Origin of the sequence: Gordonia rubripertincta, assembly GCF_038024875.1 — a bacterium.
In the GTDB taxonomy this organism is placed as follows: Bacteria; Actinomycetota; Actinomycetes; order Mycobacteriales; family Mycobacteriaceae; genus Gordonia; species Gordonia rubripertincta.
The window spans coordinates 2,643,966-2,701,349 of record NZ_CP136136.1 but is presented as its reverse complement, the minus strand read 5'-3'; the positions used below and the strand labels follow the sequence as shown (position 1 = coordinate 2,701,349).

Sequence of the window (57,384 nt, the reverse complement as noted above, 5' to 3'; positions counted from 1 at the left end):
GCCCTGGCCGACCTCTACATCCCGATTCTCTACCCCGCGGACTCGCAGGACATCCTCGACTTCGGCGTGCACGCGGCGATCATGAGCCGCGTCAGCGGACTGTGGACGTCGCTGAAGATCTCGGCCCATGTCGCCGACGGCGCGTCGACCGCACACGTCCATCCCGACCGCGTCATCCCCACCTACGGCGACCTCGGACGCAGTCCGCACGTCCCGAGCGGTCGACTCCTGGGCGCCAATCTGATGGAGCTCGAACAGAATCAGCTCACCACGCGCATCCCCCGCGCGCTGGAGTACGCGCGGCTCAACGGGATCAACAAGATCGTGGTGTCGACCCCCGACGACCGGATCGGCATCGTCGCCGCGGGGAAGACCTACCTCGATCTACGAGAGGCATTGCGCTTGCTGCACATCGGCGACGACGACCTGCGTCGTCTCGGCATCCGCATCCTCAAGCTCGGGATGGTCTACCCGATCGAGCGGGACATCCTCGACCGCTTCATGTTCGGCACCGCGCGCGGTGATCTCGACGAGGTCATCGTCATCGAGGAGAAGCGCGATTTCATCGAGACGATGATGCGCGACATCCTCTTCCGCCATCCGCGTGCACCGCGGATCGTCGGCAAGGTCCACGAGGACGGATCGACCCTGTTCTCCCGCTTCGGCGAACTCGACGTCGACGCCGTCACCCGCGGTCTCGCGGATCGTCTGGCACGCCATCACGTCGATGCGGCGCAGGCGTGGGTCGACAAGAAGTCGCGGCGTCGTACCCGCATCGAACTCCCCCTCGCCGTGCGCACGCCGTACTTCTGCTCCGGATGCCCGCACAACAGCTCGACCAAGGTCTCCGAAGACACCCTCGTCGGCGCCGGAATCGGTTGCCACGCGATGGTTCTCCTGATGGACCCGCGCCAGGTCGGCGACGTCGCCGGGGTGACGCAGATGGGCGGCGAGGGTGCGCAGTGGATCGGCATGGCTCCGTTCGTCTCCGCCCGGCACTTCGTGCAGAACATCGGTGACGGCACATTCATGCACTCGGGCTCGCTGGCCCTCCGAGCAGCCGTCGCGTCCGGCGAGAACATCACCTACAAGCTGCTCTACAACGGCACCGTCGCCATGACCGGCGGCCAGGACCCGGTCGGTGAGATGGACCTGCCGCGGCTGACCTCCCTCCTCGCCGACGAGGGCGTCAGCAAGATCGTCGTGACCTCCGACGACCCGAAACGTACGCGCGCACTGGGCCTTCCCAAGAATGTGGAGGTCCGCCACCGCGACGAGCTGCTCGAGGTCCAGACCGAACTCGCCGGCGTACCCGGGGTGACCGTCCTCGTCCACGATCAGCACTGCGCCGCGGAGAAGCGCCGGAAGCGCAAGCGCGGCACCATGCCCACCCCCACCACGCGGGTGATGATCAACGAACGCATCTGTGAGGGCTGCGGCGACTGCGGCGAGAAGTCGAACTGTCTGTCCGTGCACCCCGTGCAGACCGAGTTCGGGCGCAAGACCCAGATCGACCAGAGTTCGTGCAACCTCGACTACTCGTGCCTGAAAGGCGACTGCCCGTCGTTCGTCACCGTGACCCCGGGAACGACGCGGACGAGGGCCCGCGCCACCGACCTCCCGGACGCACTGCTTCCGGAACCAACGCTGCCCGCCGTGCGGGACACGTTCTCGCTTCGGGTCACCGGCATCGGCGGCACCGGTGTCGTGACCGTGTCGCAGGTGCTGGCCACCGCGGCGGTCCTCGACGGCCATGCCGCCCGCACCGTCGACATGACGGGCCTGGCACAGAAGGGCGGTGCCGTCGTCAGCGACATCAAGGTCGCGCCGCACGAGGTCGAGCAGGCCGCCAAGGTCGCCTCCGACGACTGCGATCTCTATCTCGTCTGCGACCCGCTGGTCGGCACCGATCCGGTCAACCTGAAGGTCGCGGCACCGGAGAAGACCGTCGCCGTGGTGTCCACGACGCAGGTTCCCACCGGGCTCATGGTCATCGACACCTCGGTGGGCTTCCCGGCGGAGACCGCGATCCACTCCGCGATCGACGCGAAGGTGACCCGCGGCCTCTACCTGGATTCCGGGGCGCTGTCGACCGCACTCTTCGGTGACGAGCAGTTCGCCAACATGCTCATGGTGGGTGCGGCGTATCAGGCAGGCGCACTGGCCATCTCGGCCTCGTCGATCGAGCGCGCGATCGAACTGAACGGCGTCGCGGTGGACGCCAACGTGCAGGCCTTCCGGCGCGGACGTCAGGCGGTGGTCGACGCCGATGCCGTGTCCGCGACCATCGCCTCGCTGCACGGCGTCGCGACCATGGAACCGGAGTCGTCCGACCATGCGATGAGCGTGGTCCGTGCGAGCGGTTTCGGCGACGAGCTCACGCGGACCGTGGCACTCCGCTACGACGAGTTGATCGCCTACGCCGACGAGCGTTACGCGCGTGAGTATCTCGACGTCGTCGAACGGGTGCACCGCGGCGCGGACAACGATGCGTTGACCGATGCGGTCGCGCGCAACCTGTACAAGCTGATGGCCTACAAGGACGAGTACGAGGTCGCTCGCCTGACGCAGGATGCCGTTTTCGCGGCGAAGGTCGCCGATCAGTTCGGTGAAGACGCAGAGGTCTCGATCCGGCTGCATCCGCCGACGCTGCGCCAGATGGGCATACGGGAGAAGATGTCCCTCGGTCCCTGGGCGAACCGTCCGATGAGTGCGCTCGCGAAGATGAAGAAGCTTCGCGGAACACCTCTCGACCCGTTCGGCCGCAACGAGATCCGTCGTACCGAACGTGCGCTGATCGTCGAGTACCGGGAGATCGTCGACCAACTGCTGGCCGCCGTGCAGGGCGGACGCGTCGGCGACGCCGAGATGCCGGCCGTGGTGGAACTCGCCGGCCTCCCCGACATGGTGCGCGGCTACGAGAGCGTGAAGATGCGCAACGTCGAGAAGTACCGGGCGGAGGTCAGCCGGCTGCGGGGCGCCCTCGGAATCTGACACCCCGACCCGACAGCCACCCGTCGCTGAACACCTCCCCTGGAATCGGCTCACCGGGAGCGGGTTTCAGCGACACCGACGGAAGCGCGCGACGACCGTCTGACCGTCGTCGCCGGCCACGGCGTCGAGGTCGAAGGCGCGCACCTGCTCGTCGCGAGCCGCCACTGCGTCGAACTGCCCGACGTTCATCTCGATGAGCAGGACCCCGTCACCGGACAGCCATGTCTGGGCGCCGGTGATCAGTGCGTCGACGTGGTCGAGCCCGTCCGCTCCCCCGGTGAGGGCACGTCGGGGTTCGTGGTCGCGGGCTTCCGGAGCCAGCAGGCCGAAGGCGTGATCGGGAACGTACGGCGGGACGGCTGCGATCACATCCACGCGACCGCGGAGTGACTCGGGAACGGCGTCGAAACCGATGCCGTGATGGATCTGCGCGTCGACGGGCAGGTTCCGCCGGGCGTGGACGAGCGCATCGGCGGCGATGTCGGCAGCGTGCACCTGCACACCATCGACGGTTGCGGCGACTGCGGAGGCGATCGGCGCCACTCCGCAGAACGCCTCGAGGACAACGGCTCCGGGCCGCCCCGTCGCGGCGTCGACGGCTTCCTGCGCCAGCAGCAGGGATCGCTGCCGCGGCACGAACACACCGAACCCGACGCTGAGCCGGAGGTTCCCGAACTGGACCCACCCCAGCAGATGTTCGAGTGGTTCACCCGCGATCCGGCGTGCGCACCGGTCGGCGAGTCCGTCTGGACCGGCGGCGTGCCGGCGTAGCAGCTCGGCCTCGTCCTCGGCGAACACGCAGCCCGCACGACGAAGAGCATCCGCCAGCGGGTCTCCGAGAAGTCCGGCCGGCTGCACGTGTGCGTCAGGAGATTGCGGCGTCATCCTTCTTGAGACCGTACAAGAACGATGCGGTCATCAGGAGCGTCACCTGCACGAATCCGAAGATCAGCCCGAGAATGGCGCCGGCCCCGAGTTCGACGGACGGCGGCATGATCAACGCCGAGGCGAACAGTGCCAGCCACCCGGCGAGCGCGATCACGGCGAGGAAGGGCAGGGCCTTTCGATATCGGGGAACCAGCATGAACGTCGTCGCGACCCCGACGACGCCGAGCAGGACGAAGAACTTGCCGGGGTTCAGCACGATGTCGTCGGAGAAGAACCCGGGGATACTGTCCCGCCCTTCCATGAAATCGCGTTCCCACGAATCGAGCCCCTGCTGCGCCCCGGGCAACGCGGTGATCCAGCTGACGAAGCCCATGCAGCAGGTGACGATCCCGGCGACCGCCGCACCGAGGGCAAAGATCACCGACCGATCGGGCCGCGGCCCCATTCGCTGAGGACCCATGCCGGACGCGGGACCCCAACCACCTGTCGAGTGCTGGTACGCCGGTGGATTTTCACCCCACTGCTGGCCGGGAACCCCTCCGGTGGGCCGTCCGCCCTGGAACTGCCCGGTCTCACCGTGGTTGCCGGGGAATCCGCCGGTCTGCGGCTGCCCGGGTGGGGCCGGTGACCGCTGAACGCCCTGCTGCTGGTTGGGATCGCCTGAATTCACGGTGCACTCCTCGTCCTCCACCCCCGAACGATCGCGCCTCGTCGTCGCGACCTGCGGGCCAGGGTAAGCCGACCAGAACCCCGATGCACCTGCGGCGACGAGATTCATTCGACCGGTCGTCGCACGGAACCAGACCCCGCTCGTGCCGATGGCCACGGATCGGATATTCGGTGTTCACACTGTGGACTTGTCAAGGGACGGATGCGGTCCCGGCTAGTGGCCGGGGCGCGGAAGGTGCTGCGCGAAAGTCTGCTGTGTCAGGCGGCGTCGTCGAGTCGCATGGTGCGGCGGTTGTAGGCGGGTAGCGGGCGGCGTCGGGGGTCGATGTCGGCCGGTGGGATCAGCCACGGGTGTCGGTCGAAGCCCATCATGATGTCCCAGCCGTTGTGGTGAACCTGGGTGTGGCAGCGTTGGCAGAGCAGGCAGCCGTTGTCGAGGTCGGTGTCGCCGTCGTCGGACCAGTGCTCGATGTGGTGCACCTGCGTGTGCGATGGTGGCGCGCCGCATTTGATGCAACTCTGGTCGCGGATGATGATCGCTTTGCGTAGGTGCGGTGGGAAGAGTCGTCGTTCGCGACCCATCTGTAGCGGCACGGTCTCGCCGTCGATGACGATCTCGGTCAGGGTTCCGTCGCAGGACAGTTGTCGGGCGATGGCGTGGGTGGTCGGGCCGGTCCAGGGCAGAAATGCGGGGTCACCACCGTCGGCGGGGATGGTCAGCAATATCTGGGCGCGTGGTGTGCCGATGGTGTCCATCGCAACGCCGACTGCGGCTTGATCCAACAGCACCTCCAGTGCGTCGGCACGGATCTGGGCTGTTGAGCGTCGGTCTGGGGAGCCGTCGGGTTCGGGGCACGGCACCGAGCGTTCGTCGATCATGGCGATGAACTTCTCGCCGACGGCCTGGGTGACGTTGGCGTTGATCTCCACGCGGCTGTCATCGGTCACCCGGTGCGACAACGTATCCAGTGACCGGTCGTCGCACGCGGGGATACCGTTCTCGTCGTCGGCGATGGTGTTGCCGATCGTCTGCGCGTGCTTTTGTATCTCGGCGGGTGTGGCACCTGACAGGGCTTGGGCGAGGAGTCCGCTCTCGTAGGTGCCACGGTCGTTGCCGGAAAGCGCGGCGGGTGAACGCTTCTCGATGATTGTCATGCCACGGACAATGGCGTCGGCGACTTCTCCCGAGAGGTTTCCGTCGGCCGCGCAACTCTCGAGCTTACTCAAGGTGCCGATGCTATCGGCGATACGAATCGCCCGAGTGGCGACCACCGGCGGGAATCCCATCTCGATCAGCAGCTTCTTGGTGGTCGACCCTGCCTTCTCCGCGACACGCAGATCATCGAGATCGCTTGCACAAGTATAGATTCGGTGATCAGCCAGATTGCGGACCTTTCTCCAGAGCTCCAGTTCGGAAATTGTCGTGCGACCAGTGGGATCGTCTGTGGGTGGAGTGATTCCCGCGAGCTGGTCGAGGAGGGATTCGAGCGGTGCCATGACTCCATGGTAATCGAACATACGTTCGAGTCCCGTAGGTATTCCACAGCAGTTTTAGGTGATTTGTCAGTGGCGGCAGGATATTTCGCGACCCTGAGAACTGGAGGTTTGCAGCACACCTCCCCCGTCACCCCGCTAACCAAGGAGCGAGCGCCACGAAGGGCTGGCGACATCTGCTCACCAGGCCTTCGTGGCTCGTCGCTTGCGCTCCTCGCACCTCAGGCAGCAGGGTGAAGGAAACCCGCTACGCGGGAACGCACCTCAGGCAGCAAGGGTGAGGGAAGCCGCTACGCCGCAACCATCACCGACGCAGCTCCGACTTGGCGATCGTGCGGAGATGCACCTCGTCGGGACCGTCGAAGATCCGCATCGCGCGGTGCCAGCCGTACATGGCGGCCAGCGGCACGTCGTCGCTGACGCCGGCGCCGCCGTGGACCTGGATCGCCCGGTCGATGACCTCGAGCGCCACGCGCGGTACCGACACCTTGGCGGCCGAGACATACGGCGCAGCGGCCTTGTTGCCGAGCTCGTCGATCGTCTTCGACGCCAGCTGGCACAGCAGGCGGGCCTGGTCGATCGCGATACGGGACTCGGCGATCTGCTGCTGGACGACGCCCTGCTCGGCTAGCGGCTTGCCGAAGGCGACGCGCCCCTTCGACCGCTGGACCAGGTGGTGCAGGGCGCGTTCGGCGGCGCCGAGCGCGCGCATGCAGTGGTGGATGCGGCCGGGGCCGAGCCGCGCCTGCGCCATGGCGAACCCGCCGCCTTCCTCACCGAGCAGGTTCTCGACGGGCACCCGGACGTTCTCGTAGACGATCTCGACGTGGCCGTGCTGGTCGTGACGACCGAACACCGGCACGTCGCGGACCACGGTGACTCCCGGGGTGTCGATCGGGACGAGCACCATCGACTGCTGCCGATGGGTCGCCGCCCCGGGATCGGTCTTGCCCATGACGATGAGCACCTTGCAGCGCGGATCGGCTGCGCCGCTCGTCCACCACTTCCGGCCGTTGATGACGTAGGAGTCGCCGTCGCGTTCGATGCTGGTCTCGATGTTCGTCGCATCCGAACTGGCGACATCCTTCTCGGTCATCGAGAACGCCGACCGGATTCGGCCGTCGAGCAACGGGTCCAGCCAGGTCTGTTTCTGCTCGTCGGTGCCGAACAGGTGCAGCAGCTCCATGTTCCCGGTGTCGGGCGCCGCACCGTTGAGGGCCTCGGGCGCCAGATGCAGGCTCCAACCGGTGATCTCGGCCAGACCGGCGTAGTCGAGCTGGCTGATCCCGGATTCCGACGGCAGGAACAGATTCCACAGGCCGCGTGCGCGGGCCCGCTTCTTCAGCTCCTCGACGACGGGCGGCACGTCGTGATCGTCGGGACCGGCGAAGCCGCGCTCCTCTTCGTAGCGCTGCTCCGCCGGGAAGACGTCGGAGTGCATGAACGCGATGAGCTCCTCGCGCAACTCCGACGCCTTCGCCGACGGTCGAAGATCGAGCGTCTCGTCCGGGATGCGGACGGTCAGATCCGGCTGGGTCACTGTGCCACCGTCCGCAGTTCACGACGCAACAGCTTGCCCGTGGCGGTCTTCGGGATGTCACCCATCACGACGACCTCACGCGGGTACTTGTAGGCAGCCATCCGCGTCTTGCAGTGGTCGATCAACTCTTCCGGCGTCGCCTCGGTTCCCGGCCGCAGGCTCACGAACGCCTTCACGGTCTCGCCGCGGTAGGCGTCGGGCACGCCGACGACCGCTGCTTCCCGCACCGAAGGATGCTCGTACAGAACGTCTTCGACCTCGCGTGGCCACACCTTGAAACCGCTGGTGTTGATCTGGTCCTTCTTCCGGTCGACGATGTAGAACCATCCGTCGGCGTCCATGTAACCGACGTCGCCGGTGTGCAGCACGCCGTTCGGGATGCCCTTCGCGGTCGCCTCCGGCTTGTTCCAGTAGCCGGCGACCACCTGTGGGCCGGCCGTGACCAGCTCGCCGACCTCGCCCGCGGGCAGGTCGTTGCCCTGCTCGTCGACGATCCGGACGACTGTGTCGTACACCGGGATTCCCACCGAGGTGGCCCCGGTCTCCTCGTCGGCCGGGGCCGTCACGCCGAACGGCACCGCATGCGACGGGGAAGTGGTCTCGGTCAGGCCGTACACGTTGTGGATGTAGTGACCGAACCGTTTCTGGAACTCGGCGATCGTGCTCGGGGGGATCGGCGCGCCGCCGGAGTAGATCTTCGACAGACTCGCCAGCGACGCCGGGTCGATGTCCGGCACGTTCATCAGGGCGATGAACACCGTGATCGATCCGACCGTGAACGTCGCCTTCTCGCGCGCGATCGTCGCGATGGTGTCGGCCGGGTCCATCCGGTACATCAGCACGAGCGGCGCCCCGGTGAGTTCGGCCAGCGCGATGTGCGCGATGAGACCGGTGATGTGGAACAGCGGTGCCACGCCGAGGATCAGGTCGTCGCTGTCGACACCGACCCAGTCGCGGTAGGTCTGCGCGTTGAACACGACGTTGCGATGGGTGGTCATCGCACCCTTGGGCGGCCCGGTGGTTCCCGACGTGTAGGTCAGGAAGGCGACGCTGTCCCCGGTGAGATCAGCCTTCGGCGGACGCCGGCCGCGGTACTTCGCGAGCATCGTCGCCAGGTCGACGGTGTCCGGGCAGTCGATCTTCTCGACGCCCGCCAGTGTTCCGCTGTTCGCGGTCTGGTACTCCAGCTCCGAGGTGGTGATCACGGTCCGCACCGCGGTCTTGTTGTCGCGCAACGCCTCCTGCGCGACGTCCCGGTACAGCGACTGCATCGCGACCAGTACCGTGGCGCCGGAATCGACCAGGATCTCGGCGAGTTCGCGGCTGCGGTACATCGGGTTGGCCGACACGGCGATGCCGCCGGCCTTCCAGATACCCAGCTGGGCGATGACGAACTGCGGGATGTTCTGGGCGTAGACCACCGCGCGATCGCCCGGGGTGAAGCCCAGGTCCAGGATGCCGACCGCGAACGCGTCGGTCAGCTCGTCGAGCTCACGGGCGGTGACCGATCCGTCGAAGTAACGGATCAGGTCGGCATCCGGGGTGCGCGCAGCGGTGGCCGCGAACATGTCCAGCGCGGTGTCGAATTCGATGCTCCGCGGCGCGAGATCCTGCTCGCGGTAGTGGCTGCGCCACACCTTGTCGTCGTAGACACTCATGCCTGACGCTCCTCTTTCGGCGAATGACTCGTGGGCGAGTCAGCGGATGACGACGGGGTTCACCGGCGCACCGGTGCCGCTGACGACCTTGAGCGGGGCCGCGACGTACAGGAAGCTCCAGCGGTTGTCGGCGGCACACGCCTCGGCCAGCTCCTCGAGCCAGACGATCTCGGTGAACACGACACCCCAGGTTGCGCATGAGCGCGTTGTGGAGCGGAAGCGCCACACCGGATTCCGGGTCGGTGGTGACCTCATTGGCGATGGTGTCGGTGACCAGGTTCGGGATCTCCTTGTCCTGGAACCACTGCACGAGTTCACGCGAGTAGGTCAGGCCGGGCTCGCAGAAGCCGTCGTAGAACTCTTCCGGGTTGTTCAGCTCGTACCAGTAGGTCAGCCAGCCGGTGCGGATGATCAGGATGTCGTGCGGTTCGATGGTGACACCCTGTGCGGCGGCCGCGGCTTCGAGATCGTTGTGGTCGAAGGTCTCACCCTTCTCCAGGTACTTCTTGCCGCGGTAACGGGCCATGTCGATCAGCACGCCGCGGCCGACGACACCCTTCTCGGCGATCGGCAGGACCGACGCCTTGTCCAGTGCGTCGACGGTGCTGCGGGCGTCGTAGCCGTTGTAGAGCTTGCCGTCGTACCAGACGTGGCCGAGGGCGTCGTACTGCGTGGAGCCCTGCAGGAAGATGTTCGCGGTGTCGTCGGCATAGTGCAGGCCACCGGGGAACTGCGGTGCGCCGTCACCGTCCCACGACGACTCGTCGAGGATGTTCTTCCGGTTGATGCCCTCGCGACCCGGCCACAGCGGATCGCCGGGACTCTCCGTACGCCCCATCTCGATCTGGAGGGTGAAGGTCTCCCCCGACTTGATGTGGCCGACACCGCGCAGAACCTCACTCGCGTCCAGGTAGTTCAGGGCACCCACCTCGTCGTCGGGCCCCCACTTGCCCCAGTTCGACGGGGTGTCGGCGCCCAACAGGTCACCCATGGACGGCGCAGCGGTCTCGATCTCGGTCATCTCGTCTCCTTTGATTCGATCCAGAGCGGAACCGACGGTTCCGGGTCGCACGTGGAACGGTGCGAACTGAACATTGCGACTGAACTTTGCGATCGCTCGCTCGGTAGGTTCATTGTGACGAGCATCGCACTCGCTCGCAGCAACGTCAAGAGGTGAAATCGGTGATGTCTCAGGGTTTGTCAGCAACGGAAGGGAATGCCCAGCACACGGGACAAGTTCAGCATTACTGAACCTCTGCCGGTCCGGGGGTAGGCCGCCAGATACGCAGAGCGGCCCGGGGCGCCCTAGTGGTCGGCCCGATGGCCCACCATGGCGAGCGCCAGTTCCGCGTACTCGCGAGCGATCCGACGGCCCTGGGCGGCGCCGGAATCGTCGGTCCAGGTCGGCACGGCCAGGCACATGGTGACGATCGCCTTGGTCGCCACGGACAGGTCACCCGACCGGAAGGCGCCGAGTTCGGCGGCGCGCCGGGCCGTGTCGAGCAGGCGACCCTCGATCTGCGCCATCGACGCCTGCAGGTGCGTGCGGTTGGGTTCCTCGAGGCGCCGGAGCTCCGCCGCCAGGACGAGCGCCAGCGCGCGCCGCTCGACGTGGAACAGCGTGAGCGCCTCCACCATGTTGGCGAAGGCCGTCACCGCGTCGACGCCGTCGCCGGCCGCGTCGAGGCGTTGTGCCAGGTCAGCGTGGGCGATGTTGACCAGCGCGACGAGCAGATGCTGCTTGCTCGGGTAGTGGTGATAGATGCCGGCGACACTGATGTCGGCGCCGGCCGCGATGAGGCGCATCGTCGCACCGTGGTAGCCGAGCTCTTCGAAGACATCGATCGCCGACTCCAGCACCGGGTCCAGGGTCAGCGGGGCGAACACACGCCAGTCCGTCGGGTCCGCGGTCGTCTCGACCTTCTCCGGTTGCGGGGGCTCGAGGAAACGGGCAACGGGTACGTCCAGGCACTGCGCGATCTGACGCAAGCGGTCGACGGTGAGCCCGACCTTGCCGTTCTCGATGGCGCTCATGGTCCCGACGCTCACCCCGATACCGGCCGCCAGCCCACGCAGCGTCACGCCAGCCTGCTTGCGCAACTCGCGCACGGCGACGCCGCTGTCGGTCACCGGTTGTTCGACCATGCTGAACAGCTTATGGGGAGCCACGCATTTTTCGTAGACTCGTCCTCGTGCTCCGCAACCTGTCGCCTCGCTCGCGTCACCCCGAACGCTCGTACGCATGAACGCCTACGAGAGCCGTCCCTGGCTGGCCCACTACCCGTCCGGACTCTCTGAGCACCTCGACCTCGAGTTCGGGTCGCCGCTCGAGGCGTTCGACGCCGCGCTCGCCGCAGCTCCCGACGCCCCGGCCGTCCACTACTTCGGCGCGACGCTGAGCTGGGCCGACCTCGACGCCGCCTCGGACGCTCTCGCCCACGCAGTCCAGGAACGGGGCTTCGCAGTCGGTGACCGGCTGGGCATCGCCGTCCAGAACGAGCCGGCCGTCGTCCTCGGACTCCTCGCGGCCTGGAAGACCGGCGGTGTCGCCGCCCTCATCAGCCCCATGTACAAGCGGGGTGAATTCCGTAGGGCTCTGGACGATTTCACGCCGACCGCACTACTCATCCTCGACGAGGTCCACGCGGAGGTCGCCGACGAACTCGGGTCGATCGGACTCGTCATCACGGCCTCACCGCTCGACTTCGCCGGCAGCGACGATCTGCAGCGTGTGTTCGACGTGTCCCGGGTTCCGAGCCCGGGCACCGTCGAACTCCTCGACCTGATCGGCACCGGCTCGCGTGCGGTCACCCGGCACGCACCCGCACCGGACGACGTCGCGGTGCTGGCACCGACATCGGGTACCACCGGTCCGCCCAAGGGCGCGAAACTGACGCACCGAAATCTCGCTTTCAGCGCGCAGGCCTATCGCACCTGGACCGGCCTGGAACCCGGCGAGCCGATCCTGTGCATGTCGCCGATCTTCCACGTCACCGGCCTGGTGGGCTCGGTGATGCTGGCGCTGTCTCTGCGCTCGCCGCTCGTTCTCACCCACCGATTCGACGCCGGCTTGGTCCTCGACGCGGTGCGCGCCTGGCGTCCGGCGTTCGCCGTCGCCTCGATCACCGCCTACATCGCGCTCGCCGACCACCCCGACGCGTCACCCGAGGCGTTCGAGTCACTCCGACTCCGCTATTCGGGCGGTGCACCGGTCCTCCCCGACGTCGCCGAACGGATCTCCGAACGCCTCGGCGGGATGATCCACAACGTGTACGGGCAGACCGAGTCCACCTCGCCGACCCACATGGTGCCGCCCGGCGTCCTCGCACCGGTCGATCCCGAAACCGGCGCCCTCTCAGTGGGTCTGCCGATCTTCGACACGATGGCCCGGGTCGTCGACGAGCGCGGCGAACCGCTGCCGCCGGGGACGTTCGGCGAAATCGTCACGGCCGGAACGCAGATCGCCGCCGGCTACTGGGGTCAGGTCGACGACGGCGGCTCGGCGCTGCGCAACGGTGAGATGCGCACCGGCGACGTGGGTTTCATGGATGCCGACGGTTGGTTCTACGTCATCGACCGTAGCAACGACCTGATCAACGCGTCCGGGTACAAGATCTGGCCGTTCGAGATCGAGCAGGTGCTGCAATCGCATCCGGCGGTACTCGAGACGGCAGTCGTCGGAATCCCCGACGACTATCGCGGCGAGTCGACCCGCGCCTACGTCGCCCTGCAACCGGGTGCGGAGGTCACGCCGACCGAACTCATCGAGTACTGCCGGGAACGGATGGCGGCCTACAAGTATCCGCGCGAAGTCGAGATCGTCGGCGCACTGCCGCGCAGCGCGACCGGCAAGCTGCTGCGCCGCGAACTGCGCTGATCACACCCGGCAACCGAGCGCGGCCAGGGCCATCGCGGTGAGCAGACGACGCAGTTCGGACTCGTCGTAGGCGGGCAACCGGGGCGAGGAGTTCAGCAGGCCGAAGGTCGCGTGCACGCGGACGCGGGCCTCGGCCCGGTCGAGTGTGCGGCCCTCCTGCTCGTAGATGGCGATCACGACGTCGACCCAGCGTTCGACGTAGCGCCGCTGCAACAGTCGGACGCGGTGATTGGCCTCCGGCGTCATCGACGACAGATCGCGATCCTGGACGACGATCAGGTCGGGTTTCGTGACGAGCACGTCGATGTGGAACCCGATGAGCGCCAGCAGGGTCTCGGACGGCGGCCCGCCGCGGTCGACGACCTCGGCACCGCCGTCGTGGAGCCGCTGGCTGATGTCGACGAGCATCTCGTCGAGCAGTTCCGTCTTCGACGAGAAGTGCCGGTACATGGCCGGTCCGCTGATCCCGACCGCGCGCCCGATGTCCTCGAGACGCACAGCGGCGAAGCCGCGTTCGGCCATCTGCCGGGCGGCCGCGGTCAGCAACTCGGCGCGCCGGGCGGCCTTCGCCTGCGTGCGACGGGTCGGCGGGCGGGGGACGTCCCCCGTCTCGACCGGTGGGGTGTCACTGGTGGCGGACATGGTGATCCGCACTCTACTCACCAGCCGTCGATGTGGAGCACCGAGTCGAGGGGCTTGCGCGGAGCCGGCTTGAAGTCGGTGCCGGTGTAGTAGGCCACCGGCAGCAGCACACCCTGGTGGATGCCCGCGGGGATGCCGAGCAGCTCGGCGATCTCCTTCTCGTAGGCCAGGTGCAGCGTGGTCCACGCGGATCCGAGGCCGCGGGCACGCAGCGCGAGCTGCAGACTCCAGGCGCCCGGCAGCAGCGAGCCCCAGACGCCGGCCTGGTTGCCCTCGGGCAGGTCGCCGCCGGTGTAAATCGCGCCGATGACCAACACCGGGACCTGTCCCATCGTGTCGGCGAGGTACTGCGCGCTCGACGCGACCCGCTTGCCGGTCTCGTCGCGCGGCTGCTGGGCGGCGTAGTACTTCGAGAAGGACTGCGCGTAGTAGTCGGCGACCTTCTGTTTGAGTTCTGGGTCGGTGAGCACGATCCAGTGCCAGGTCTGGCTGTTGCTGCCGGTCGGCGCCTGCAGTGCGACCTCGAGCGCTTCCTTGACCACGTCGAGTGGGACGGGGCGATCGTAGTCCAGACGCTTGCGCACCGAGCGCGTCGTCGAGAGCAGCTGGTCGGGATCGAGCGGCAGGAGTTCGGTCATGTCCCCCATCTTCCACAGGTTGGGCCGCGGGCACCACCAACCGTGGTCAGGTCACGCGCGGATCCGGGCGGCTCCGTCGGTTCAGGCGATGGCCGATCCGAGCGCGGCCCCGGCCAGGAGAACAGGTATCGAGATGATCGCTCCGGCGCCACCCGCCACAAGTCCCGTTCCGACCCGCCGTACCGATCGCACGCCCCGAACAGGTGCCGTGCTCAGCGCGAGCAGAACCAGCCCGGTCAGCGGCGGCCCGATGATCAGCCATAGCGCGTCCCTGGAGGCCAATCCGGTAAACGGCAACGACATCAGGAGCATACCGATCACCACTGCACCGAACGATTCCGGCCCGAACCAGTCCTCACGTCGATACCTCGTCGACGGCGTCCTCACCACAGTGTCACCAGCGCGACATACGCGACCACCACGCTCGCCGCCAAGACACCCCAGAGCTGCTCCCGCACACCTCGGCGTTCGGCGCCACCACAGGCCGACAGCGATCGCTAGAAGGATGACGCCTGCAATGCCTATCACCACACCCAGCGACGACGACCACTCCGGATTCAGTCGGTCGGTGATCCCGGCCAGAATCATAAAGACGAAAATGGCGAATACCACCGAAACCGGTACGGCCACGGTGGCTGCCTGCCAAAACCGGGAATCCGCGAAGAGCGCACGATGCTTCATCGGCCGCGACACTATCGCACCATGACAACGGTCGGGGGACTGTCCGGATCGCCGAGGTTCGTCGGTCTGTTCCGTTCCCAGTCCGGGTCGTCGAAGTCGGCCTTGAAGGGGTCCATCATCGCGCGGCCCCCGCCGACCTCGTGGTAACCCGGCAGGTTGAACAACGGCCCCACTGCACTGCCGGAGTCGGCCGCGTCGACCAGCACGGGGCGGCTCTGTCCGGCCGAATTGTCCTGGTAGATCTCGACCGACGGATAATCGGTGATCCCACCGCCGGCGATGATCCGAGCAGTGCCGGGGTTTCCGCTGGTCGGTTGAAGGACAAGCGAGCCGTTGACGGTGTGGCCGGTGACCGAGGCACCGGGCGGCGCGAACGGATTGACCGCGTCGTACTGAATCATGATCGAGCCATCGGGTCGCTGCTGCGCCTGAACCTCGGGCTCACCGACTCGGACCTGACCAGTGGAGTCGACCGAGGGATTCTGTCTCGTGACAATCAGGCCGTTCTCGTAGTCCACGTACATGACCACACGGGCATGCTCCGGGTCGAAGTTGGGAGCCTCTGCCCGATTGTCCCCCAGGTCGTAGTGCGGTGCATTGAACACCTCGACCGCTGGTATATACAGTGCCGCGCGTACAACACCTTGCCCGGGCAACGGTTCGATGCGCGCAACTTTGATTCCGGGTTCCACTCCTTGGTATTTCGGGTCGTAACTGTTCGGATTCAACGCCTCGGCAGTCTTCCAGTCGACCGGGCCAGATGGCTCGCGACCGAAAATCTCCTCGAAGGCAGCCGCAGAGGCACGCAGGCGCTCAGGATCTGCGCGCGGACTCTGACGTTTGGAGTCCGTGATCACCGCGAGCGCAGAGATCAGCGCTTGCTCTGGCGCCATGGTCGCGAGAGTCTGGTTCGCCTCGGCGACCTCGGCACCCCAGGTGGCGTCGGCGCCAATGAGAACGGACACCAATCCGCCGAGCCGAGCGAGCTGCCGTCCTGCCTCGGAACTCCAGTCCTCGACGCCGTCGACGACCCATGAATCCGACAGTGTGACAGGGGGAATCACGTAGTTCTGAATGATCGAACGAATCTCGGAAACAGGATGCGACATCGCACTATGCGCGCCGGCCGCGGCGGCGGAGAGCGCGTCGTAACCGGACGCCACCGCGCCGATCTGTTCTCTTTCTCGCTCGGCCCGGTCTTCAGCAGCACGTCGCCCATCGCCTGTCCAGGCAAGTTCATAGATCGTGTCTCGCATCGTCTTTGACGTTCCGACGATTGCATCGGCGATCGCCGCGGCCCGTTCGGACAACTCTCGCAGGGAGTCGATGTTCCAACTCAGAACGTCACTTGGAGTGGCCACACTCACCCACCGCTTGTCGCGGAGTTGATGTCGGGGACACCCGCGATGCGAGCTGCGGCCTCTGCGTCAGAGTCGCCGTAGGTGTCCGCCGACAGCGACAAGAGACTTGCGAACTGGTCATACCTCACCTTGAGCACCTGCTTGGCGCGGGTACTCGCCGTATTCGATTCACCCAGTGCAGAACCCACATTGCTGCCTACCAGTTGTGCGGCGACTTCGGCGGCACCCAGGAAAGGAGCCGAATCGACCTCTCCAGAAAGCTGAGACAGCGTTCCCGACGCCACCCTCAGACTGTCCGGATTCACTTCAACCGACAAGACAATTCCCCTCCCCGCGCCCCGATTCGGAAGAATATACCGCCGGACGTTTCGGCACTGTCGCAGCAGTCCACATCCGACCGAGGGTCCCTATTCCAGCACCCCGTGCTCGCGGAGATGCCTCAGCAACCCGCGGGTCACCGGGAGTTCGGTCAGGTCTCGGGCGGTGAACCATCCGGCGTCCGCGGCGTCGTCGCCGGCACACAGTGTCCCGGAGACGATCCGCGCGGCGAAGTCATGGACCTCGAACACCACGTCGTCAGGGCCGGGGATGTCGACCGTCCACAGCAACTCCCCGACCTCGACGCGTAATCCGGTTTCCTCCAGCATCTCTCGGATGACGGCAGCTTCGGTCGATTCGCCGGGCTCGACCTTGCCGCCCGGTATCGTCCACTTCCCGGCCTGCGGCGGGTTCCGCCGCCGGATGAGCAGGACCCGACCCTCGTCGTCGGTCAGCACGGCTCCGACCGCGACGATGCGCCTGGTCATCGCACGTCCGCCGCGGGTACCCGGGTCCGCGCTCGCCGGTCCGGCGCCGGCGAACTCGCGAGATACCGGCCGATCGCCTCGCGGATCCCGGCCAGCGCGTCCGCATCGGAGTCGGCGTCGACGATGACGTCGACCATCCCCTGCGCGGCCAGTCGACCGGCGAGAATCCCCTGGCGCGAGGCCATCTCGCCGGCGTGGTCGAGGTCGCGGTGGACGATCAGACTCGCCCCTTCCGGAGGTAGCGGTGACAACCAGGCGTCGGCCCGTGCGACGCGCAGGTCCGCGGGGAACAGCGCCAGCGCCGCACCGCCGGCGCCCTGACCGAGCATCACCGAGACGGTCGGCACCGGAACCTCGATCAATTCAACTGTGCAGCGCGCGATCTGGGCGGCCAACCCACCCTCCTCGGCGACCACCGACAGTTCCGCGCCCGGCGTGTCGATGACGGTGACGACCGGCAGTCCGAGATCACCCGCCGCCATGATCGCCCGGCGCGCCTCGCGCAGATGTCGAGGCCCGGGTAGCTCGCCGTCCTCCTGGGACACCCGGTCGTATCCGACGACCATCGCCACTCGACCGACGAAGTCGCTGAGTGCGAAGCGAAGTGGTCCGGCGTCGGACAGCGCCGCCGAATCCCCCTGCGCGAGGAACTCGATCAGCCCCGCCCGCCCCGGTTCACGGGTCGCGAGGACGCTGACCCAGGCGTCGTGCGCCGGCGTGCCGGAATCGTCCGGCGCGGTCTGCGGAGCCTGCGCCGGCGGGGCGTCGCTGTGCACGGCGAGCAGTCGCAGTACCGCCGCGAGCCGCCCGGCCAGATCCCCCGGCTCCACCACATCGTCGACGACCGTTGTGCGGACCAGGTTCTCGGCAGTCTGCACACCGTCGGGGAACGGTTCGCCGTAGAGACCCTCGTAGACCCGGGGGCCGAGGAACCCGACCAGGGCACCGGGTTGCGCCCAGGTGACGTGGCCGAGGGATCCCCACGACGCGAAGACCCCGCCGGTCGTCGGATGCCGCAGGTAGACGAGGTACGAGAGTCCGGCCTTCTTATGGGCGGTGACGGCCCCGGTGATCGCGACCATCTGGAGGAATGCCGCAGTCCCTTCCTGCATGCGGGTGCCACCCGATGCGGGCAACGCGATCAGCGGAAGGCGTTCGCGGGTGGCCCGCCCGACCGCGTCGACGATGCGCGACCCGGCGTCCCGCCCGATGGACCCGCCGAGAAAGCCGAACTCGCTGAGCACGATCGCCGCACGGTGACCACCGAGCAGCCCCGTTCCGGTGATCACCGATTCGTCCGAACCGGCGCGTTCGCGGGCTCGCGTGAGGTCGTCGGCATAGGCGTGGTCGTCACCGTAGGAGGTAACCGCCGGACGTTCGATCGAGGTGTCCCACGACTCCCACGACCCGTCGTCGACGATCATGTCCCGCAAGTCCACAGCCGACAGCCGCGCCCGTTCACCCATGTCTCACACCGTATCCGCCCATGCATCACGACCTCGCCGAGTAGCGATGAATTCGGCTCGCGAGCGGGGTCATACTTCTTCGAGCATCCACCTCGTTCCCAGGAGTCACCATGGCCGATACCTTCCGCATCGCCCGCTCGACCGTCGTCGACGCCGCGCCCGCCGCGATCCTGCCGTACCTGACCGACTTTCGGCAGTGGGTCCACTGGTCACCATGGGAGGGCGTCGATCCCGACCTGGATCGCATCTACTCCGGCGCGGAGTCCGGCGTCGGCGCGAAGTATGCGTGGTCCGGCAACCGGAAGGCCGGGCGCGGCACCATGGAGATCACCCGAGTCGACGCACCGCGCGAGGTCGAGGTGCGGCTCGATTTCGACAAGCCGATGAAAGCCACCAACACGGTCACCTTCGAACTCGTCCCCCAGGGCGAGCTCACCCGCGTCAACTGGGTGATGGTGGGCAAGCAGACCCTGTTCAGCCGGGTCGGCGGACTGTTCGGACTCTTCGACAAGATGCTCGGCAAGGACTTCGAGAAGGGCCTGGCCCAGCTGAAGGCGGTCAGCGAGAGTAGATGACCCGGGTGCGGAAGACGATGTCGGCGACCGAGCGGCGCCGACGATCGACGGCAACCCACACCAGACCGATGGCGAAAACGGTGCAGAACAGGGCCCGTAGCACGGCGACGGCGGGCCGGACACGCACGCCCTTGCTGTTCACCACTCGCAGTCCCATCACGACCGAGCCCAGAGTGCGGCCGGTCACCTCCCAGCACGTGGACAGGTAGAACACCGAGGTGATCACGAACCCTGTTGTGGTGAACAGGATGTTGAGTTGCGGGAAGTGGAACTCGCTGACCGTGACTGCGAACTTCATCAGTGCGAGACCGAGATAGCACGCGCCCAGGATGATCCAGACGACGAGCAGGTCGAGGAAGGCCCCGATGCCGCGACTGACGATCCCGGCGTTCTTGTCCCGGTCCTGGACGGCATGCGCCCGGTTCACCGCGGGGTGGTCGGGTTTCGGTCCTGCGGTCATCCGCCTGCACCGTCCCGCCCGGGCTCGTCGGCGACCTCGGCGGCGCGTCGACGTAGGAATCGATTGACCGCGTTGGCGACCGCGTCGTCGGCACGCTCGCTGGTACTCCGGACATCGGTCATCACGTCGGCGGTGACCGAGGTGCTGGCCTCCCGGATGATGTCGGGAAGGTCGACGCCGTCGATGATCTCCTCGGCCAGTGCGACGAGGTCGACACGGTCGAGGATCGCGTCGATGTCGATCCGCGCTGCGATCGCGTCGATGTCGATCCGCGTCGCGATCGAGTCCAGGTCGATCTTGGTCGCCACCGCATCGAGATCCACCAGGTCGATGGCCTTCATCAGATCCACCTGCGCCACAGCACGATCGAGGTCGACCGTCTCGATCACCGCGTCGAGGTCGATGACCGCGAGGACCTCGGCGATGAGCCGGTGCAGATCGACGTTGCGCAACACGAGATCGGTCAGATCGACCTCCTCGGTGAGGACGCGCACGACCTCGCGGACGACCGCGCCGAGAATGATCCGAGTCGTCGTGGCGATCCACACGCCGGTGTCGTCGACGAGCCGCTGCGCCCTGGTGCGTGCCGCGCCGATGATCCCGCCCGCGACGGGCAGTCGCTCAGCGACGTCGACGACGACGCCGGCGAAATGCAGCGACTCCCTCATCAATTGGGCTGTCGCGCCGCGCCGCGGCTCTGGGTTCACCGACGAATTATCGCACGCGGGCATCGGCGCGGACCGTCGCAATCGTGTCACGTCGAGTGCCATGTAACAGCCCCGGTTCTGCGTCGATATGGACCTCGAGGCTCGTCGAGACATGTGCGCGTCATGATGATGATGATCAGTCCTATGAGAGGTTTGCTCGACGATGCCAGTTCCCCCGCGCGCGCACCCGGAGTCCCGATGGCTGCTCGCGGCCCCCGTCGCTGTGTTCACACTCGCCGCCGCCGGCTGCGGCATCGGCCAGCAGACCGCGGCCGCGCCACCGGCACCGGAGACCACCTCGGCCGTCACGGCGACCACCGAGGCGCCGCTGCCCACCGCATCGCCCGTGATCACGGTGGCCTCGGCACCGGGTGCGGACAACGCCCTGAAGACTTTGAACACCCTGGCTGTGAAGGGACGCGCACCCAAGACCGGATACGACCGCGACCTGTTCGGCCAGGCCTGGTCCGACGACGTCACCGTCGACGGCGGACACAACGGCTGCGACACCCGCAACGACATCCTGCGTCGCGACCTGACCGACATCACCCTCAAGCCGGGCTCCAACGGTTGCGCCGTCCTGTCGGGCACGCTCGACGATCCGTACACCGGCACGACGATCCGGTTCGTCCGCGGCCAGGGGACGTCCGCGGCGGTCCAGATCGATCACGTCGTCGCGCTCTCGGACGCGTGGCAGAAGGGTGCGCAGCAACTCTCACCGCAGCAGCGCATCGACTTCGCCAACGATCCGCGCAACCTGCAGGCCGTCGACGGGCCGACCAACCAGAAGAAGGGAGCCGGCGACGCCGCGACCTGGCTGCCGCCGAACAAGGACTACCGGTGCACCTACGTGTCCCGTCAGGTGGATGTGAAGGCCGCCTACCGGCTCTGGGGTGACCCAGGCGGAGAAGGACGCGATCACCCGCGTCCTGACCTCGTGCGGCGCCACCGCGGCGGCACCGACGACCACCGAGCGCACCGAGACACGTACCTCCACGGCGACCCCGGTCCCCGAGACGACCTACACGCCGCCGCGGCTCTACGCCCCGCCGGCCGAGACGACGCCGCCGGTGGACGCGCCGTCCTCGGCGTACTACGCCAACTGTTCGGCGGCACGCGCGGCCGGCGCCGCCCCTCTGTACGCGGGTCAGCCCGGCTACCGCGCCAAGCTCGACCGCGACGGTGACGGGGTCGCCTGCGAGTAGGCGCACCCGGAACACCGAGCGCACGAAAAAACCCGAGCGGACGATCCCGCTCGGGTTTTCTCGGTGTCGAGGGACGACTCAGAGAGCCTCGTAGAGCTCCCGTGCCAGCGCCGCGGTCTCGGACGGCGTCTTGCCGACCTTCACGCCTGCGGCCTCGAGGGCCTCCTTCTTGGCCTGCGCGGTGCCGGAGCTACCGGACACGATCGCACCGGCGTGACCCATGGTCTTGCCCTCCGGCGCGGTGAAGCCCGCGACGTAGCCGACGACCGGCTTGGAGACGTTGGCCTTGATGTAGTCGGCGGCCCGCTCCTCGGCGTCGCCACCGATCTCACCGATCATCACGATCAGCTTGGTCTCGGGGTCCTTCTCGAACGCCTCGATGGCGTCGATGTGGGTGGTGCCGATGACCGGGTCGCCGCCGATGCCGATGGCGGTCGAGAAGCCGAGGTCGCGCAGCTCGTACATCATCTGGTAGGTCAGGGTGCCCGACTTGGAGACCAGACCGATCGGGCCCTTGCCGGTGATGTTGTTCGGCGTGATGCCGACCAGAGCCTCACCCGGGGTGATGATGCCGGGGCAGTTGGGACCGATGATGCGGGTCTTGGCGCCCTTCTCCACGTTGTAGGCCCACGCATAGGCGCTGTCCTGCACCGGGATGCCCTCGGTGATGACGACCAGCAGCGGGATCTCCGCGTCGATCGCCTCGATGATGGCGTCCTTGGAGAACTTCGGCGGCACGAAGGCGATCGAGGTGTCGGCCCCGGTCTCCTTCATGGCCTCTTCGACGGAGGCGAACACCGGCAGTTCGACATTGTTGCCGTCGGCGTCGACATGCGACACCGTGGTGCCGGCCTTGCGCGCGTTCACGCCGCCGACGACGTTGGTGCCGGCCTTGAGCATCAGGGCGGTGTGCTTGGTGCCCTCACCACCGGTGATGCCCTGGACGATGACCTTGTTGTCCTTGTTCAGAAAGATCGACATTTTCCGTGGCTCCCTTACTTGCTCGCCAGCTCGGCGGCCTTGTCGGCGCCCGAGTCCATGGTTTCGGCGAGCGTGACCAGCGGGTGGTTCGCATCGGCCAGGATCTTGCGACCTTCGTCGACCTTGTTGCCGTCGAGGCGGACGACGAGAGGCTTGTTGGCCTCCGACCCCAGCTTCTCCAGGGCGCCGACGATGCCGTTGGCGACCGCGTCACACGCGGTGATGCCACCGAAGACGTTCACGAAGACGCTCTTGACCTGATCGTCGTTGAGGATGACGTCCAGGCCGGCGGCCATGACCTCGGCCGAGGCACCGCCACCGATGTCGAGGAAGTTGGCCGGCTTCACACCGTTGTGCTTCTCACCGGCGTAGGCGACGACGTCGAGGGTCGACATGACCAGACCCGCACCGTTACCGATGATGCCGACCTGTCCGTCGAGCTTGACGTAGTTGAGGTCGTTCTCCTTGGCCTTGAGCTCGAGCGGGTCGGTCGCCTCGATGTCGGCGAACTCCGCATGGCCGGGCTGACGGAAATCGGCGTTCTCGTCGAGGGTGACCTTGCCGTCGAGGGCCAGGATCTGATCGTCCGGGGTGCGGACGAGCGGGTTGACCTCCACCAGGGTGGCGTCTTCGGCGACGAAGACCTCCCACAGCTTCTGGATGGTCACGGCCGCGGCGTCGAGGACCTCGGCAGGCAGATGGCCCTGCTCGGCGATCGAGCGCGCGGTCTCCAGGTCGACACCCTTCACGGCGTCGACGGCGACCTTGGCGAGACGCTCGGGCTTGGTCGCGGCGACCTCTTCGATCTCCATGCCGCCCTCGACCGAGCACATGGCCAGGTAGGTGCGGTTGGAACGATCGAGGAGGAAGGAGATGTAGTACTCCTCCGCGATGTCGCTGGCCTCGGCGACCAGCAGCTTCTTCACGACATGGCCCTTGATGTCGAGGCCAAGGATGTTGGAGGCGTGGGACTGCGCGTCGTCCGGGGTAGCGGCGTACTTCACGCCGCCTGCCTTGCCACGTCCGCCGGTCTTGACCTGCGCCTTGATCATCACGGGCTTGCCGATTTCCTCGGCAATCGCCCGCGCGTCGGCGGCATCATCGGTCACCCGACCGGGTGTGGTGGGAACCCCGTGCTTGGCGAACAGTTCCTTCGCCTGGTATTCGAAGAGATCCATTCAGCTCACCATCTCGTAGATTTGCCCGCCTAAGGGTGTAACGCGGGCCATATCGGACTTTAAACCCGTCCTTTGTCGCCCCTTCGCGCGCACCCTGCCCATGTGCGACAGATCACTCGCTCGGTACGAACCTACTCCCGAGTACGTCTCGATACCTCTCACCTGGCAGATTCGTCGAACGCCGGACCCGGCCGGACACGCCCGCGGCCCGGGGTGTTGAATCGATCGCGGCGACAAACCCGGGGAAGCCACGCATCCAGGTCGGCAAACCCAAGATTCGACGGTTTGACGAAGTTGGAAATATCTTGTGACTCAGCTCACAAATTTCCGATTAGCGGCTTTCTACGGTTGGACTTGCCGCAATCATTTCGTTACCGTCGGCTCTCAGAGTTGGTCACAGAAGGATTACGGACATTACGTCGGATCCGCGGTAGCGAAGAGATGAGGTGGACGATTTGGCGGGACCCGGAGTCTCACGCGGATCGAGCCGCGTCCGATCGGGCGGGTTGGTCGACGACCTCACAGCAGAGGAGATGACCACCATCATCCCCTTCGTCGACGACGACACGGACTACGACCTCAGCGATTACGACTTCGGCTACGAAGCCCCCCGCTCGTCTGCTTCCACCACCCGGACACCGTCCGAAGAGACCACCTGGACCCCCTCGTCCTGGAAGGGCTACTACCGCCCGACCCACTCGGAGATCACCCAGGACATCCTGATCCCCGAGCACGAGTTCGATCAGTACGAACACGACGAGCCGTTCGACGTCGAGGGCGCCGAGCTCGACATTCTCATCGACGACGAGAACGAGTCCGACTCCGACCTCCGTCCGTTCCGCACCAATCCGGCCGGCCAGCGCGTCCGTCGTGGCGGCAAGCACCGCATCGCGGCCCCGCCGAACGCCCTCAAGGGTGGGCGCGCCGCCCTGATCGCCATGGCGGCCGGCGCAGCCGTTGCCGCGGTCTCCCAGGTGGGTGCCACCGACGACGCGTCGACCACGACCGCCACCACGACCGCCGCAGCCGTCAACGACGCCACGGCCCCCGTCGACCTCGGTCCGGGAGTGGCCACCGCGTCGCCGGTCACCGACCAGATGAACGTCTTCACCGACCAGCTCGGCGTCGGCGCCAAGATGGCCGCCGACGAGGCGCAGCGCGAGGCCCTGGCCCGTCGCCCACTCTTCACCTCGCCGATCCCGCTCGGCAAGTACGACTTCACCTCCGCCTTCGCGATGCGCTGGGGCACCATGCACGGCGGCATCGACATGGCCGCCCCGCTCGGTACCCCGATCCACGCGGCGACCGACGGCGTCGTCATCAAGGCCGAACCGGCCTCCGGTTACGGCCACTGGGTCCAGATCCGCGCCGACGACGGCACGGTGACCATGTACGGCCACATGTCCTCGTCGGGCGTCCTCGTCAGCGCGGGACAGAAGGTCACCGCCGGCGACGTCATCGCACTCGTCGGCAACGAGGGCTTCTCGTTCGGCCCGCACCTCCACTTCGAGGTGTGGAAGGACGGCAACACCAAGATCGATCCGGTGCCGTGGCTCGCCGCCAAGGGCGTCAAGCTCTCCGGCTACACCGGCTAGATCCTCTCTCCGCCCTCTGAGGCGTACGACGCGCTCACGCCCCCTCGTTCCCTGAAATCACTGCCGGCACGATCACATTGCGATCTGTCCCGGCATGCGGGACCAAACGCAACGTGATCGTGCTGCTCAGAGCTTTTCTCCCGGGATGCCACCCGCGGTCAGCAAGGTGACGCGTCCGGCACTGCCGCCGTAGTCGATGGTGACGCGTTCGGTGGCGCCACTGCCCTCCTTGGCCACGACTTTGCCCATGCCGTACTTGGGATGGTTGTGCCGGTCGCCGATGTCGAGGTGGACCTGCTTGTTGCGTCCGCGGGCCGGGTCGGAGGAGTACGACGACCGGCCGCGACCGAACGACGAACCGCCGCCACTGCCCGAGAACGAGCCGTCGCGACCGAACACGCCGCCCGACGATCCGCCGAAGCCACGTGCCGAACGACGCGGCTCGGTGCGCCGCCAGTCGATCAGGTGCTGCGGGATCTCCTGCAGGAAGCGGGATTCCGGATTCGACACCGGCTGCCCCCATGATGCACGGGTCACCGATCGGGTCAGGTACAGGCGCTGCTTGGCGCGGGTGATGCCCACGTAGGCGAGGCGGCGTTCCTCACTCAGTTCGTTCGGGTCACCGAGTGCACGCATGTGCGGGAAATGCCCGTCCTCCCAACCGGTCACGAACACGACCGGGAACTCCAGGCCCTTCGCGGTGTGCAGCGTCATCATCGTGACGACGCCGTCTCCTTCGTCGGGCACCTGGTCGGCATCGGCGACCAGCGAGACCCGCTCGAGAAATGCTGCGAGAGAACCGGGTTCGGGCTCACCCTCGCGGTCCACCTCGGCTGCGTCGGAATTCGGCCCGCTCGCTCCGCTCCCGGCGCCGGACGGATCATCGTCCGCCTCCAGATCGACCTGGGCGGCATCGGCGCTGAACTCCCGTGCGACGGCGACGAGTTCGTTGATGTTGTCGAGCCGGGCGCCGTCCTGGGGATCGTTCGACGCCTCCAACTCGGACCGGTAACCGGTGCGTTCGACGATCGCGTCGACGAGTTCACCGATGTCGGCGGACTCCTCGGTGGCGTCGAGGAAGGCGGTGTCGGCGTCGTCGGTGTCGGATTCGCCGAAGTGCGTGAGGAAGTCGGCGCGCAGACCCTCGATGAGTTCGACGAAGCCGCCGATCTGCTTGACCGCGCGTGTGTTCAGCAGCGCGACCTTGCCCTCGGCGGCGTCGACGAGCGACTCGTAGAAGCTGCGGCCGGTGTTCTCCGAATGCACGGCGACACAGGCCTCGGCGCGATCGCCGATTCCGCGTCGGGGGGTGTTGAGGATGCGCCGCAGGCTCACCGAGTCGTCGGGGTTGGCCACCACCCGGAGATAGGCGACCACGTCCCGGACTTCTTTGCGCTCATAGAATTTGGTGCCGCCGACCACCTTGTACGGGATGCCGTGGCGGACGAACACCTCCTCGATCGCACGGGAGCCGGTGTTGGTGCGGTAGAAGACCGCGATGTCGGAGTACTTGTAGCTCGATGACCCGCCGATCGAGTAGTCGGTGAGTTCCTCGATCTCCTTGGCGATGAACGTCGACTCCTCGCGATCGGAGTCGGCGACGTAGCCGACGATGAGCTCGCCGTCGCCGGAGTCGGTCCAGAGCTTCTTCTCGCGACGGCCGGTGTTGCGCGCGATGACCGCGTTGGCGGCCGACAGGATCGTCTGCGTCGAGCGGTAGTTCTGTTCGAGCAGAACTGTTTCGGCGTTCGTGAAGTCGCGCTCGAACTCTTCGATGTTGCGGATGGTGGCGCCGCGGAAGGCGTAGATCGACTGATCGGCGTCACCGACGACGCACAGTTCGGAGGGTTCGAGGCCGCTCGCGGTGGTGTGCTCCCCCACCAGTTCGCGGATGAGGACGTACTGGGCGTGGTTGGTGTCCTGGTACTCGTCGACGAGGACGTGCCGGAAACGGCGCCGATAGTACTCGGCGACCTGCGGGTGACGGTGCAGCAGCGCGACGGTCTCGCCGATCAGGTCGTCGAAGTCGAAGGCGTTGGCCGCCCGCAGCCGGCGCTGGTACTCGGCGAAGATCTTCGCGATCGTCGCCGCGGTGAAGTCGTCCTCGTTGGCCGCGGCCGCGGCCGCGTCGGGCGAGATCAGCTCGTTCTTGAAGTTCGAGATGGCCACCGAGACGCCGCGCGGACTGAACTTCTTCGGGTCCAGGTCGAGGTCGCGGATGATCATGCCCAGCAACCGCTTCGAGTCGTCGGCGTCGTAGATGGAGAAGTTGGAGTTCATCCCCTCCAGCAGGCCCGACTGCGCCCGCAGGATGCGGACGCACGTCGAGTGGAAGGTCGAGACCCACATGTAGGCGGCCCGCGGCCCGACCAGGTCGATGACGCGCTCGCGCATCTCGGCGGCGGCCTTGTTGGTGAAGGTGATGGCCAGGATCTGCCCGGGCGTCACGTCGCGGGCCGCCAGCAGGTAGGCGATGCGGCGGGTCAGGACCGAGGTCTTGCCCGAACCCGCGCCGGCGACGATCAGCAGGGGCGCGCCCGCGTGGAGCACCGCGGCGCGCTGCTGCGGGTTGAGGCCCTCGAGCAGGCGGGCGGCACGGTCGTCGGCGGCAGCCGTCCCCGAGGAGGAGGAAGACGTGCGACCGGCGAGGAGAGGGGCAGAAGAAGAGCTGTTCATCGGTAGTCCAGGCTACCCGCCCGCACCGACACCGCCCCGTCGGCCTTGGGCCGGATGCCCGTCGTCCGATCGCTCGACCACCCCGTGCGTTGACACCCGAGATGCCTGGTCCCGCGGCTACGATGACCCGGTATCACTGGCTCGGGGCGCCCGTCGATGCGGTTGGCGAGCCTCGGCGACCGAAAGAGGCGACCATGAAGAGACCGTCGATTGCCCCCGCCGCCATCACCCTCGGTGTCGGAGCGCTGGCTCTCGTGGTCGCCCTGATCCTGTCGTTCGTGCCGTTCAGCAGCGCGGGCACGGTCGAACCGACCGCCGCGTTCCGCGCGCAGAAGAGCCTCGACGAGGTGCTCTTCAAGATGGCGACGAGCCCCGCGGCCAAGTACACCGGCAAGGTCGCCTACAAGTACGACGACGCCCGCGGCGAAGGCACGGTCGAGTTCAGCGATCTGATCGTGACGACGTCGAACACCGCCGAGGGCACGGTGTCGCTGGGTTCCGAACAGGGCGAATACCGCCAGATCAGCAACAATCCGTACATCAGCGCGCCCACCTCGCTGTGGAACGAGCTGCTCGTCGCCGACGAGAAGCTGAACCTCGACATGGCACCGCTGGACAACAAGTGGGCGTCGACGCGGTTCACCAGTCTTCCCCGCTTCGGGACCATCCTCGGCCCGGACAACCTGGCCGGCGACATCGGCAACGTCGAGTTCGGTTCCGAACCGCAGCTCGGCGTCGAACTGCCGGCCCCGAACAAGGGCACCCCCGACGCCCGCCGCTGGCCCACGAGCGATCCGCCCATCGAGTTCGTCGGGGACAACAAGGTGAAGGTCGGCAGCTGGGAGGTCACCTTCGACCCCGAGTCCAAGAACGTCACCAACGTCAAGGGGCAGTCCAAGCAGGGATCGGCGACCTACGACATCGACACCTCGGTGAGCCTGCAGCCGGCCGACCAGGCGCAGAAGGTGTTCGCCAATCAGCGCGCACTCGTCGGCGATCTGCTGTCGGCGCCGGCACCGGGCCTGTGGGCCAAGCAGCCGGTCGTCACCCCGCGCCTCGTCGGCGAGTGCACCACCGCGGCCTGCGCCTACGACTTCTCCGTCTCCGGTATCCCGTGGGCCGACGACGTCACCGGCCACTTCAACTACGGCATGACCCTGAACTTCGCGGTCGGCGGTCGTCCCGCGGGCGCGCTGGGCGGCGAGTGCAAGCCGGTCGTGCGCGTCGACTTCGGCCGCACCGCCACCACGAGGTGTACGGCGACCAACCTGCCGGCGAACTCGTCGATCGGACCGCGTTCGGCCTACACGTACCTGGCCTTCCTGGACACCACCGAGGCCGATCTCAACAAGCTGATCGACGACAACGAGAAGCAGACCAACACCGAGGTCGTCTACGTCCGCACCGGCAACAAGAGCCCCGACCAGGCCCGCTACGGCGCCGGGATCACCGGCCTCCCCAGCTACTACGCGGTCAAGCGCGGCGAGTATCTCTTCGACGGCATCGGCACCGACGGCAACCTGCACATCACCTTCGGTCCGGGTTACAAAGAGCACATCAGCGGCGGCAGTTTCGACCCGAGTTGGGAGGGCACCGAGGTGCTCAAGAAGCAGATCGGTGAGCAGGTCGAGGCCGCCGGGGACGTGCAGGTCGTCTACTTCGTCAACGAGCCGGAGGCGGCGTCAGCGCTGCGTGCGCTGATCGCTTCCGAGGGGCAGACCGACCACGTCAGCGCCTACTTCTACGAGTAGGTCATCCGCCGGCGAAGCGCGCCTCGACCGCCTCGCCGACCCGGCCGGCGCCGGTGTGGAGTCGTAGGCCTGCGGTCACCGGGCGTATCGAGATCGCGTCGCCGCCGCCGTCGAGGCGGACGTAGATGGAGCCGAGGCCCGAACGGACCGGTACGCGCACGGCCTTTCCACCGTCGAGCTTCATCTCGACCTCGCCGTCGCGGGTGGCGCAGTAGCTCAGTGCGACGGTCCACGGCCACGGGAACAACGGGCCGTCGAGTGCCAGGCGCGTCGGCCCCGAGATCTCCGGCCGGGCACAGTTGCCGAGTCCCGCACCGACGAGCCGTCGCTGGGTCACCCCGCCGGGCACCGCGTTGCCCGCGGTGTCGAGGACGAGGAGCCGGTCGGTGCTGGTACCGAACTCCGGTCGCGGATCGACGCGACCGAAGATGCGGCTGATCTGATTGTCCGGGTAGACGACCGGTTGCAGGATCTCCAGCGGGACCGACTGATCCAGCAGCGTCGCTTCGGCGTTGTCGTGCAGGGTCGCGACCGCCGTCTTCAGGTAGTCGCCGGTGGGATTGTCGCGCCACGACGCGGAGAACGACACGAGCGAGACCACCGCCGACACCATCGCGAGCGCAGCGACAACCGGCACGAGCAGCACAGCGGGCGACTTCTCCTCGGCAGAGTGGCGGCGTTCCGGGGGGGACGCGGTCGTCGACCGGGCACCGGCCAGCAGCGCGATCGCGATGGCGAAGACGAGCGCGGTGTCGGGCAGGTACCGCATGTGCTGGGCGAGAGCGACCGCGGTCTCCGGGCTCGAGCGGTTCCACATCACCGGGATCTGGGCGGCCACCGCGTACAGCGCGGCGAACGCGATGATCGGTACCGCCCCACGCCTGCGGGTGACCGCCCACCACGTGACCGCCGCCAACACCAGCCAGCCGGCGACGATCATCCAGGTTGCGGGGAAACCGGTGGGCGGGCCCGGCGTCCACCGGTCCCACTCCCACGGGCCGCCGACCAGCGACGGCACGATGGCGTGGTTCACCGACCGCCACACCAGTCGCGCGGTCTGGCCGACCGAATGGTTGCCCGCGAAGGGATCGGCGGTGACGAAGTACACGACGACCCAGAGCGCGGTCACCACGGCGAGCGACGACCACAACTCGCGGCCGGCGCGCAGGGTCGCGGTCAGCGCGGTCCGTCCCGCACCGCTCGCGAGCACCGCGGCGACAAAGGCGATCGGGAGGATGAACAACGACTTCTCGAAGAAGGCCAGCGCGACAACGAAGACCACCGTCGAGCGGATCCACACCGCCCGGCGTCGTTCCGGGTCGATGTCTCCCCGCGCGAGTCCCACGGCGTCGACGACGATCCACGCCAGTGCCGCCTGCATCGGCAACGTGTTGAGGCCCGACGCCCACCAGGCGAAGGCGGGCACCGTCATCGGGCTGAACAGATAGAACGCCAGCGCCACCAGCGCACCGGCGCGGGCCGCGGGTGCGATGACGCGGATCATCCGCCACACCGCGACCGACGCGATCGCCTGCAGGACGATCAGCGTCAGCGCGGGGAGCGCCCAGTTGACCGGCGCCAGCCAGGTGGCCACCCCGGCCAGCAGGAAGGCCGCCGGCATGAAATGGCCGTCGTGGCTGTGCCCCAGGTACTCCCAGGACAGGATCGGATTCGACGAGGCCCGGGCGATCAGCACCAGATCGTCCCAGTAGAAGTTGCCGGTCGCGACGAGCCACCCCCGGATGATCAGCTGTCCGGCGATCAGGGCGACCGCGATCATCGACATCATGCGCGCGTTGAGCATGCGCTCCAGTGTCCATGTCGTGGGCACCGGCGGGCCGGGGAGGTGCGCCGTGGCAAAATCAGGCCGTGACCGATCGCAGCCCGAGCTCCGGATCCGACGAGCCCCGACAGTCGACTCCGACGTCCTTCGAGAACACGATCGATCTCGAGAAGTACCAGCTGACCTCGGACGTCGACGACCTGCCGGACGACATCGACGAGCTGCGCCTCGAGATCGACCGGCTCGATGCCGTCATCCTCGGTGCGATCAAACGACGCTCGGCGGTCTCGAAGAAGATCGGCGCCGCGCGCATGGCGTCGGGCGGTCCGCGACTCGTGCACAGCCGCGAGGTCAAGGTCATCGACCGGTTCGCCGAACTCGGCAAGGAGGGTCACACCCTCGCGATGCTCCTCCTCCGACTCGGCCGGGGTCCCCTCGGCCGCTGACGCCACGGTGAAGTTTCACCGCCGGGTGTGACGACCGTCGCGGTGGAGACGCCGACGACATAGGGTTGGGTGTCATGAGCACGCAGGCACCCGGCAGCGACTTCACCGGCACCGACCACGGCGACATCACCGCAACACAGTCCTGGCAGGCTCTCGCCGCGCACCAGCCGCATGTGTACGCCATGCATCTGCGCGAGGTGTTCGCGATCGATCCCGAGCGCGGCCGCGAACTGACCGTCGACGTCGGCGATCTGCACATCGACTACTCCAAGCACCGGGTGACGCGGGAGACGCTCGAACTGCTCATGAGCCTGGCGCGCGAGGTCGGGCTGGAGGAGAGCCGCGACGACATGTTCGCCGGGGCGCACATCAACACCTCGGAGGACCGCGCCGTCCTGCACACCGCTCTTCGTCTGCCCGCCGACGCGACACTCACCGTGGACGGGCAGGACGTGGTCGCCGACGTGCACGAGGTCCTCACCCGGATGGGCGAGTTCACCGACCGTCTCCGCAGCGGAGAATGGAAGGGCCACACCGGAAAACGCATCACCGATGTGGTGAACATCGGCATCGGCGGATCGGATCTGGGACCGGTCATGGTGTACCAGGCGCTTCGCCACTACGTCGACGACGGTATCCGCTGCCACTTCGTCTCGAACGTCGATCCCGCGGACATGGTCGGCACCCTCGACGGTCTCGACCCCGAGACCACCCTGTTCATCATCGCGTCGAAGACCTTCACCACTCTCGAGACGCTGACCAACGCGGCGGCCGCGCGGAGCTGGCTGCTGCAGGCCCTCGACGCCGGGACCGAGGCGGTGGCAAAGCATTTCGTCGCGGTGAGCACCAACGCCGACGAGGTGGCGAAGTTCGGCATCGACACCACCCACATGTTCGGCTTCTGGGACTGGGTGGGCGGACGCTACTCCGTCGACTCGGCGATCGGCCTGTCGGTGATGGCCGCGATCGGCAAGGAGCGCTTCGCCGAGTTCCTCGAGGGATTCCATCTTGTCGACGAACACTTCCGCACCCGGCCGCTCGAACAGAACGCACCGGTCATCCTGGGCCTGATCGGCCTCTGGTACAACAACTTCTGGGACATCGGCACCCGGGCTGTCCTCCCCTACAGCAACGACATGGCGCGTTTCGCCGCCTACCTGCAACAGCTGACGATGGAATCGAACGGCAAGTCGGTGACCGCGAGCGGACACCACGTCACCACCGACACCGGCGAGATCTTCTGGGGCGAACCGGGAACCAACGGCCAGCACGCCTTCTACCAGCTCCTACACCAGGGCACGCGGATCGTACCGGCCGACTTCATCGGTTTCGCCGAGCCCACCGACGACCTACCCGCAGGCCCCGACGGGTCAGGGTCGATGCACGACCTGCTGATGAGCAACTACTTCGCGCAGACCAAGGTGCTCGCCTTCGGCAAGACCGCCGACGAGATCGCCGACGAGGGGGTGCCCGCACATGTGGTGGCGCACAAGGTGATGCCGGGTAACCGTCCCAGCACCTCGATCCTCGCTCCCCGGCTGACGCCCTCGGTGATCGGACAGCTGGTCGCCCTGTACGAACACCAGGTCTTCGTCGAGGGCGCCGTCTGGGGGATCAACCCGTTCGACCAGTGGGGCGTCGAACTCGGCAAAACCCAGGCAAAGGCGCTGCTGGGCACCATCACCCAGGCCGACGCGCCCGCCGCCGACGCCGATTCGTCGACCAATGAGCTGGTCGCCTGGTACCGCAGGCACCGGGGTCGCGCGGTCTGAGGGTCGGCCGCTCCCGCGTGCAGGTTTCCTTCCCGCCCGGCCAGTTCCCTCGCGCTCATCGGATCCAATAAGCGGATGGGAAGCGGTGTCGCGGGAGGCTAGCGTGGCGGAATGCTGCCACAACGGATTCGACGACTCGCGGCTGGATTCGCGGTCACCGCACTGGCTCTCGTGGGCGTCGGCTGCACGCCCGGCGATCCTGTCGACCGTGCGCCCAGGACCTCGACCTCCACGTTGCCATTGGCCAAGGTCGTGACCGCCGGTCCCAGCAGGGACATCGAGCCGGTCGCAATCCGGTTCCCGCTGCTCGCCGACGGGAACGTCGACGGCTGGGTGGCCGGAACGCTCGGGTCCGCACCCGGCGCTTCCGAGCGTGTGCCCGGTCCCACCACCTACTGGTTCGACGCCGTCGTCGATGTCGGCCCCGACCGAGTAACCGCCTGGGCCGATGAGTACCACGCTGTGCCTGTCTCGGCGCCCGACTCGGTGGCCGCCGACCTGCGCGACGTCATCCCGGCCGGCGATTTCGTGGGTGGGCCACACGTCGACGACGCGTTCTCATCGAGCGAATGGCAGGCGACGGTGTATCTGTCGCCGTCGACAGGCCGCGTGGTCGTGCTCGGCATCGACGACTGACGTGCGTAAGGTGACGGTCTGTGGCGAACAAGCAGGGACAGATCGTGGCGTCGGGCGCATTCCAGCTGTTCGGGAGTCGCCGCCGCGAGCAGGTCAGCGAGTTGCTGGGCGACATCTTCGGACGGACCGACATCGAGGCGCTGGCCTCGGACTGGCGTGGGGTCGTCTACTTCACCCTCGCCGAGGACGAGTCCGTCGACGCCGAAACGGTACTCGGGTTCGACGCGTCCAGCGGATCGTCGGGTGAGCTGGCGACCCTCGACGACGTCCTGGCCGCGGTTCGGACGGGCGAGGTCGCCGAAGCCGTCGACGTGGCGAGCTTCGACGCCTGGCGGACCGCCACAGGAACCCGCGCACTCGACATGGGCGCCTGCGTACCGCCGGCGCTGTACGAGTTCCTCGGCGGTGATCCAGCCGAAAGATCGGTCGACTCAGAAGATCTCGTGACCTTCGTGGCCACCGCCGCCGTGATCATGGGACGACTCGAGAAACTCGGCGTCGAACCGGGCGACGAGATCCCCGACGAGGTGTTCGACGAAAGCTACTGGCAGTAGTCGCCCTGGTCAGGTGGTCAGCGGCAGCGGGTGGCAATCGCCCGCGGACTGATGAACGGCATCCACAACGGCGCAGTGCTCAGATCATCCGTCGACTGATCGACCCCGGCAGGTACTTGAGGGCCGCCGCGATCGGCGTCCACGGCCAGGCGGGGACCGGTGCCCAGGCCTTCTCGGCCTCGATCGCGGCGACCATGGCGTCGACGCCCGTGTCGGTGTCGACCATCAGCGAGGTCTTCACGCCCCGGTTGATGTCGGTCTCGATGTAACCGGGCGCCACGATCGACACCGAGATCGGCGAGTTCGCGAACTCGGCCTGCAACCCCTGCCCGAGCGCGGTGAGACCGGCCTTCGACGCCGAGTACGCCGCCTGGGCCTTGGGCATGCCGCGAACACCCGAGATGGAGCTGACGAGCACGAGGTGGCCGCTGTTCTGCTCGCGGAAGATCTCGAGGGCGGCCTCGGCCTGTGCGAGCGCGCCGACGAGGTTGGTCTGCACGGTCTCGATGTTGGCGGCTGCCTTCCCGGTGCCGATCGGTGCGCCCTTGCCGAGGCCGGCGTTGACGACGACGCGGTCGAGACCCCCGAGTTCGTCGGCCAGCGCGCGGAAGGTGACGGGTACCGCGTCGAGGTCGGTGACGTCGAGCTGCGCGATCGCGACCCGATCCGCCGACGGGCGCAGTTCGGTGGCCAGCGCCTCGAGGTTGTCGAGGCGCCGCGCGGCGAGCGCCAGCGAACGCCCCTGGGCGGCGAATCGGCGGGCCATGCCCTCGCCGAGTCCGGAACTCGCACCGGTGATGAGGATCTTCTGCCGTGTCGTCGAGGTCATGGACCCGAACCTACCGGCATCGACCCCGGGCTACGCGGACCGCGACGTCAGCCGTAGTGCGCTGATGACCCGATCGGTGCCGGAACGGTCGCCCACCGTGATCCGCGTCCCGGCCGCGCCGCACTCCTTCACCGCGACCCCGATCCCCCGGAGCATCCGTCCGACGGCCACGCCCTCCGCGCCGGGGAGGAAGACGAAGTTGGCGTGGCTGGGCACGACGCGGACGCCCATCTGCGCCAGCATGTCGGTCAACCGGTCCCGCTCCCCCCTCATGGAGCGGACGCGTTGTGCGAGCTCGAGTTCCGCGTCGAGCGCGACCGGAACCGCCGCCATCGCGGGGCGACCCACCGCGAACGGCACCTCGTGGCCGCGCACTTCGGTGATCTGCTCGGTGGTGCCGATGCCGTATCCGACGCGTAGCGCCGCCAGACCGTACGCCTTGGAGAACGTCCGCAGCACGACGACGCCGGGGTTCCGGATCAGCCGGTGGAGATCGGACGCGGTCTCGCTGAACTCCACGTACGCCTCGTCGACGATCGTCATCACGTGTGGCGGCACCGCTGCGAGGAACCGGTTGAGGTCGCCCCCGTTCACCACGGCACCGGTCGGATTGTGCGGCGAGCAGAGCACCACGACCGCCGTTTCGGGCGTGATCGCCCCGAACAAACGGTCGAGGTCGACCGAGCCCTCGTCGTCGAGATCCACCGCGTCGAAGCGCATCCCGACCATCCGCGCGAGGATCGGATAGCCGTCGAAGGTCGGGGTGGAGGTGAGCAGCGCCGGTGTCCCGACGCCCGCGTCCGCGGCCCGTCGCACCGCATACTGCAACGCCGACAGTGCAACTCCGGTCGCACCCGGGCCGACCGTGACGCGCTCCGGTACGACCCCGAGGTGGCAGGCGATCTGCCCGCGCGTGCGGTCCGGCAGGAAATCGGGATACCGGTGGGACTCGAGGATCTCGTCCTGGAGCACTGCTGCGACCGACGGCAGCGGCGGGTAAGGCGACTCGTTCAGATCCGGGCGCAGGCTCGGCCAGGACACCCCGCCGGCCAGGGGCGGGCTCATGGCCGGCCTGCCCATCTCATGGCGGCCGCCCCGGAGAAGTCGCCGGCGTGGGCGAAGGCCGCCATCATCACGACGTCGCCCTCGCCGATACGTCCGTCGGAGATGGCCGCGTCGAGCGTGACCGGGATGGCGACGGCGAACAGGTTGCCGCACTCGTCGAAGGTGTCCGGGTGATGGCTGTCCGGAAGCTCGAGCGCCTCGCGCCAGTTCCGCAGGAAGATCCGGCTGGGCTGGTTGGTCACGAACCAGTCGAGGTCCGCCGGCGAGATGCCGATCTCGTCGGCGACCTCGATGGCGACCTCGGGAACCATGCGGTTCCCGCGCGCGAGCACCTTCGCGATCTTGGAGTCGGTGAACCCGATGTGCATCTGGCCCGACCCCGCCTCCCAGTACTTGCGCGGCGGATCGGAGACGCCGGTCATGTCGCCGGAGTACTGCCCGAACGAGTGGCAGCGAAGGCCCAGGATCGGGCTGGCATCGACGTCGTCGACGGTCAGAACGGCCACGGCCGCACCGTCTCCCGGGATGGCGGCCTGCGCCTTGCCGCGGACCTGCTCCTGGGTGAAGACCTGGCCCGCGCTGTTCTGCGCCAGTCCGAGCAGAGCCTTGTGGCCTCCTCCGGCCCGGAGCAGGGCCCCGGCGATCTCGATCATGAAGATGAACGCGGCACACCCTCCGTTGTGCACGTCCAGCACCGTCGACGGCCGGATGCCGAGCCGATGGGCGAGTTCCCCGCCGCAGCCGCGCACCGGCACCTCGGGCAACTGGCTGTGCGTCAGCACCACGTCGACGTCGTCGAGGAAGTCGTCGCCGTGCCGCTCGAACAGATCGCGCGTCGCCGAGATCATCATGTCCGCCGACGTCTCCCCCTCCGCCGCGTGATGACGGAAGGCCGGGGCGCGGAACATCACGTTGTCCGCAAGGGTGTCGTCTTCGGCGTACTGCGCGTAATACGCTGCGGGAACGACTTTTTCGGGTAGGTAGGTGGCGAGGTCGACGAGGCTGACCGGGTTCGGTGTCATGATCGCATCCATTCTGGGGTGAGCGGGAGGCCGTTGCGGTGGCGGTATTCGGCGATGGCGGTGAGGTTGTCGAGTTCGATCTGGTGGCCGGGGGCGAAGGTGTCCCAGAAGTCGCCCACCCACACCGGGCGTTCGGGCGGGGCGGTCTCCGGGAAGGGGTTCTCGTCGTAGAACGGGTGGTGGCAGTTCACCCACAACACAACCGAACCGGGCTTGTTCAAGACGACCTGCGCGTCGACGACCCGCATCAGGTAGATCATCCACAGGTGACGACCCTGGTCCCATGCGCAGTGGTAGTCGACCGTCATGGCGTCGGGCGAGGCGATCGTGCGGACGTAGATCTCGGTGTCGGCTCCCAACCGGTCCTGCGCGACCCACAGTCCCGGCTCGTCGGTCTCGGCGAAGCCGCGGAGGCTGTAACTCCATTCCTCCAGCGAACGGGTGTGGGAGAGCCAGTCGAACACCTCGCGGGGCGGAGCGTCGACGTAGCCCTGCACCGGGCAGAACTCACCGTAGATCTGATCGTGGGGGTACACGGACCGCAACTTGTCGAGGACGAGCGGCGTCGCGATCGGCCGCGGGTGCGTTTCGATGCGGACGAGACCGGCGAGGGTCGAGGCGTCCTCGCCGAGGTCGGAGAGGGCGGTGGGTAGCACTGTCATGACTGTCCTTTCGGGATGAGCGGGGCGAGCGGCGGGATCTCGTCGGGATCGGCGTCGATGACGAGACAGTTGGGGCCCGACTGCGACAACAGATCGGCCGCTGCCGTGCGTACGAACGCGGGATCGGAGGCACGGGCGACGACGAGGCCGTCGAACATGGCGGCCAAACCACCGGCCAGGTCACTGGGACGAAACCTGTTGACACTGGGCGTATCCGGGAAGAAGAGGCGCTCCCGGGTGATGCACATCGCGTGCGCGTTGTTGTTGAGCAGCACGAGGGTGACGGGGGCGTCGTGTTCGACGGCCGTGTGAATCTCCATGCCGTGCATGAAGAAGGCGCCGTCACCGGCGATCACGACGGTGCGTCTCGGCTGTCCCTCGGCCAGCGTGGAGTCCACCGCCTCGCGGATGGCATTGCCGACACCCGCCGCGATCGCGTATCCCATACCGCCCATGCCCAGTGCCACCACGAACCGGCCGTGACCGAACGGGAGGTGATGGATGGCGGCGGCTCCGGCGTTGCCGGCGTCGGCGAAGACCGGGGTGTCCGGCGGCAACGCTCGCCCGATCTCCCCGATCGCGGTGCGCATGCCCAGGCCCGATCCGCCGGGCGGCACCGGCAGATGGGTCACCGCGACCGCCTCGCGCGGACGGTCGTGGCCGCGAGGTCGTCGAATCTCACCGGTGAGCTGCGAGATCGCGGCCGCGAGGTCGGTGCACCGCACATGGTCGACGTCCCCGGGCATACGCGGCTGCTCGGACCCCAGGTGGACGAGTCGGACGCGTCTCAACGGCTCGTCGAGGCCGGCGCGATCGGTCATCGTCATCCGGCACCCGAGGACGAGGCAGAGGTCCGCGTCGGCGACGGCACGATGCGCCGACGGGTGTCCCATCACCCCGGTGACGCCCGCGACGCCATCGCCATCCCGGAGGAGATCGCGGCCGCCGGGGGCCGCGACGACGACGGCTCCGAGTGCGGAGGCGAGAGCCTCGACCTGCGGACCGACGCCCGCGCGGGAGGCCTCCTCACCCACCCCAGAGGACCAGCCGCACATCGGATTCCGCGAGCGCACTCAGTTCGTCGGCCAGGGCGGACAAGGACGGTCCCGTCACGTCGGCACCGTGCTGCGCCCACTCCCCCGTGTGCAGCTGCCTCAGTTCGGGGGCCGGCGCGGCCTGGATGTCCTTGGGCAGCAGGACGGCGGCCGGCAGTCCTCGGTGGAGCGTGGCGAACGCCGTCGCCAGCGCGGCGGGCACCTCGTCGGCGTGACCGACGACCGAACACGAACCCGTGATGGCCGAGAGAACACCCGCGATGTCGACGGTGTCGGGCGGCGCGAGCATGTCCTGGAACGCTCCACCACCGACCAACGGCGTCGGCGCGGTCCCGATGAGTGCCAGAACCGGCACACGACTGTCGTAGGCCTCGGCAAGGGCGGGGACGACGTTCATGGCCCCGCCACCAGAGGTGGTCATCACGACTCCCGGCGTACCGGACATCCGGGCCGTCCCATCCGCCATCGCACCGGCGGCGAACTCGTGTTTGGCGACGATCGCTGTCATCCCCGGCGCCCGCGTCGCGGCGTCGTACAGGTCTTCGATGTTGGCTCCGTGAACCCCGAACGCTATGTTCATCGACGATGAGATGAGTTGTTCCACAATGTATTCGGCCACGGTCGGAGCAGCTGTGCGCCCGGCGTCGGCGGGGCCTCCGCGGTGCCTGCGATCTGCGGTCAAGGTCATGCCGACAACTCTGCGACCCCGAACCTGAAGAACCGCTGAAGTCGTACACCGACCGAACACTTCTCCGACGACCCCGTGGCGACCTACGCTGAGTGATCAGCAGGTGCTGTCGCCGGATGGCTGTCGCTGTACGCACCGGCGAGGAGTTGCGATGTCCGGTCTTCCACGCCCCGCTCTTCTTCGACGCAGCCAGGGCGTCCGCATCCGGTCCACGATCGTCGGGACGTTCCTCGTCACCATCGCCCTTCTGATCGGCGGCGCGGTGATGCTGTTCATGCTGAATCGCGCCGACAGCAGGACCATGTACGACGAGACCGGCTACCGGGCGTACGAGATCGCGGCCGAGATCCGCGACGGCGGCATCTCGGCGATCTCCCCGGAATCGTTGGGGATGGGCTACGGGGCCGACATCGTGCAGGTGATCGACGGAAACGGTCGGGTGGTGGCGTCCTCCCCCGGGGCGGCCGGCGATCCGGTGACGTCCGAGCGTCCGGCGATCGGGGCGTCGACGCAGGTCAAGGGCCGGTTGGTGCCCGGCAGCGAGGTCGAGTTCTGCGCGACTGTCACCTCTACCTCCCACGACGGGGCCGTCTACACGGTGGTCGTGGCGGTCTCGGCGGACGCGTACCGGCAGAGCCTGATCAACACCGCACTCGTGCTCGCCGTCGAACTCCCCGTCCTGGTGCTGCTGTCCGCGGTGGCCATCTGGTTCTTCGTGGGTCGCGCGCTGCGGCCGGTCGGGCGGATCACCGAGCAGGTCACCGCGATCACGGCGTCCGATATGTCCCGCCGCGTGCCGGTCCCGTCCACCGACGACGAAGTGACTCGGCTGGCCACCACGATGAACTCGATGCTCGAACGTCTCGAACAGAGCCGGGCCGCGCAGCTGCGATTCGTCGGCGATGCCTCCCACGAGATGCGCAGTCCGCTGACCACGGTGGTCGGCCTGCTCGACCTCGCCGACGACACCGACTCCCCGATCGATGTACGGACCCTCCGCACACTCCTGCTCCCCGAGGCCCGTCGGCTCCAGAACATGGTCGACGACCTGCTGCTGCTCGCGCGCTCCGACGAACACGGTGTGCCGCTGCACATCCGGGACGTCGACCTCGACGACATAGTCGCCTCCGAGGCACGTCGCCTGCGGTCGCTGGGTCTGGCCGCGGTCGCGGCGACGATCATCCCGATCCGGTTGGCCGGCGATCCGGAGAAGCTGTCCCGCGCCATCCGGAATCTCGCCGAGAACGCCGTCCGCTATGCGGCGTCGACGGTCCGGTTCGACATGTTCTTCGACCCGAGGACCGGCGTCGCATCGATCGCGGTGACCGACGACGGACCGGGAATCCCCCGGGATCGGCGCGACGTCATCTTCGACCGCTTCACCCGGCTCGACGGCGACCGCCGCAACCGCAGCGGCTCCGGACTCGGGCTGTCGATCGTCCGCGAGATCGTCCGCGCGCACGGCGGTTCGGTGTCCGTGCAGGACCCGCCCGCCGGGTTCGCACGCGGCGTCACCTTCGTCATCTCGTTGCCGACGGCGCGTCGCCTCCCCCACGGCGCCGGCGACGGCGCGGTCAGCACGGCGCTCGCGATGCCGTCACGTCAGCCGATGCGGTAGCCCACCCCGCGGACGGTCCTGATGCTGCGCACGCCGAACGGTTGATCGATCCGCTTGCGCAGGTAAGCGATGTACACCTCGATGATGTTGGGGTCGCCCTCGTAGTTCTCGTCCCAGACCGAGTGCAGGATGTCGGCTTTCGAGACGACGGTGCCGGCGTGCCGGATGAGGCACTCGAGCACCGCGTACTCCCGTGGGGTCAGGGGAATCGGGGTGTCCCCGCGCCGGACGAGATGTTCCGCCGGGTCGAGGGAGAGGTCACCGACGCACAGGGTAACGGGACGCTCCGGCGCACCACGACGCACCAGCGCACGCAGTCGCGCCTTGAGGACGACAACCGAGAACGGTTTGACCAGGTAATCGTCGGCGCCGCAGTCGAGTGCCTCCGCCTGGTCGTACTCGCCGTCCTTCGCGCTCAGCATCATGACCGGCGTCCAGATCTCGCGTTCCCGAAGGCTCTGCAGCACGCGGTACCCGTTCATCCCGGGCATCATGATGTCGAGCACGATCACGTCGTAGCTGCCCTCGGTGGCCCGCCACAGCCCGTCCGGACCGTCGAAGGCCACCGTGACCGCCCACCCGTCACTGACGGTCATTCGGCGGACGGTCTCCGCTGCCCTGATGTCATCGTCGACGACGAGCGCGTGCACCATCGCTCATTTCAGAAGCCGCGACATCCGGCGGTCGGCGAGGACCTTGCCACCGGTCTGGCAGGTCGGGCAGTACTGGAAGGACCGGTCGGCGAAGGACACCTCGCGGACGGTGTCGCCGCAGACCGGACACGGCAGTCCGGTGCGCGCGTGCACGCGGAGTCCGGTGCGTTTCTCCGACTTCAACCGGGCGACGGTCTGCCCTTCGAGACGCCCCGTGGCGTCGGTGAGCACGGCGCGCATCGCGTCGTACAGGGCGCTCACCTGATCGGGTTTCAGGGTCTTCGACGATGCGAACGGCGACAGTCGCGCGGTGTGCAGGATCTCGTCGGAGTAGGCGTTGCCGATCCCGGCGATGGTGTGCTGGTCGGTGAGCACGTTCTTCACACGTCCGGTGGTACCGGCGAGGATCTCGGCGAATTGTTCCTCGGTCAGTTCCAGGGCGTCGGGGCCGAGCCCGGCGACGCGGTCGATCTCGGTGAGGTCGCGGACGAGCCACACCGCCAGCCGCTTCTGGGTTCCGGCCTCGGTGACGTCGAAGCCCTCGCCAGGTAGCCCGCAGTGCACCCGCAGCGCGATCGGCGACTTGCCGCCCGGGCGTAGCGGCTTGGGGTGAGAGGTCCTCGCTCCATCGCACCCAGCCCGCCCTCGACAGGTGGATGACCAGCGACAGCTCGGGTTCGGATGCGGTCGCCGGAGGATTGTCCTGGTTCTGGCCGGGGATGGTCCGGATGACCAGGTATTTGCCCACCCGGCCGACCGATTCGACGATCCGGCCGGTGAGCGCGGTGTACGGCGGGTCGGCCGTCTTGAGCACGGACAAGGACGCGACGTCGACTCGCCGGATCGGGAGTCCGGCCGCGCGACCGTCGACATAGTCGGCGATGGCGGCCACCTCAGGGAGCTCGGGCATGCCACCAGTGTGCTCTAGTAAAGGGATGACTTCCCGACTTTCCGACGCCGAGCTGGCCGCCCGGATCGCCCAGGGAGCCGGGGAGATACTCCTCGGGATTCGTCATGGCGATCTGATGACCGGCAGCATGCTCGGCGATGTCGGCGATGCGCTGGCCCAGGCGTGGATCTCCACGGTCCTGCGCAAACACCGTCCGCGCGACGCCGTTCTGTCCGAAGAGGCGGCCGATGTCGGCGACCGCTCGACGGCCCAGCGCGTGTGGATCATCGACCCGCTCGACGGCACAAGGGAATTCGCCGCGGGCAGCGCGGACTGGGCTGTGCACGTGGCCTTGACGGAGAACGGCGTGGTCACCGAGGCCGCGGTGTCGCTGCCGGCAACCGGTGAACTGTTCCGCGCCGACACCGTCGAGAAACCGGGCGGCGAACTGACCCGTCGCATGGTGACCTCGCGGTGGGGCGGCTCGTACGAGACGAGCTATGTGTCCAACCGGCTCGGCCTGCAGATGGTTCCGGTCGGGTCGGCCGGCGCCAAGGCGATGGCCGTCGTCCGGGGCGACGCGGATGCCTACGTCCACGCCGGTGGCCAGTACGAGTGGGACAACGCCGCACCGGTCGGGGTCGCCCTGGCGGCGGGCCTGCACTGCAGTCGCCTGGACGGTTCGGAGATCGTCTACAACAACCGCCACCCCTACATGCCCGATTTCGTGATCTGCCGCAGCGAGATCCGCGACGCCATGCTCGCAGCCCTGCAGCAGATCTGGTGAACTTGCCGGTGTGAACGGAATCGGCGACGCCGTCGTTCGGATCGGGCCGGTCCTGGCGGTCGCGATCGTCGTGCTCGCCGTCGTCGCGGTGCTGGTCAATCATCGATCCAGCTTGGCGACCGACACCGTGGTGGCCTCGGTGCGGGCCGTCGTCCAGTTGGCGGCTCTCGCCGGTGTACTGGCAGTGGTGATCTCGCATCTCTGGGCGTCGGCGCTGTTCGTCGTGGTGATGGCGGTGGCGGCGGCGTGGACGTCGGCGCGGCGCATCCGACCGAAGCACGCCGGGATTCGCGCGATCGCACGGTGCCTGGCGCCAGTGGCGGCCCCGACGATCGTCGTCGTGATCGCACTCGCCCTCGTAGGTGTTCTCCCGGCGAAGGGCATCGCCATCATCCCGACCGCCGGGATCCTGCTGGGCGGCGCCATGGTCACCACGTCGCTTGCCGGTCGACGCGCTGTCGACGAGTTGACGACCCGACGAGGCGAGGTCGAGGCTGCGTTGTCGTTGGGTCTGCTCCCCCGCGATGCCCGCCTCGAGATCTGCGCCGCTGCGTCGGCGAGCGCACTCATCCCGGGCCTCGATCAGACCCGGGCGGTCGGGCTGGTCACCATCCCCGGCGCCTTCGTGGGCATGGTACTCGGCGGCGCGTCCGTGTGGGCGGCCGCTGCCATGCAGTTGTTCGTACTCATCGCACTGCTCGCCGTCAGTTCGATCGCCATGCTCGTCACGGTGGAGTTGGTGGCGCGCGAGGCGCTGTGACACCCGTCAGAAGGGTGGCGGGACTGCCTGGTCGGCGAGACGCTGCTTCTGGTTGCGGGCGCGTTCGGCTCGCCGTCTGGCGTGTTTGTCTGCCAGTCGGTTGCGTGGGCGCGGCGGTTCGTCGCCGGTGATGACCCGTGGTGTCGGTGGGGCTTGGGGTGGCTGTTCGTAGCGGATGCGACGCAGGTTCGGGAAGAAGTCTTCCAGGGTTTCGGCATCACCCGGGATGACGAATCCCTCCGGGGTGCGGTACTCGGTGACCAGGCGGCCGTCGTCGTCGCGGTACTGGGTGTCGACCCAGTCGCCGAAGGTCTTGTGCAGGTGCCCGAACCGGCATTTGGCGTTGAGGTTCTCACTGGCCGTCGGCCCACCCTGGCTGGGGTGGGTGCGGTCGTACTCGGTGACATGGTCCAGATCGCTACCGAAAGCGGACTGGGCGCAGCCCGGTTCGGTGCAGTACCCGTCACGCACCCGCACGAAATCGGCACACGCGGTGGTCGGCCGATACGGATCCGCGGTTTGCGCACCCGGATAGACGATCACAACATCGGCTGACGTGGCCTCATTATCGGAGGCGTTGGTGGTCGGGCGTTCGGCGACCACACGCGTAGGTGGTGTGCGCACCGGGGTGACAGGTGTGATGGTCGCATCGACCCGTTCGGCGAGATCACGCACATGCTCGTCGGAGATGATCCCGGCACCGTCGACCCAACCGATCCCCGAAGCGCCCGCGAGGGTGGCGGCATCGGTGACGACGTGGACGACGACCTCGGTGCTCACCGCGCGGATCACCTCGGTGGGGTCGGGGATCTCGGCGTCACAATCCGCTCGCCGGCATTGGCAGTCGAAGACGGTGCCGGTCAACAACGCGAACATGGCATCGGAGTTGCGCTGGTTACGGTTACGCCCATCCTGGGCGCAGACGGTGTCGGCCAACGCTGTCACCGCTGTCGCGGCAATACGAACGTTCTCCGCCGCCATCACACCGGTGATCTCACCGGTCCCGTCGACGAAGTTCTCGGTCCACATCCCACGCTTGTCCAACGCTTCCTTACGGCGTTCGCGCACCGCGTCGGGATCGTGACGGAAGACAAGGCGATCGACCATGTCCCGGAGCTTCGGGTTGGCCCACGCACCCCTACGGCTGCGAAGAATGCGTTCGATCTCGGCGTCGAGGTCAGCCATCACCGCGTCGTCGGAGATGAGATCGGTGCGGGAGATGACCGTCTGGATCAACTGCCGCGACAGGATGCCATCGCGCAGCGTGGTCAACACCTTCGGCAACCGATCCCGCAACGCGAGCGCTTCGCCGACCCACTGATCGGCCTGGTAGCGGGTGATCGCGGCTTCACGGCACACCCGGGTGACCATCTCGGTGTAGCGGTCGATGAAGAACCCGCCACCGGTGTTGACCACGAGCTGGTCATACACGGTGACGATCGACTCATACCGGCACCACGCCAGGTAAGCCTCACCGTGACGGATCGACCCGAACCGCGCCATATGGGTTGCGGTGTCGGAGCGTTCGGGGTGGGCAGGATCGACCCCGGCGAGGAACTCGCCCGGTAGATCGGTCCACATCCTCACGCTGCCCCCACAACGTCTACAGCCCAACCTGGATGGCTGAATCTGTTACCAACCAAGGTAAACCCCACCACCGACAAGAACGGATCCTCATCCACAGGGGTGCGGCAAAGAGATTGCGCAGCAGTTGGTTACATCGACATGAGGTCGCCGGCGACTTCAGTTCTGCGACGATGCCGTGCGGGAAGCCTTGCGCAGCAGATAGATGTCCATGATCCACCCGATGCGCGCGCGAGCTTCGGCCCGGGCTCCGACGATCTGCTCGGTCACGTCGCCGACCCGGCCGCTGATGAGGATCTCGTCGTCGGTGCCGACGTAGGCGCCCCACCAGATGTGGTCGTCGGGGTCGGCGGTCTGGCGGAAAGCGAGATCGCCGTCGAGCATCACGATCTGGTTGGCGTCGGCACCGGCGGGGGTGTCGGCGAGGCGGCGCCCGGTGGTGATGTGGATAGGTTCACCGACGCGGTTGGCGACGATGCCGTGGGCGGCGGTCAGTGCGCTGGCGCTGGTCACGCCGGGTATCACCTCGACTGTGAGTTCGAGGTCGTCGCGTGCGGCGAGGTCGTCGACGATGCGTAGCGTGCTGTCGTAGAGGGCAGGATCGCCCCAGACGAGGAAGGCCGCGACCCCGCCGTCGCCAACCCCGTCGCGCAGTGCGGCGGCGATCAGGTCGGCGCGTGCGGCGTGCCAGCGTCGAACTTCGGCGTCATAGTCGGCAGGTGCACGATCACGCGGTGGGTCGGGGATCTCGACGAGCGAATAACCCTCGCGGGCATGCGCGTCGAGGATCACCCGGCGCGCGTCGAGCAGTCCGCTCTTCGCCGTCCCCTTCTCGAGCGCGAGGAAGGCGTCGACGTCGGTCATGGCGTCGATGGCCTGCAGCGTGACCTGGCGTGGACCGCCGGGACCGATCCCGATGACCCGCAGCGTGATTCGCACGGTCAGATCTTCACCTTCGGCAGCCCGTGTTTGCGTGCGGTCATGTCCAGGATCAGCTGGCGGGGCGCGAGCCGACGCAGGAGGAACACGATTCCCGCCTGATTTCCTTTGGCGTAGAACGGTTTCGGGTGTTCGGCGAGCGCGGCGTCGACGATCTGGGTGGCCATGTCCTCCGCGCTGATCCCAGCATCCTCGTTGCGTCGGGTGGCCGCGGCGAGGGTCTCGTATTCGGCACGGTACGGCGAGTTCTCGCCGCCATGGATGGATCGGCGGTCGCCGATACCGGTGGCGATGGTGCCCGGTTCCACCGAGATCATCCGAATCCCGTACGGCGCCACCTCACGACGGGTGGCCAGTGCGAAGGCCTTCAGCGCCGACTTCGTCGCCGCGTAGTTGGACCGGAACGCGACGGGGAAGCTCGACAGCATCGAGCCGACCATGACGACCGTTCCCCGACGCCGCTCGCGCATTCCGGGGAGGACCGCCTTGGTGAGGGCGACCGGCCCGAACACGTTGACGCGGAACAGATCCTCGATGGCCTGCATCGAGGTGTCCTCGAGTGCGCCGGCCTGGGATTCGCCGGCGTTGTTGACCAGGATGTCGACCGGACCGACGAGGTCCGCGCAGGCATTGGCGGAGCCGTAGTCGGCGTTGTCGAGGCGGACGTAGGTGACGCCGGGAATCGGGTCGCGCACGGCGTCCGGGTTCCGGGTCGTGCCGTAGACCCGATGGCCGCGGGCAACGAACTGTCGGGCGACTTCGGCGCCGATGCCGCTGGTCGCGCCGGTGACGAGAACGATCTGGGAGCTCACGCCCGCTACGGTATCGCAGCCCCTTTCAGACGAGACGGTCGTAGCGGCGCGTGAGGATGCTCAGCTCGACCGCGACCCGATCGGTGTCGGGCCCGTAGGGGCGCCTCGGATCGCGAGTCCACCAGTCGACGAAACGCTGGAGCGGGGTACGACTTCCGGCAGGCGTACGGCGTGTGAAGAACACGAGTGCGGCGACGGCCAGAACCGCCACCGTGGCTAGAAAGGCGAGTGCGATGATCATGGCAGTAATTCTCTGCCCGCCTGATTACCGCCAACAGTGGCACAAAAGTCAATGTCCGCAAATCTTCTGCCATACTGGCGTCATGCTGAAAACGGTCGGGGTTCTCCTCCACGGCAACGTCGCGATGTTCGAGTTCGGCGTCGTCCACGAGGTGTTCGGCCTCGACCGCACCGACGACGGCGTCCCCGGCTTCGACTTCCGCGTCGCCTCCCCCGACCCGTCGGTGCCGCTACCGGTCGGCAACGGCGTGTCGATACAGGTCTCGCATTCCCTCGATGAGTGCCGCGACGTCGACCTCGTCGCCATCCCCGGCGGGAAGGTCGACGGCGAGTATCCCGCGGAGATCCTCGACACCGTGCGCAGGGTGGTCGACAACGGCGGCCGCGTCCTCACCGTGTGCTCGGGCGCCTTCGTCGCCGGGGCAGCAGGCCTGCTCGACGGCCGCCGCTGCACCACGCACTGGCGATTCGGCGAGGAACTGGCACGACAGTTCCCGCAGGCGAAGGTCGACACCGACGTCCTCTTCGTCGACGACGGCCCCATCACCACCAGCGCCGGCACGGCGGCCGGGATCGATGCGTCACTGCACCTCGTCCGCGAGGCATGGGGTCCGGGCGTCGCAAACCGGATCGCTCGTCGCATGGTCGTCTCACCCCACCGCGACGGCGGTCAGCGACAGTTCGTCGACGCCCCGATGCCCGCCTGCTCCGACGAGGGTTTCGGCGCGTTGCTCAGCTGGCTGCTCGAACATCTCGACCGTGACATCAGCGTCGACGACATGGCCGAACGCATGCACATGTCCGGCCGGACGTTCGCGCGGCGATTCGTCGACGAGGTCGGGGTGTCACCACGGAGATGGCTCACCGAACAGCGCGTGCTGGCCGCAAAGAACCTGCTGGAATCGACGGATGCGCCGGTCGAGGAGGTCGCACGCCTGGTCGGATTCACCTCGGCGACGCTGCTCCGGCACCACTTCGCGGCGTCCGTCGGGGTCTCACCCCTCGTGTACCGGAGGCGGTTCGCGAAGTCCGCTGCGGTGTGAAAAGCAACAGCTGGTGCCCCGCTGTTGCTTGGTGCCCTCGGTAGGATTCGAACCTACGACCTACCCTTTAGGAGAGGGTTGCTCTATCCCCTGAGCTACGAAGGCTGGGCGCCCACGCGGGCGACGCGGCAAGTCTACGGCAGCAACCCCAGCCGTCTGTGCCCCCTCCTCAGATCGTGGGGAGCGCGAAGTTCCTGCACCGTCGCCGGCCTCTCCACGCGGCCGGATTTCGCCGATCTGCCACATTCTCCGCCGTCCGGTAACCTCGCCGACAACAGTGAACCGGGCAATTCCGGCTGTGATTGTCGCCACTGCGGACACCCCGGCGTTGAGGTCCCTGCCAGATTCGGCCCGTACACTTCGTTCAGGTAACAGTTTGGTCAACCCGGGGGAGGTCTTTCCGTTGGTGCACGCAGCGAGCTCGGCGCGCACCGCCGATACCGAGACCAGCACGACGCGGCCGACGGCAGCCCCGGTTCCCGAACCGCGTTCCCGCGCTGTTCCCGAACCGCGCTCCCGCGCTCACACCGCCGACTTCATCCGGGTGTTCCTGTTCACCTTCGTGGTGGTCGCCCACAGCGTGAACGCGATCAACGGCGGGCCCGACGAGGTCCGCGGCGCCAACCTGGTCGGCACCCTGTGTCATCTCACCCGCTACGGCTTCGTCGCAGTGACGCTCTACGTCCTCGTGCTGAGCATGCAGGGCCGCGAGATGTCCCCGGCGCAGTTCTGGCGCCGCCGCTTCGGTCTGGTGATCGGGCCCTACCTGGCCTGGACGGTCATCTATGCGATCACCGATCACATCGTCATCCGGGACAACCCGTTCCCGCCGGCCGGTGAATGGTTCTCCGGACTCGCACACGACCTGCTGGTCGGCGAGGGCAAGTACCAGCTGTACTTCCTGCTGATCTCGATGCAGATCTACCTGTTCTTCCCGCTCATCGCGTGGATCTTCGAACGCGGCCGCAGCCGGCCGTGGCTGCTGCTGTCCGGTGGCGCCCTGATGCAGATCACGATGTTCGTCATCTACCAGTACCTGCCGCGGCCGTCGGGTGCCGCCTGGGACGTCACCTACAACCATCTGTGGAAGACGTTGCCGATGTACGCGCTGTTCGTCGCCATGGGTGTGCTCGCGGCGCAGCACCAGCAGGCCGTGGACAAGTGGCTGCGCGAACACATGGCGACCGTGGTGCTCGTCGCCGCCGGATGCGCCGCGTTCACCGTCGCCGGTTACCTGCTCGCGACCTCGCCGGGAAACGTGCCGTGGAAGGCCAACACCGCCTGGAACCCGGTGTCGCTGCCGTGGCTCGTGGGTGGGTTCGTACTGCTGTGGCTGATCGGCCTCGTCTGGGACGATCGCCGCGCCGCGGGCCGGCCGGCCGCGGCGAAGTTCGTCTCGCAGGCGACACTGCGCGCGTTCGGCGTCTTCGCCGTGCACCCGCTCATCCTCGACGTCCTCGGACGCGTCGGCTTCCTCAGCGGACTGTTCGAGTGGTTCCCGCATTCCGCGATCCTGCGGTCGCTGATCCTCATCGCGGTCGTTCTGAGCAGCTCGCTGATCGTCGTCGACCTCCTGCTGCGCCTCCCGTTCAGCAAGTGGCTGACCGCCCGGCCCCGCATCCCCCTGCTGCCGAAGCGCGAGAAGAAGCAAGACCGAGCGGTCGGCGCCGAACCCTCGTAGCCTCGTCGACGGCCGCGAGGGATCGACCGCCGGAGGTCACCGGTATCTGGGGTTGTTGAACACCGGGATCTCGATGTTGATCGGCATCCGCAGTTCCGACATGTAGAAGAGGACGAACTGGCGGAGGAATTCGTCGATCATCCAGTACGCCTCGCGCGGCATCCCGGCGTTCAGCAGGCCTTCACGGACCAGTACGTAGGGCGTCCAGGCGGTCTCAAGCAGCGGCGTCCACACGGGTTCGCGCGGGATGTTCAGCCCGTCGGCGGCCTTGTCACCGAGCATGAACCGGGTCAACGCGCCGAGCACTCCGCGCGAGAGCAGGGTCAGGTCCAGATTCATGCCCAGGTCGAGCAGCATGTCCGCGAGCTTGCGGCCCTCCGGCGTGGGGTGCTGAATCGGGTCGAGCACCTGCTTCGCCTGGGATTCGGCGGCGTTCCACGACGCCGGGATGTACTCGTCCTTGACGCCCAGCATGTGTGCGGTGATCTGCCACGAGTGCAGGAAGCCCGCCGATTCGTCGGCGGCGATCGGCACCTGCCACTTGCGGAAGTTGCGCATCACGGTGGTCGGCAGGCTGTGCCAGGTCACCATGACGTCGGCCTGGCTGATCGGCACGTCCTCCGACGCGGAGTGCACCCAGTGCGGCGACTGCGGGAGGAGGTGTCGGACGCCGGCATGCGCCATCCGTGTCTTCAGGCAGGTCACGACCATCTCACCACCGGGTTGGTAGGCGTTGAGCGAGCCGATGTCGTAGCCGAGTTTGGCGGTCTTGGAGATGCGGTCCTTCAGGTCCCATCCGCCCTTGGAGTAGTAGACCGCACGCGCCTCCTTGGGGATGAGGGTGCTCATCATGCCGCTCGCGAACCCGTAGATGACGCCGAGATACGTGCCGCGCTTCTGGTTGAACTTCACCGCGTCGGCCAGCTTGGACTGGTCGGTCCACGACGGGAGCTGCCGTGCGTGCTCCATGAAGTCGCGCAGCTCCGGCGGCAGCCCGGCCGGCAGCGGCTGCGCGTTCTTGTGCCAGGTCCGCAGCAGCTTGTTGACCTTCGGCGCCTGACCACTGTCGATGACCTTGGCGATCACCGGGTCGGCCTCGTCGTCCCAGAGTGTGCGCGGGTCGGTGCCCGCGCCGCGGCCAGGCAGCGAGTTCGCGGGCGACCACGTCCACGGTGTCGCCGGAGCCACCGCGGCCACCGCGCCGGCTGCCCCGACCACTCCTCCGGCCTTGAGTAGCCTGCGTCTGTTCAGATCTTCCATGACCCCGTCCCATCTAGTCCGATGTATCAATGTGACAATTTTCGTAACCTTGTATCCTTGATAGCATCGAGTGACTCAGGACACACCGACATTCTCGGATTTGCGATCATTGATCCGGGCAGATCGATCGCCACAGGAAGGGAATCGCCGATGCCGTTGCCCGCAGCAGACATCCCGAATCCGGGCATGATGCCGGCCGGCTCGTCGTCGAGTTCGGTCATCCACCGCGCGTTCCTCGGGTCGGTGAACCCCACCGACACCGAATCCGATCCGACCGCCGAACGCCTCCTCGACGCCGCCTTCGACCTTTTCTGCCGACTCGGCATCCAGCGGACCCCGATGGAGAAGGTCGCCAAGAACGCGGGCGTGACGCGGGTGACCCTCTACCGGAAGTTCGCCACCAAGGACGCCTTGGTGGACGAGGTGGTGCTGCGCGAGTTCCGGCGCTACTTCGACCAGTTCCGCACCGACATCCCGGCCGCGCAGACGGTCGCCGAGCGCGTGGTCGTCGGATTTGTCGGATCATTGCGGGCCGTCGCGAGCAACCCTCTGATCAGCGGAATGGCCGACTCCGAATCGAGCATGCTCATCGAATCGATGATCGGCGACGACGGCCTCCTGCTGTCCGTGGTGCAACAGTTCGTGGCCGCTCAGTTACGACGAGAACAGTTGGCGGGCAACATCTCCGGGGACCTCGATGTCGAGATCGTGGCCGAGATGATGGTACGCATATCGGCATCGTTCCTCACCGTGCCGAGTCGCGTCGTCGACATCACCGACGACGCCCAGCTGGCCGACATCGCGAGACGATTCCTCGTCCCGATGCTCGATCCGCCACGCTGACGGCTCCCGGCTGGGACAATCGTCGGATCACTTTCCAGCTGAGGGGAGTTCCGCGATGCGTTCGTGGTCGGTCATCGTCATCCTCGCGGTCTCCCAATTCGTGATGGTGCTCGACAGCACCGTCATGAACGTGTCGATCTCGGTCGTGGCAGCCGATCTCGACACCTCGATCACCGGTATGCAGGCCGCGATCACCTTCTACGCCCTGACGATGGCGGCGTTCATGTTGACCGGCGGCAAACTCGGCGACCTCATGGGTCGCGCGCGGGCCTTCAAGATCGGTGCCGTCATCTACGGGATCGGTTCCCTCACGACCGCTTTGAGCCCCAACCTGACCGTCCTGATGCTGGGCTGGTCCCTGGTCGAGGGACTCGGCGCAGTGCTCGTGATCCCCGCGATCGCCTCCCTGGCCGCCATCAACTACACCGGAAAGGCACGGGTCACCGCGTTCTCGGTCCTCGGCGCGGTGACCGGACTCGCCGCCGCCGTCGGCCCGTTGCTCGGCGGCCTGATGACCACCTACGCCTCGTGGCGTTACGTCTTCGTCGCCGAGACGGTGGTCATGGTCGTCGTCCTGTTCGCGGCGGGCCTCATCCACGACGTCGAGCGCGACCGCGACGTACGGATCGACCCGCTCAGCGTCCTCGCATCCGCCGGCGGCCTGGCCCTCATCGTCTACGGAGTGCTGCAGTCGAAGACCTGGGGATGGCTGAAACCGCAGCACCCGCCGGAGATCGGCGGCACCGAGATCGCCCCGCTGGGCGTCTCCCCGGTCGCCTACCTGATGCTGATCGGTGTCGTCGTGCTCTGGTTGTTCGTCGATCGTCAACGCACGCTTGCCCGTACCGGCCGGCAACCACTGCTCCGCGTCGAACTGCTGAGGATCCCCGCGCTGCGCAGCGGCCTCGGCGGATTCCTCGCCCAGTACTTCGCGATCGCCGCCCTGTTCTTCGTGGTGCCGGTCTACCTGCAGACGATGCTGGGGCGCGATGCGCTGCAGACCGGGGTCAAAATCCTGCCGCTCTCGGTTGGCCTCGTCTTGTTCTCGGTTCTCGGATCGTGGCTCACCGCACGACGCTCCGCCCGCTTCATCGCCCGCGGCGGACAGATCATCATGGCCCTCGGCGTCCTCTTCGTGATCGCCGCGGTCGGGGTCGACCTGCGGAGTGTGGCCTTCGCCATCGGGATGTTCGTCGTCGGAGCGGGTTTCGGCCTTCTCGCCTCCCAGCTCGGCAACGTCAACATGTCCGCGGTAGAGGAGAAGGACACCTCCGAGGTCGGCGGGCTGCAGGGCACCTTCCAGAACCTCGGCTCGTCGTTCGGGACGGCGGTGGCGGGTTCGGTGTTCATCCTCCTGCTGTCGTCGGGTTTCCTCTCCGCCGTCGGCGACACCGAATCACTGTCCGCCACAGAGCAACAGCAGATCGTCTCGACCGTCGACGACGCCGGGGTACCCATCATCTCGGCGGATCAGGCACGCACCCTGGTCCTGGACTCCGGCGGCTCGGAATCCGGCGCCCAGGCCGTGTCCGACGCCTATGCCGACGCGCAGGTCGCCGCAATCCAGCAGGCCCTGTTCATCGTGTTCGTCCTGCTCGTGCTGGCGCTGCTCTTCTCGAAGAACCTGCCGAACCGCGTCGTCGCGCACGACGACGACGCGGCCGACGGGGTCACCGGAACCTGAGGCGTGCTCAGCCCCGGGCAGCCACGTTCTTCGCGATGGTGGACTCCGTGTGCTTGATGGCCTGGGCGGCGAACGGCCCGACGATGCCACCGAGCACTCGACCCGCGATACCGCCGGGCAGGGTGTAGCTGAACTCCACCTGCAGCTCGGTGCCCGTGTCGGCGTCGAGGAACCGCCAGGTGGTGTCGGCCTGGAAACCCTCGATCGCCTTGAGCTCGATCAGTTCGTCGACGACGTACCGGGTGCATTCCACGACCGACTTGAGCTTCTTCGGACCGACGTCGATCGACAGCTCGAAGACGGAGCCCAGGCCCTGGGTCTGTTCGGTCCTCGGCTCGAAGCGGGTCACCCCCATCAGGTACTCGGGAACGTTCTGGTACCCGTCGACGTACTGGAAGACCTTGTCCCGAGGTGCATCGACCACGGCCTGATGACGTACCACTCCCACGCTCTACCCCGTTCTCGCGTGCCCGGCCGGTGTGGCCGTGCTGTTCCCGATCGACACTATGCGGTCGGCACCGCCTCCGGGTGCGGGACACGGCCGACCGATTTGACCGCCGTCGCCGGGTCGGATATTCCTTCAGACGGTGTCGACGTCAACGGGCGGATGGTCCGAACTCCTCGCCCGTGAACACCGCGCCGCGGTGTCGGTCTTCGCCGGCGGCATCCTCGTCTTCGCCATCAACACCTTCCTCACCTCGGCCTCGTTGCCCAGCACCGTCGCCGACATCGGCGGCGAACAGTTCTACGCCTGGGTCGTCACGGTCTTCCTGATCGCCTCCGTCGTGGCATCGATGTTGGTCACACGCGCGCTGGCGCAGTTCGGCGCACGGGGCGCCTACCTGATCGGCTTCTCCGCGTTCGCCGCGGGTTCGCTGGTCTGCGCGCTCACCCCGACCATGCCGATCCTGTTGGCCGGCAGGCTGATCCAGGGACTCGGTGGCGGACTGCTCACGGGCCTGGCGTTCGCGGTCGTGCAGATCGCACTGCCGCAGCGCATCTGGGGCCGGGCCGTGGCTCTGATCTCGGCGATGTGGGGTGTCGGGAACATCGTGGGGCCCGCGATCGGTGGCATGTTCGCCGAGGTCGGACTGTGGCGCGGTTCGTTCTGGTTCCTCACTGTGGTCACGCTTGCCATCGCCGCGGTGGCCGGGCGGGTGCTCCCGCGAGGTCGCGGCTCCGACGAACGGCACCCGTTGCCGTGGGCGTCGCTCGCCGCGGTGACCGTCGCGGCCGGGGCGGTCTCGGTGGCCGCGGTCTCCGGTTCGACGACGGCGGTCGTGGTTCTCGGCGCCGTCGCGCTGCTCGCCCTCGCCGGGTTCGTCGCCGTGGACCGACATGGCGACACCGGCCTGCTCCCCCGCCTCACCTATTCGGTGGGCAATCCGCTCAAGTGGATCTATCTCTCGATCGCGGTGTTGGCTGCCGGGTCGACCGCCGAGGCCTTCCTCCCTCTGTTCGGCCAGCAGGTCGGCGGCCTGTCCCCATTCGCCGCGGGCCTTCTGCCGGCCGCGCTGTCGACCGGGTGGACGGTCGCGCAGATCGCCAGCAGCACATGGGCCCACGGCCGTTCGGCGTCGGCGGCCCGCATCGCGGGGCCGGCGTTCCTCGCCGCAGGCATGGCCGGTTACGGCCTCCTCCAGTCCTCGACCGCACCGATCGCGATCGCCGGTTGGTACGCCTGCCTCGTCTTCGCCGGCATGGGCATCGGCATGGCCTTCCCGCACATCGCGACCGCCGCCATGGGCATCACCACCGATCAGGCCGAGGCCGCTCGGGCGTCGGCCGGTATCAACTCCGTGCAGATGGTCGCCAACACCGTCGGGTCGGCAGCCGCCGGTCTGCTCGTCAGCTTCGGCGCCGATGCAGTCGGATCGGCACGACTGCTGACGTTCGGTTTCGCTTGTCTCGCGGTCATCGGGGTGGGCATCGCCGTTCGGTCGGTCCGGCCTGCGCGGTGACCGTACGCTGAGGTCCATGAGACGCCGTCGGGGAAGTCCTCATCTCGGATCTCGCGGCCTCCGGCTGATGGTCGCGGTCACCGCCACGCTGGTCGTCGCCTCGTGCGGGACCGATGCCGACGACCCCTCCGCCGCGCCGGTCACCTGCGCGGAGATCCCGAACGGTGAGCTCATCGACGCCCAGGAGGTCTCGTCCGCCCCCACCGACATCGCGACCCGACCCGAGATCGCGTCGGGTTACCGCCGCGGGATGAAGCCGGTCCTGACCGGTACCTA

The 57,384-nt window shown here is 67.5% G+C and carries 50 protein-coding genes, 1 tRNA gene and 3 pseudogenes (2 of these 54 running past the window's edge); 19 read left to right on the top strand and 35 right to left on the bottom strand.

Translation table 11 applies throughout. The annotated features are described in order from the left end of the window. A protein-coding gene (locus RVF83_RS12265; RefSeq protein WP_005201187.1) for an indolepyruvate ferredoxin oxidoreductase family protein crosses the window boundary here: on the top strand, positions 1 to 2,994 show its 3' portion. Its footprint begins 585 nt before the window's first position; 2,994 of the gene's 3,579 nt are visible here — the last part of the coding sequence; its start codon lies beyond the left edge, outside the window; the stop codon is at positions 2,992 to 2,994. 66 nt (positions 2,995 to 3,060) lie between these two features. On the opposite strand, the gene RVF83_RS12260 is transcribed toward RVF83_RS12265, so the two are convergent. The 7 genes and pseudogenes from RVF83_RS12260 to RVF83_RS12230 all read right to left on the bottom strand — a co-directional run bounded on the left by RVF83_RS12260 (position 3,061) and on the right by RVF83_RS12230 (position 11,388). After that, positions 3,061 to 3,879, bottom strand: a complete 819-nt coding sequence (locus RVF83_RS12260) for an SAM-dependent methyltransferase (protein ID WP_051989354.1) — start codon at positions 3,877 to 3,879, stop codon at positions 3,061 to 3,063. Then, complete coding sequence (locus tag RVF83_RS12255; RefSeq protein ID WP_005201183.1) at positions 3,860 to 4,552, bottom strand: DUF5336 domain-containing protein; 693 nt, start codon at positions 4,550 to 4,552, stop codon at positions 3,860 to 3,862. The genes RVF83_RS12260 and RVF83_RS12255 overlap by 20 nt, the downstream gene beginning before the upstream one ends. 257 nt (positions 4,553 to 4,809) lie before the next feature. Further along, positions 4,810 to 6,048, bottom strand: a complete 1,239-nt coding sequence (locus RVF83_RS12250; RefSeq protein WP_005201181.1) for an HNH endonuclease — start codon at positions 6,046 to 6,048, stop codon at positions 4,810 to 4,812. A 301-nt stretch (positions 6,049 to 6,349) separates the two neighbouring features. After that, positions 6,350 to 7,585, bottom strand: coding sequence for an acyl-CoA dehydrogenase family protein (locus RVF83_RS12245; protein WP_005201180.1), 1,236 nt, complete (start codon positions 7,583 to 7,585; stop codon positions 6,350 to 6,352). Beyond that, positions 7,582 to 9,243, bottom strand: a complete 1,662-nt coding sequence (locus tag RVF83_RS12240) for a class I adenylate-forming enzyme family protein (RefSeq protein WP_005201179.1) — start codon at positions 9,241 to 9,243, stop codon at positions 7,582 to 7,584. Before RVF83_RS12240 ends, RVF83_RS12245 begins: the two co-directional genes overlap by 4 nt. Before the next feature lie 39 nt (positions 9,244 to 9,282). Continuing rightward, a pseudogene (locus tag RVF83_RS12235) lies at positions 9,283 to 10,264 on the bottom strand (cyclase family protein). 284 nt (positions 10,265 to 10,548) lie between these two features. Then, positions 10,549 to 11,388, bottom strand: a complete 840-nt coding sequence (locus tag RVF83_RS12230; RefSeq protein ID WP_039881267.1) for a TetR family transcriptional regulator — start codon at positions 11,386 to 11,388, stop codon at positions 10,549 to 10,551. Positions 11,389 to 11,485: 97 nt separating this feature from the next. Between RVF83_RS12230 and RVF83_RS12225 the strand changes: the two genes are divergently transcribed. Beyond that, on the top strand, positions 11,486 to 13,120 hold the full coding sequence (locus RVF83_RS12225) for a class I adenylate-forming enzyme family protein (protein ID WP_005201175.1): 1,635 nt from the start codon (positions 11,486 to 11,488) through the stop codon (positions 13,118 to 13,120). On the opposite strand, the gene RVF83_RS12220 is transcribed toward RVF83_RS12225, so the two are convergent. The 7 genes from RVF83_RS12220 to RVF83_RS12190 all read right to left on the bottom strand — a co-directional run bounded on the left by RVF83_RS12220 (position 13,121) and on the right by RVF83_RS12190 (position 18,714). Beyond that, the gene (locus RVF83_RS12220; protein WP_005201173.1) at positions 13,121 to 13,762 is read right to left on the bottom strand and encodes a TetR/AcrR family transcriptional regulator; all 642 of its coding nucleotides are present in this window, start codon (positions 13,760 to 13,762) and stop codon (positions 13,121 to 13,123) included. It abuts the gene before it with no gap. 17 nt (positions 13,763 to 13,779) lie between these two features. Then, positions 13,780 to 14,400, bottom strand: a complete 621-nt coding sequence (locus RVF83_RS12215; protein WP_039881272.1) for a nitroreductase family protein — start codon at positions 14,398 to 14,400, stop codon at positions 13,780 to 13,782. A gap of 81 nt (positions 14,401 to 14,481) precedes the next feature. Then, the gene (locus RVF83_RS12210; RefSeq protein ID WP_341261940.1) at positions 14,482 to 15,081 is read right to left on the bottom strand and encodes a hypothetical protein; all 600 of its coding nucleotides are present in this window, start codon (positions 15,079 to 15,081) and stop codon (positions 14,482 to 14,484) included. Between the two features lie 11 nt (positions 15,082 to 15,092). Next, positions 15,093 to 16,448 (bottom strand): hypothetical protein, encoded by a 1,356-nt coding sequence (locus RVF83_RS12205; RefSeq protein WP_005201163.1) that lies wholly within the window; start codon positions 16,446 to 16,448, stop codon positions 15,093 to 15,095. Then, a complete protein-coding gene (locus RVF83_RS12200) occupies positions 16,445 to 16,726 on the bottom strand; it encodes a hypothetical protein (RefSeq protein WP_254431699.1) in 282 nt (93 codons plus the stop codon). The genes RVF83_RS12205 and RVF83_RS12200 overlap by 4 nt, the downstream gene beginning before the upstream one ends. A 123-nt stretch (positions 16,727 to 16,849) precedes the next feature. Next, a complete protein-coding gene (locus tag RVF83_RS12195) occupies positions 16,850 to 17,248 on the bottom strand; it encodes an NUDIX hydrolase (RefSeq protein ID WP_005201160.1) in 399 nt (132 codons plus the stop codon). Then, the gene (locus RVF83_RS12190) at positions 17,245 to 18,714 is read right to left on the bottom strand and encodes a carboxyl transferase domain-containing protein (protein ID WP_005201158.1); all 1,470 of its coding nucleotides are present in this window, start codon (positions 18,712 to 18,714) and stop codon (positions 17,245 to 17,247) included. Before RVF83_RS12190 ends, RVF83_RS12195 begins: the two co-directional genes overlap by 4 nt. A gap of 110 nt (positions 18,715 to 18,824) precedes the next feature. On the opposite strand from RVF83_RS12190, the gene RVF83_RS12185 reads away from it, so the two are divergent. After that, positions 18,825 to 19,289 carry an SRPBCC family protein gene (locus tag RVF83_RS12185; protein ID WP_005201156.1) on the top strand — a complete coding sequence of 155 codons (465 nt, stop codon included), beginning with the start codon at positions 18,825 to 18,827 and terminating at the stop codon, positions 19,287 to 19,289. Here RVF83_RS12185 and RVF83_RS12180 read toward each other — a convergent pair. Together RVF83_RS12180 and RVF83_RS12175 are read right to left on the bottom strand one after the other, a co-directional pair. Beyond that, entirely contained in the window at positions 19,273 to 19,749 is a 477-nt protein-coding gene (locus RVF83_RS12180) for an RDD family protein (RefSeq protein WP_005201155.1), read from the bottom strand. The two genes, RVF83_RS12185 and RVF83_RS12180, sit on opposite strands and share 17 nt — an antisense overlap. Continuing rightward, on the bottom strand, positions 19,746 to 20,417 hold the full coding sequence (locus tag RVF83_RS12175) for a hypothetical protein (RefSeq protein WP_005201153.1): 672 nt from the start codon (positions 20,415 to 20,417) through the stop codon (positions 19,746 to 19,748). The genes RVF83_RS12180 and RVF83_RS12175 overlap by 4 nt, the downstream gene beginning before the upstream one ends. Before the next feature lie 202 nt (positions 20,418 to 20,619). Here RVF83_RS12175 and RVF83_RS12170 point away from each other — a divergent pair. After that, positions 20,620 to 21,661 (top strand): annotated as a pseudogene (locus RVF83_RS12170) (GmrSD restriction endonuclease domain-containing protein). A gap of 78 nt (positions 21,662 to 21,739) precedes the next feature. Here the strand turns inward: RVF83_RS12170 and sucD are convergent. Beyond that, on the bottom strand, positions 21,740 to 22,642 hold the full coding sequence (gene sucD / locus RVF83_RS12165; RefSeq protein WP_005201149.1) for a succinate--CoA ligase subunit alpha: 903 nt from the start codon (positions 22,640 to 22,642) through the stop codon (positions 21,740 to 21,742). Positions 22,643 to 22,656: 14 nt separating this feature from the next. Continuing rightward, complete coding sequence (gene sucC, locus RVF83_RS12160) at positions 22,657 to 23,820, bottom strand: ADP-forming succinate--CoA ligase subunit beta (protein ID WP_005201147.1); 1,164 nt, start codon at positions 23,818 to 23,820, stop codon at positions 22,657 to 22,659. A 446-nt stretch (positions 23,821 to 24,266) separates the two neighbouring features. On the opposite strand from sucC, the gene RVF83_RS12155 reads away from it, so the two are divergent. Continuing rightward, the gene (locus tag RVF83_RS12155) at positions 24,267 to 25,415 is read left to right on the top strand and encodes a M23 family metallopeptidase (protein ID WP_039881266.1); all 1,149 of its coding nucleotides are present in this window, start codon (positions 24,267 to 24,269) and stop codon (positions 25,413 to 25,415) included. Between the two features lie 126 nt (positions 25,416 to 25,541). On the opposite strand, the gene RVF83_RS12150 is transcribed toward RVF83_RS12155, so the two are convergent. Further along, on the bottom strand, positions 25,542 to 28,091 hold the full coding sequence (locus tag RVF83_RS12150) for a UvrD-helicase domain-containing protein (protein WP_005201144.1): 2,550 nt from the start codon (positions 28,089 to 28,091) through the stop codon (positions 25,542 to 25,544). Between the two features lie 194 nt (positions 28,092 to 28,285). Between RVF83_RS12150 and RVF83_RS12145 the strand changes: the two genes are divergently transcribed. After that, positions 28,286 to 29,842, top strand: a complete 1,557-nt coding sequence (locus RVF83_RS12145; protein WP_005201143.1) for a hypothetical protein — start codon at positions 28,286 to 28,288, stop codon at positions 29,840 to 29,842. A 1-nt stretch (position 29,843) separates the two neighbouring features. On the opposite strand, the gene RVF83_RS12140 is transcribed toward RVF83_RS12145, so the two are convergent. Next, complete coding sequence (locus tag RVF83_RS12140; protein WP_005201136.1) at positions 29,844 to 31,646, bottom strand: hypothetical protein; 1,803 nt, start codon at positions 31,644 to 31,646, stop codon at positions 29,844 to 29,846. Positions 31,647 to 31,711: 65 nt separating this feature from the next. On the opposite strand from RVF83_RS12140, the gene RVF83_RS12135 reads away from it, so the two are divergent. From RVF83_RS12135 to RVF83_RS12120, 4 genes are all read left to right on the top strand, one after another. Beyond that, entirely contained in the window at positions 31,712 to 32,071 is a 360-nt protein-coding gene (locus RVF83_RS12135) for a chorismate mutase (protein WP_005201134.1), read from the top strand. A 74-nt stretch (positions 32,072 to 32,145) separates the two neighbouring features. Continuing rightward, complete coding sequence (gene pgi / locus RVF83_RS12130; RefSeq protein WP_005201131.1) at positions 32,146 to 33,843, top strand: glucose-6-phosphate isomerase; 1,698 nt, start codon at positions 32,146 to 32,148, stop codon at positions 33,841 to 33,843. Between the two features lie 111 nt (positions 33,844 to 33,954). Continuing rightward, entirely contained in the window at positions 33,955 to 34,479 is a 525-nt protein-coding gene (locus RVF83_RS12125) for a hypothetical protein (protein WP_005201130.1), read from the top strand. Between the two features lie 20 nt (positions 34,480 to 34,499). Then, positions 34,500 to 35,033, top strand: a complete 534-nt coding sequence (locus tag RVF83_RS12120; RefSeq protein ID WP_005201128.1) for a hypothetical protein — start codon at positions 34,500 to 34,502, stop codon at positions 35,031 to 35,033. Between the two features lie 79 nt (positions 35,034 to 35,112). Here RVF83_RS12120 and RVF83_RS12115 read toward each other — a convergent pair whose 3' ends face one another. Genes RVF83_RS12115 through RVF83_RS12090 form a run of 6 tightly spaced genes read right to left on the bottom strand, consistent with a single transcriptional unit; the run spans position 35,113 to position 40,354 of the window. Next, the gene (locus RVF83_RS12115) at positions 35,113 to 35,862 is read right to left on the bottom strand and encodes an SDR family oxidoreductase (protein WP_005201126.1); all 750 of its coding nucleotides are present in this window, start codon (positions 35,860 to 35,862) and stop codon (positions 35,113 to 35,115) included. A 30-nt stretch (positions 35,863 to 35,892) separates the two neighbouring features. Further along, positions 35,893 to 36,927 (bottom strand): pyridoxal phosphate-dependent aminotransferase, encoded by a 1,035-nt coding sequence (locus RVF83_RS12110; protein ID WP_005201125.1) that lies wholly within the window; start codon positions 36,925 to 36,927, stop codon positions 35,893 to 35,895. Then, positions 36,924 to 37,949: a 3-oxoacyl-ACP synthase III family protein gene (locus RVF83_RS12105; RefSeq protein ID WP_005201123.1), complete on the bottom strand. Its 1,026-nt coding sequence runs from the start codon at positions 37,947 to 37,949 to the stop codon at positions 36,924 to 36,926. The genes RVF83_RS12110 and RVF83_RS12105 overlap by 4 nt, the downstream gene beginning before the upstream one ends. Next, positions 37,946 to 38,611, bottom strand: coding sequence for a hypothetical protein (locus RVF83_RS12100; RefSeq protein WP_005201122.1), 666 nt, complete (start codon positions 38,609 to 38,611; stop codon positions 37,946 to 37,948). The genes RVF83_RS12105 and RVF83_RS12100 overlap by 4 nt, the downstream gene beginning before the upstream one ends. Then, positions 38,608 to 39,645, bottom strand: coding sequence for a thiamine pyrophosphate-dependent enzyme (locus RVF83_RS12095; protein WP_341261939.1), 1,038 nt, complete (start codon positions 39,643 to 39,645; stop codon positions 38,608 to 38,610). Before RVF83_RS12095 ends, RVF83_RS12100 begins: the two co-directional genes overlap by 4 nt. Next, on the bottom strand, positions 39,638 to 40,354 hold the full coding sequence (locus RVF83_RS12090) for a thiamine pyrophosphate-binding protein (RefSeq protein WP_341261938.1): 717 nt from the start codon (positions 40,352 to 40,354) through the stop codon (positions 39,638 to 39,640). The genes RVF83_RS12095 and RVF83_RS12090 overlap by 8 nt, the downstream gene beginning before the upstream one ends. 151 nt (positions 40,355 to 40,505) lie before the next feature. On the opposite strand from RVF83_RS12090, the gene RVF83_RS12085 reads away from it, so the two are divergent. Beyond that, on the top strand, positions 40,506 to 41,972 hold the full coding sequence (locus RVF83_RS12085; protein WP_005201118.1) for a HAMP domain-containing sensor histidine kinase: 1,467 nt from the start codon (positions 40,506 to 40,508) through the stop codon (positions 41,970 to 41,972). Here the strand turns inward: RVF83_RS12085 and RVF83_RS12080 are convergent. Then, on the bottom strand, positions 41,957 to 42,625 hold the full coding sequence (locus RVF83_RS12080) for a response regulator transcription factor (RefSeq protein ID WP_005201116.1): 669 nt from the start codon (positions 42,623 to 42,625) through the stop codon (positions 41,957 to 41,959). The two genes, RVF83_RS12085 and RVF83_RS12080, sit on opposite strands and share 16 nt — an antisense overlap. Before the next feature lie 3 nt (positions 42,626 to 42,628). Then, positions 42,629 to 43,535, bottom strand: a pseudogene (locus RVF83_RS12075) (DNA-formamidopyrimidine glycosylase family protein). Positions 43,536 to 43,560: 25 nt separating this feature from the next. On the opposite strand from RVF83_RS12075, the gene RVF83_RS12070 reads away from it, so the two are divergent. Together RVF83_RS12070 and RVF83_RS12065 are read left to right on the top strand one after the other, a co-directional pair. Further along, the gene (locus tag RVF83_RS12070) at positions 43,561 to 44,301 is read left to right on the top strand and encodes a 3'(2'),5'-bisphosphate nucleotidase CysQ (protein ID WP_005201111.1); all 741 of its coding nucleotides are present in this window, start codon (positions 43,561 to 43,563) and stop codon (positions 44,299 to 44,301) included. A 10-nt stretch (positions 44,302 to 44,311) separates the two neighbouring features. Then, positions 44,312 to 45,061: an ABC transporter permease gene (locus RVF83_RS12065; RefSeq protein WP_005201109.1), complete on the top strand. Its 750-nt coding sequence runs from the start codon at positions 44,312 to 44,314 to the stop codon at positions 45,059 to 45,061. A gap of 6 nt (positions 45,062 to 45,067) precedes the next feature. Here the strand turns inward: RVF83_RS12065 and RVF83_RS12060 are convergent, their stop codons facing one another. The 4 genes from RVF83_RS12060 to RVF83_RS12045 all read right to left on the bottom strand — a co-directional run bounded on the left by RVF83_RS12060 (position 45,068) and on the right by RVF83_RS12045 (position 48,637). Continuing rightward, on the bottom strand, positions 45,068 to 46,642 hold the full coding sequence (locus RVF83_RS12060; protein ID WP_279404679.1) for an HNH endonuclease signature motif containing protein: 1,575 nt from the start codon (positions 46,640 to 46,642) through the stop codon (positions 45,068 to 45,070). 162 nt (positions 46,643 to 46,804) lie between these two features. Beyond that, positions 46,805 to 47,584, bottom strand: a complete 780-nt coding sequence (gene cobF / locus RVF83_RS12055) for a precorrin-6A synthase (deacetylating) (RefSeq protein ID WP_005200875.1) — start codon at positions 47,582 to 47,584, stop codon at positions 46,805 to 46,807. A 2-nt stretch (positions 47,585 to 47,586) separates the two neighbouring features. After that, complete coding sequence (locus tag RVF83_RS12050) at positions 47,587 to 48,396, bottom strand: SDR family oxidoreductase (protein ID WP_005200877.1); 810 nt, start codon at positions 48,394 to 48,396, stop codon at positions 47,587 to 47,589. 25 nt (positions 48,397 to 48,421) lie between these two features. After that, positions 48,422 to 48,637, bottom strand: a complete 216-nt coding sequence (locus RVF83_RS12045; RefSeq protein WP_005200879.1) for a hypothetical protein — start codon at positions 48,635 to 48,637, stop codon at positions 48,422 to 48,424. A gap of 82 nt (positions 48,638 to 48,719) precedes the next feature. Here RVF83_RS12045 and RVF83_RS12040 point away from each other — a divergent pair, with 82 nt between their 5' ends. Beyond that, on the top strand, positions 48,720 to 49,679 hold the full coding sequence (locus tag RVF83_RS12040) for a GlxA family transcriptional regulator (protein WP_005200880.1): 960 nt from the start codon (positions 48,720 to 48,722) through the stop codon (positions 49,677 to 49,679). Between the two features lie 29 nt (positions 49,680 to 49,708). Here RVF83_RS12040 and RVF83_RS12035 read toward each other — a convergent pair. Further along, positions 49,709 to 49,784: transfer RNA gene (locus tag RVF83_RS12035), tRNA-Arg, on the bottom strand. 301 nt (positions 49,785 to 50,085) lie between these two features. Between RVF83_RS12035 and RVF83_RS12030 the strand changes: the two genes are divergently transcribed. After that, positions 50,086 to 51,360 carry an acyltransferase gene (locus tag RVF83_RS12030; protein ID WP_005200883.1) on the top strand — a complete coding sequence of 425 codons (1,275 nt, stop codon included), beginning with the start codon at positions 50,086 to 50,088 and terminating at the stop codon, positions 51,358 to 51,360. A gap of 36 nt (positions 51,361 to 51,396) precedes the next feature. Here the strand turns inward: RVF83_RS12030 and RVF83_RS12025 are convergent, their stop codons facing one another. After that, positions 51,397 to 52,620, bottom strand: coding sequence for an oxygenase MpaB family protein (locus tag RVF83_RS12025; protein ID WP_005200885.1), 1,224 nt, complete (start codon positions 52,618 to 52,620; stop codon positions 51,397 to 51,399). 150 nt (positions 52,621 to 52,770) lie between these two features. On the opposite strand from RVF83_RS12025, the gene RVF83_RS12020 reads away from it, so the two are divergent. After that, on the top strand, positions 52,771 to 53,463 hold the full coding sequence (locus RVF83_RS12020; RefSeq protein WP_005200887.1) for a TetR/AcrR family transcriptional regulator: 693 nt from the start codon (positions 52,771 to 52,773) through the stop codon (positions 53,461 to 53,463). A 55-nt stretch (positions 53,464 to 53,518) separates the two neighbouring features. After that, positions 53,519 to 55,147, top strand: a complete 1,629-nt coding sequence (locus tag RVF83_RS12015; protein ID WP_005200889.1) for an MFS transporter — start codon at positions 53,519 to 53,521, stop codon at positions 55,145 to 55,147. Positions 55,148 to 55,154: 7 nt separating this feature from the next. Here the strand turns inward: RVF83_RS12015 and RVF83_RS12010 are convergent, their stop codons facing one another. Then, entirely contained in the window at positions 55,155 to 55,595 is a 441-nt protein-coding gene (locus RVF83_RS12010) for an SRPBCC family protein (protein ID WP_005200891.1), read from the bottom strand. Between the two features lie 139 nt (positions 55,596 to 55,734). Between RVF83_RS12010 and RVF83_RS12005 the strand changes: the two genes are divergently transcribed. Together RVF83_RS12005 and ggt are read left to right on the top strand one after the other, a co-directional pair. Beyond that, entirely contained in the window at positions 55,735 to 57,108 is a 1,374-nt protein-coding gene (locus RVF83_RS12005) for an MFS transporter (protein WP_005200892.1), read from the top strand. A 16-nt stretch (positions 57,109 to 57,124) separates the two neighbouring features. After that, positions 57,125 to 57,384 carry the 5' portion of a gamma-glutamyltransferase gene (gene ggt / locus RVF83_RS12000; RefSeq protein WP_039881187.1) on the top strand. Its footprint extends 1,726 nt past the window's final position, so only the first 260 of its 1,986 coding nucleotides appear in the window; its start codon is at positions 57,125 to 57,127; its stop codon lies off the right edge, out of view.

Excerpts from the sequence above, each read along its gene's own strand:
- RVF83_RS12260 (WP_051989354.1), bottom strand. The coding sequence starts at position 3,879 with ATGACGCCGCAATCTCCTGACGCACACGTGCAGCCGGCCGGACTTCTC.
- RVF83_RS12250 (WP_005201181.1), bottom strand. The coding sequence starts at position 6,048 with ATGGCACCGCTCGAATCCCTCCTCGACCAGCTCGCGGGAATCACTCCA.
- RVF83_RS12240 (WP_005201179.1), bottom strand. The coding sequence starts at position 9,243 with ATGAGTGTCTACGACGACAAGGTGTGGCGCAGCCACTACCGCGAGCAG.
- RVF83_RS12230 (WP_039881267.1), bottom strand. The coding sequence starts at position 11,388 with ATGGTCGAACAACCGGTGACCGACAGCGGCGTCGCCGTGCGCGAGTTG.
- RVF83_RS12225 (WP_005201175.1), top strand. The coding sequence starts at position 11,486 with ATGAACGCCTACGAGAGCCGTCCCTGGCTGGCCCACTACCCGTCCGGA.
- RVF83_RS12220 (WP_005201173.1), bottom strand. The coding sequence starts at position 13,762 with ATGTCCGCCACCAGTGACACCCCACCGGTCGAGACGGGGGACGTCCCC.
- RVF83_RS12215 (WP_039881272.1), bottom strand. The coding sequence starts at position 14,400 with ATGACCGAACTCCTGCCGCTCGATCCCGACCAGCTGCTCTCGACGACG.
- RVF83_RS12210 (WP_341261940.1), bottom strand. The coding sequence starts at position 15,081 with ATGAAGCATCGTGCGCTCTTCGCGGATTCCCGGTTTTGGCAGGCAGCC.
- RVF83_RS12195 (WP_005201160.1), bottom strand. The coding sequence starts at position 17,248 with ATGACCAGGCGCATCGTCGCGGTCGGAGCCGTGCTGACCGACGACGAG.
- RVF83_RS12190 (WP_005201158.1), bottom strand. The coding sequence starts at position 18,714 with ATGGGTGAACGGGCGCGGCTGTCGGCTGTGGACTTGCGGGACATGATC.
- RVF83_RS12185 (WP_005201156.1), top strand. The coding sequence starts at position 18,825 with ATGGCCGATACCTTCCGCATCGCCCGCTCGACCGTCGTCGACGCCGCG.
- RVF83_RS12180 (WP_005201155.1), bottom strand. The coding sequence starts at position 19,749 with ATGACCGCAGGACCGAAACCCGACCACCCCGCGGTGAACCGGGCGCAT.
- RVF83_RS12175 (WP_005201153.1), bottom strand. The coding sequence starts at position 20,417 with ATGAGGGAGTCGCTGCATTTCGCCGGCGTCGTCGTCGACGTCGCTGAG.
- sucD (WP_005201149.1), bottom strand. The coding sequence starts at position 22,642 with ATGTCGATCTTTCTGAACAAGGACAACAAGGTCATCGTCCAGGGCATC.
- sucC (WP_005201147.1), bottom strand. The coding sequence starts at position 23,820 with ATGGATCTCTTCGAATACCAGGCGAAGGAACTGTTCGCCAAGCACGGG.
- RVF83_RS12150 (WP_005201144.1), bottom strand. The coding sequence starts at position 28,091 with ATGAACAGCTCTTCTTCTGCCCCTCTCCTCGCCGGTCGCACGTCTTCC.
- RVF83_RS12145 (WP_005201143.1), top strand. The coding sequence starts at position 28,286 with ATGAAGAGACCGTCGATTGCCCCCGCCGCCATCACCCTCGGTGTCGGA.
- RVF83_RS12140 (WP_005201136.1), bottom strand. The coding sequence starts at position 31,646 with ATGCTCAACGCGCGCATGATGTCGATGATCGCGGTCGCCCTGATCGCC.
- pgi (WP_005201131.1), top strand. The coding sequence starts at position 32,146 with ATGAGCACGCAGGCACCCGGCAGCGACTTCACCGGCACCGACCACGGC.
- RVF83_RS12125 (WP_005201130.1), top strand. The coding sequence starts at position 33,955 with ATGCTGCCACAACGGATTCGACGACTCGCGGCTGGATTCGCGGTCACC.
- RVF83_RS12115 (WP_005201126.1), bottom strand. The coding sequence starts at position 35,862 with ATGACCTCGACGACACGGCAGAAGATCCTCATCACCGGTGCGAGTTCC.
- RVF83_RS12110 (WP_005201125.1), bottom strand. The coding sequence starts at position 36,927 with ATGAGCCCGCCCCTGGCCGGCGGGGTGTCCTGGCCGAGCCTGCGCCCG.
- RVF83_RS12105 (WP_005201123.1), bottom strand. The coding sequence starts at position 37,949 with ATGACACCGAACCCGGTCAGCCTCGTCGACCTCGCCACCTACCTACCC.
- RVF83_RS12100 (WP_005201122.1), bottom strand. The coding sequence starts at position 38,611 with ATGACAGTGCTACCCACCGCCCTCTCCGACCTCGGCGAGGACGCCTCG.
- RVF83_RS12090 (WP_341261938.1), bottom strand. The coding sequence starts at position 40,354 with ATGACCTTGACCGCAGATCGCAGGCACCGCGGAGGCCCCGCCGACGCC.
- RVF83_RS12085 (WP_005201118.1), top strand. The coding sequence starts at position 40,506 with ATGTCCGGTCTTCCACGCCCCGCTCTTCTTCGACGCAGCCAGGGCGTC.
- RVF83_RS12080 (WP_005201116.1), bottom strand. The coding sequence starts at position 42,625 with ATGGTGCACGCGCTCGTCGTCGACGATGACATCAGGGCAGCGGAGACC.
- RVF83_RS12070 (WP_005201111.1), top strand. The coding sequence starts at position 43,561 with ATGACTTCCCGACTTTCCGACGCCGAGCTGGCCGCCCGGATCGCCCAG.
- RVF83_RS12060 (WP_279404679.1), bottom strand. The coding sequence starts at position 46,642 with ATGTGGACCGATCTACCGGGCGAGTTCCTCGCCGGGGTCGATCCTGCC.
- RVF83_RS12045 (WP_005200879.1), bottom strand. The coding sequence starts at position 48,637 with ATGATCATCGCACTCGCCTTTCTAGCCACGGTGGCGGTTCTGGCCGTC.
- RVF83_RS12040 (WP_005200880.1), top strand. The coding sequence starts at position 48,720 with ATGCTGAAAACGGTCGGGGTTCTCCTCCACGGCAACGTCGCGATGTTC.
- RVF83_RS12025 (WP_005200885.1), bottom strand. The coding sequence starts at position 52,620 with ATGGAAGATCTGAACAGACGCAGGCTACTCAAGGCCGGAGGAGTGGTC.
- RVF83_RS12020 (WP_005200887.1), top strand. The coding sequence starts at position 52,771 with ATGCCGTTGCCCGCAGCAGACATCCCGAATCCGGGCATGATGCCGGCC.
- RVF83_RS12015 (WP_005200889.1), top strand. The coding sequence starts at position 53,519 with ATGCGTTCGTGGTCGGTCATCGTCATCCTCGCGGTCTCCCAATTCGTG.